Genomic DNA, 55,544 nt, shown 5'->3' on the forward strand with positions numbered 1-55,544 from the left:
GGCACGGAACGAGGCGCTCAAGTTGCTCAGGCTGGTGCATATCCCCGATCCCGAGCGGCGGATGAAATCCTATCCGCACGAAATGTCGGGTGGCCAGCGCCAGCGCGTCATGATCGCCATGGCATTGGCCAACGACCCCGACATCCTGATCGCCGACGAGCCGACGACGGCGCTCGACGTCACCATCCAGGCGCAGATCCTGGTGCTGCTCGCCGAACTGCAGCGCAAGCTCGGCATGGCCATCGTCTTTATCACCCACGATCTCGGCATCGTCCGGCGCTTTGCCGACCGCGTCTATGTCATGCGCTATGGCGAGGTGGTCGAGGAAGGCGAGGCGGAAGCACTTTTCGCCAACCCGCAGCATGCCTATACCAAAATGCTGCTGGCCGCCGAACCGACCGGCACCAAGGCGGCGCCGCCGTCCAGCGCTCCTGTGCTGCTGGAGGGCCGCAATGTCGAAGTGACCTTCAAGATCGGCGGCGGCTTCCTTGCCGGCGAACCGCTGCTGCTACGCGCCGTCGATCACATTTCGATCCGGCTGAAGCGCAACCAGACCATCGGTATAGTCGGCGAATCCGGTTCGGGAAAATCGACGCTCGGCCGCGCACTTCTGCGCCTGTTGCCCAGCGACGGTGTCATCCGCTTCGGCGACCGCGACATCTCCACCGCCGACCGCCAGGCGATGCGGCCGCTGCGACGTGAGATGCAACTCGTCTTCCAGGATCCGTTCGGCTCGCTGTCGCCGCGCATGACCGTCGGCCAGATCATCACCGAAGGGCTTCTGGTGCATGAGCCGAACCTGTCAGGTAAGCAACGCGATCAGCGCGCCGTCGAGGCCTTGCTCGAGGTCGGCCTCGACCCCAACGCACGCAACCGCTACCCGCACGAATTCTCCGGCGGCCAGCGCCAGCGCATCGCCATCGCGCGTGCCGTGATCCTGAAGCCCAAACTGGTGGTGCTGGACGAGCCGACTTCGGCGCTCGACCGCTCGGTGCAGAAGCAGATCGTCGAATTGCTGCGCAAGCTGCAGGCCGACCACGAACTGTCCTACCTCTTCATCAGCCACGATCTCTCCGTGGTGCGCGCCATGGCCGACTACATCATCGTCATGAGGCAGGGCAAGATCGTCGAGGAAGGCCCGACGGAAGAGATCTTCAGCAACCCGCAGGCCGCCTACACCCAGACGCTGATGGCTGCGGCGATCGATGTGACCCGGTTCCGGTTGAGTGCTTGAGATAGTCGCGTGAGGTTAATCAACAGGGCAGGGCCGAATCGCTCAGCCCGCTGACCTGGGGCATCGGCTGGTCCTCGTGGCGACAATGGCCGCCTCGCGCTCTTTCAGCCGTTCGATCCTGGCCGTCTCGCGGTTGGCGACGGCGCTCTTGACGCGTGCCCCGCCGAGCAGCCAGTTCGGCACGCTGGTGTTGGCGACCTTGCCGCGGGTGATGGCGGTTTGCGAGATGTCGCGCGCGGTATCGCCTACGGCGGTGTTGAGCTCGGCGCATGTCATGCTGTCGTATTTCGCCGGGTTCACCGCGCTGCCCAACGATGAGCAGCCTGCCGCCAGGGACAAAGCGAGCAGCGCTGACAGCCGGCTTGAAATCAACAAATTCATCTTCCGCAAACCTCGTTCCGGCCGCTGTCTCGGCGGCATTCCTATTATCGAGGTAGCGCGGAAGGTTGTCGCGTCAAAACACCATGCTGACAGCGACGCCGACGCGGCCGGTTTGCATCAAGCTATCTTGTGGGTCGGGAGAACAAACACCTAAGTGTCTGTTTTTTCTGGTCGGAGTGGCAGGATTTGAACCTGCGACCCCCTCGTCCCGAACGAGGTGCGCTACCAGGCTGCGCTACACTCCGTGACCAGACCGCGGGCTTATAGCTGCCGCATACCGTTCCTGCAAGCGGCAATGGCAGCGCTTCTGTCGCATTTCGTTGGCTTTCGTCGGGCATTGCCGCAAAGCTTGGCTTTCCCTCCCGGGATAAACCCGGCTTAAAGCCTTGTGTGCTAAGTCGCAGCCTCGATAGATCGTGTTTTCGCCATCTGGAGCTTTGCTGCCTTGCCCCTGAAAATCGTAGGCGACGCCCGGCCCAACAGCTTCGAATTCGAAACCGAAGCGCTGATCAAGGCGTCCGGCTTTCGCGAATACGACGCGCGCTGGTGGTTTGGCCATGCCGGTTCGACGCAACCGCCGGACCTGAACCTGATCGGCGTCCAGGCGTTGGGCATGGGCCTGGGCACTTTGATCCGCCGTCTTGGCGCGGGTCCCGACATCGTCACCGGGCATGATTTCCGTTCCTATTCGCTTGCCATCAAGCTGGCGCTGGTTTCCGGCCTGATGGCTGCGGGCGCAAAGGTGAAAGACATTGGCCTGGCGCTGTCGCCCATGGCCTATTTCGCCCAATTCGCGCTCGACGTGCCATCCGTCGCCATGGTCACGGCGTCGCACAACGAGAATGGCTGGACCGGAGTCAAGATGGGTGCGGCGAGGCCGCTCACCTTCGGACCGGAGGAGATGAGCGCACTGAAACAGATCGTGCTGTCGAGCGACTTCGATCTTGCCGGCGGCGGCTCTTACGAATTCGTCGCCGGTTTTCGCGAGACCTATCTCGACGACCTGACCCAGGACAAGCACATCGCGCGCAAGCTCAGGGTTGTGGCCGCTTGCGGCAACGGCACTGCCGGCGCCTTCGCGCCACAGGCGCTGGAGCGCATCGGTTGCGAGGTGATCCCGCTCGATGTCGAGCTCGACCACAGTTTTCCGCGCTATAACCCGAACCCGGAAGACATGCAGATGCTGCATGCCATCAGGGACAAAGTGCTGGAAACAGGTGCCCATGTCGGCCTGGGTTTCGATGGCGACGGCGACCGTTGCGGCGTGGTCGACAATGAGGGCAACGAGATTTTCGCCGACAAGGTCGGCGTCATGCTCGCGCGGGACATATCAACCCAATATCCCGGCTCGACCTTCGTCGTCGATGTCAAATCGACCGGCCTGTTCAACACCGACAGCGTTTTGCGTGGCAACGGCGCGAAGACAGATTACTGGAAGACCGGCCATTCCTATATCAAGCGCCGGGTCGCCGAGCTTGGCGCCGTCGCCGGATTCGAGAAGTCGGGCCATTTCTTCTTCAACCCGCCGATCGGCCGCGGCTATGATGACGGTCTCATCACGGCAATAGCCATTTGTGAGATGCTCGACCGGAACCCCAGAAATTCGATGGCCGATCTCTATCGCGCGCTGCCGCTGACCTTCGGCACGCCGACCATGTCCCCGCATTGCGCCGACGATGTGAAATACGGCGTGGTCGATCGGGTGGTGTCGGACTTCCAGGCGATGCAGCGCGCCGGCAAGACTTTTGCCGGCCAGAAGATCGCCGAGCTGATCACCGTCAACGGCGTGCGCGTCGTGGCCGAGGATGGCACCTGGGGGCTGGTGCGGGCGTCGTCGAACAAGCCGGAGCTTGTCGTGGTTGTCGAAAGCCCGGTATCGTCCGAGCGCCGCCGGCAGATGTTCGACGCCGTCGACGCCGTGCTGCGCCGCAGCCCCGAAGTCGGCGCTTACAACCAGACGTTCTGATTGGACCTTTCATGAGCGAGCGCATCGTCAGTTTTGTCATGAGCGGCGGTGTCGGCTCGCGGCTGTGGCCGCTGTCACGCGAGGACAACCCGAAACAGTTCCACGATCTCTCCGGCGACGGCTCGATGCTGGCCAAGACCTTGCGCCGGCTGACGGCGCGGCCGGAAGGTGAGACGCCGATCTTCCTGATCGCCGCCGAGCGCCATGCCGAGCGTGTCCATGCCGATCTTGCCGGACTCGACCTCGCCGGCGGTGGCCCGCTGTTCGAGCCGACCGGGCGTAACACGGCTGCCGCCGTGGCGCTGGCCGCGCTGCGCACATTGTCGGAGTTCGGCGACAGCCTAGTGCTGGTGGTGCCGTCAGACCACGAAATCGCCACGCCCAAGCAGTTCTGGCAGAGCGTCGAGGCGGGCAGCCAGGCAGCGCTTGCCGGCCGTCTGGTGGTGTTCGGCATCAAGCCGGCGCAGCCCGAGACCGGCTATGGGTATATCGAAGTCGCAGCCGAAAGCGGCGGCGTCTTCGACGTGTCGCGCTTCGTCGAAAAGCCCGACCTCGCCACTGCGCAGAGCTATCTCAGTGCGGGCACCTTCTACTGGAACACCGGCATTTTCCTGTTTCGCGCCGGCGCCATGCGCGACGCCTTCGCCACCTTCCAACCCGACATCTGGCAGGCCACCGAAACCGCCTACAAGGCGGCAACGAGCGACCTGTCCGGCCTCTATATGCCGCTCGACCTCTACGCCGCCATCCCGTCGAACTCGATCGACTACGCCATCATGGAACGGGCCAAGGACATCGCCATGGTGCCGGCCGGCTTCCGCTGGAACGACCTCGGCTCCTGGCAGTCGCTGCTTGATGTCGGCCCTGCCGACGCCAAGGGCAATGTCGTCGTCGGCGATGTCGTCGCCATCGATTGCGAGAACTCCTACATCCGCAGCGACGGCCGGCTTTTGTCGGCGATCGGCATGAAGGATGTCGCCATCGTCTCGACCGCGGACGCCACCTTCGTTGCCCCGGTCAGTCACAGCCAGCACGTCAAGAAGATCGTCGAGCAGCTGGAAAAATCGGGCCGTCTGGAAACCAGGTTCACCCCGGCGCATGACCGCGTCATCGAAAGCGGCGCCTGGCGGCGGCGCGTGCATCACTGGCTGTTCGAGGAGACCTTGCCGCTGTGGTCGACTTCAGGCGTCGATGAGCGTCATGGCGGCTTCCACGAGGCGCTCGGCTTCGACGGCGAGGCGCTGTTGAAGCCCAAGCGCATGCGCACGACGGCGAGGCAAGTCTACGCCTTCGCCGTTGCCAAGGCCCGCGGCTGGGACGGTCCAGCCGATCGCCTGATCTCCCATGGCATCGCCTTCATGGCCGGCAAGGGCCGCACGGACCGGGGCGGCTGGGTGCGCACGCTCAATGTCGACGGCTCCGTCGCCGACCCAACCGAGGATGCCTACGACCATTCCTGCGTGCTGCTGGCGCTGGCGCATGCGCATATGTGCGGCGATCCGGATGCGCTGCGGCTGGGCCAGGAGACCTTCGTGTTCCTCGACGCGCATCTCGAGGACAGCCGCATGACCGGCTTTCTCGAGACATCCGATGGCGAGGGCGAGCGGCGCTCCAACCCGCATATGCATCTGCTCGAGGCCTTCCTCGCCTGGTATGAGGCGACCGGCGACCGCACCTATCTGCGCCGCGCCGCGCGCATCATCGACCTTTTCCGCAGTCATTTCTTCGATGCCGAGAGCTGGACGCTGGGCGAATATTTCGACGCCGGGTGGAAGCCGGCCGCCGGCGAGAAGGGCACATGGACCGAGCCCGGTCATCATTTCGAATGGGCCTCGCTGCTCACCGATTTCGTCGCCCGCAGCGGCCAGGGCGAGTTGAGCAATTTTGCCCGCAAGCTCTACGCCTCGGCCATCGCCAACGGCCTCAACCGCGCCACCGGCCTTGCCTACGGCGCGGTCTCCAGACAGGGCCTGCCGCTCGACCTTGTGTCGCGGAGCTGGCCACAGGCCGAAGCGATCAAGGCGGCGATTGCGCTGGATGGCTCGGGTGGTCCCGACCTCAAGCCGGAAATCGAGGCGCGCGTCGGCCGCCTGTTCCGCTGGCACATCGATCCGGCCCCGCTCGGCCTGTGGATTGACCGCATCGACGAACGCGGCCGCTCCTTGGCATCGGACGTGCCGGCCAGCATCTTCTATCATCTGGTCTGCGCGCTGACGCAGTATCTGGACGGCACGGCGCAGAAGGGGTGAGGCGTTGGAGCTGCCAATCTCCCCCCTTGCGGGGGAGATGCCTGGCAAGGCAGAGGGGGGTGCTGTCCCGCCGACGTCTCAGCTACTCGAAGATCAGACCAAAGGCTGGCGATCCGTCACACCCCCCTCTGGCCTGCCGGCCATCTCCCCCGCAAGGGGGAGATCAGCTGTCACTTCGCTTTCAACCCTCAATATGGGCTCGCCACGTCCCCGGTCTCGACATACACCGCCTTCAGCTGCGAATAGAGCGCCAGCGCCGCCAGCGAGTTCTCGCGCCCGATGCCGGATTGCTTCACCCCGCCAAACGGAATTTCCACCGGCGTCAGATTGTAGGCGTTGATCCAGCAGGTGCCGGCCTGCAGTTCGGCGATCACCCTATGAGCGCGCTGCAGGTCGCGGGTGAAGACGCCGGCGGCGAGGCCGAATTCGGTGTCGTTGGCGCGGTCGATCACCTCGTCCTCGCCGTCGAATTTCAGCACGCTCATCACCGGCCCGAAGATCTCCTCGCGCGCAATGCGCATCTTATCGGTGACACCGGTGAACACGGTTGGCTCGACAAAGAAGCCGCCATCGAACCCTTGCAGCGACGGCACGTTGCCACCGCAGGCGAGCGTTGCTCCATCCTGCCTGCCGGCCGCGATGTAGGAAACGACCTTCTCCTGCTGCGCCTTGTTGACCAGCGGCCCCATCTGCGTCTCAGGATCGAGCGGATCGCCGATGCGGATCTTTTTCGTCCGCTCGACCAGCCGGTCGACGAAGCGGTCATGGATGCCGCTTTGTACGAAAACACGCGTGCCGTTGGAGCAGATCTGCCCGGTCGAATAGAAATTGCCGAGCATGGCGCCGCCGACGGCGTTTTCGAGATCGGCATCGTCGAACACGATCAGCGGCGACTTGCCGCCGAGTTCCATCGTCGCATGCTTCATCTTCGAACCGGCGAGCGACAGCACCTTGCGGCCGGTCGGCACCGAGCCGGTCACCGAAACCTTGGCAACGACATCGTGGCCGACGAGGCCGGCGCCGACATCGCCATAGCCTTGCACGACGTTGAACAGCCCGTCGGGCAGGCCCGCCTCTGAGTAGATCTCGGCCAGCGCCAGCGCCGACAGCGGCGTGTTTTCCGAAGGCTTGAATACCATGGCGTTGCCCATGGCGAGCGCGGGGGCGGATTTCCAGCCGGCGATCTGGATCGGATAGTTCCAGGCGCCGATGCCGACGCACACACCGAGCGCCTCGCGGCGCGTATAGGCAAAAGGTCCACCAAGATCGATCGCATCGCCGTTGAAGGCGGCAACCGCGCCGCCGAAATATTCGAGGCAGTCGGCGGCCGATAGTGCATCCGCCACCAGCGTCTCCTGGATCGCTTTGCCGGTGTCGAGCGTCTCGATCCGCGCCAGATCGGCGTTGCGCGCGCGCAAAATGTCGGCGGCGCGGCGCAGGATGCGGCCACGCTCGACCGGCTTCATCCGCGCCCAGGCCGGTTGTGCGGCCCGCGCGGCTTCGATGGCGAGCTCCAGCACGTTCGGAGTCGCCGAATGCAAGGTGGCGATGACCTCACCGGTCGCCGGATAGATCACCGGCAGCGGCGCGCCGCCTTCGTCCTCGATGTAGCGGCCGTTGACATAGTGCGATGCCGTTGGCTGGGCGCGCATGCTGTTCTCCAGATGTATTCGCTATTGCGGAGCAGTCCGCCGGACAATGCCCTATCGATCCGCCACCTGCCAGCGCGGATTGATCCAGGGTTCCTGGTTGGACGGCGCCAGTGGCGTGCGGCCGAGAATGTGGTCGGAGGCCTTCTCGCCGGCCATGATCGACGGCGCGTTGAGGTTGCCGTTGGTCACCCGCGGGAAGATCGAGGAGTCGGCGACGCGCAGGCCGTCGACGCCGATGACCCGGCACTCCGGATCGACCACGCTCATGATGTCGTCGGCGCGGCCCATCTTGCACGTGCCGCACGGGTGGTAGGCACTCTCGGCATGATCGCGGATGAAGGCGTCGAGATCCTCGTCCGACTGGACGTGCGAACCCGGCGAGATTTCCTTGCCGCGAAAGCCGTCAAAAGCCTTCTGGCCGAAGATCTCGCGGGTCAGCCGGATGCAGTGGCGGAACTCGGTCCAGTCGTCTGGATGCGACATGTAGTTGAAGCGGATGACCGGCGTCGCTTTCGGGTCGGGCGAGCGCAGCGTCACCGAACCGCGCGACTTCGACCGCATCGGCCCGACATGCGCCTGGAAGCCATGCGCCTTCGCCGCCGCCTTGCCGTCATAGCGCACCGCCGCCGGGATGAAGTGGTACTGGATATCGGGGTAGTCGACACCGGCCTGCGAGCGTACGAAGGCCGCGGCCTCGAAATGGTTGGTGGCGCCGAGGCCGGTCTTGAAGAACAGCCACTGCGCCCCGATCAGCGTCTTGGAGAATGGGTTGAGAACCGAATTCAGCGTGATCGGCTGGGTCGATTCCTGCTGGATGTAGAGCTCCATATGATCCTGCAGATTGCGGCCGACACCGGGCCGGTCGGCCACGACTTGGATGCCGTTCTCCGTGAGATGCGCGGCCGGGCCGATACCGGATAGCATCAGGATCTTGGGCGAATTGATCGACGATGCGGCGACGATCACCTCACGTCGTGCCTTAACGACCTGAATCTGTTTGTGAGCTTCGATCTCGACTCCGACGGCACGCTGATTCTCGATGATCACCCGGCGGGCGAAGCCTCTGATCACGCTGACATTTTGCCGCTTGAGCGCCGGCTTCAGATAGGCTGACGCCGCCGACCAGCGGCGGCCGCCGCGAATGGTTTGCTCCATCGGTCCGAAGCCTTCCTGCTTCGAACCGTTATAGTCGTCGGTCAATTCAAAACCCGCCTGACGGCCGGCTTCGACAAAGGCGCCGTAGAGCGGATTCTTTCGCAGGCCGCGCTGGACGTGCAGCGGGCCGCCGTGGCCGCGCCAGCCGTCCTCGCCGCCGTCACTGTCCTCCATGCGCTTGAAATAGGGCAGCACGTCGGCGAAGCCCCAGCCGGCGGCCCCCTGTTCGGCCCAGTGGTCGAAGTCGCATGCGTGGCCCCTGACATAGACCATGCCGTTGATCGAGGACGAGCCGCCGATCACCTTGCCGCGTGGCGTCGCCAGCACGCGGCCGCCGAGATGCGGCTCCGGTTCGCTGGCAAAGCTCCAGTCGTAAAGGCTCATGTTGAGCGGGATCGACAGCGCCGACGGCATCTGGATCAGCGGCCCGATATCGGTGCCGCCGAACTCGATGACGATCACCGAATGCTTGCCGTCTTCCGACAGCCGGTAGGCCATGGCCGAGCCGGCCGAGCCGGAGCCGATGATGACGAAGTCTGCTTCAAGCATGGTTCACATGCGCCCATCGTTCATATGCGAAATAAAATCGGCGAGCGAGACATTGCCGCCGGTAGCTACAACCAGGACCGCTTTACCCGTCACATCCACCTTGCCGCCGAGCAGCGCCGCCAGAGAGGCGGCGCCCGATGGCTCGAGCACCAGCTTCATCCGTTCGAAGGCGATCTTCATTGCCCGCCGCACGGAGGCATCATCGACGGTGATGCCGCGCACGCCGGCGGTCTTGACCGCCGCAAACGGCGCGTCGCCCGGCCGCCGCGACATCAGCCCGTCGCAGATCGACTTCGGCGCGATCGGCATGGTCTCGATGGCGCCATGCGCTAGCGATGAACCCATGCCGTTGAAGCCTTCCGGTTCGACGCCGATGATCTCGGTTGCCGGCGACAGATAGTGGAAGGCGAGCGAGACGCCGCCGATCAGCCCACCACCGCCGACCGAGCAGAACAGAAGGTCGGCACTGGCGTCCTTTGCCTCGAGTTGTTCGAGCGCTTCGAGCCCGGCGCCGGCCTGGCCGGCGACGATCTCCGGATCGTCGAATGGATGCAGCAACGCCAGCCCTTCGGTCTCGGCAATCTCGCGGGCCTTGGCGGCTGCGACCTCTTCACGGGCGCGCTCGCCATGATCTGTCAGCACGACGCGCGCGCCATAGCCTGCGGTCGCATCGCGCTTGGCGGCCGGCGCGTCGATCGGCATGACGATGGTGACGGGAATGCCGAGCGCCTGGCCGGCAGCCGCCAACCCTTGCGCGAAATTGCCGGAGGAGTAGGCGACGACGCCTTTTCTGGCCTCATCCGGCGACAGCCGCCTCAACCGCCAATAGGCCCCGCGCACCTTGAACGATCCCGCCCATTGCAGCGATTCCGGCTTGATAAAGACGCGGGCCGCACCCGTCTCCTTGGCCAAGGCTGTCGATTCCAGCAAAGGCGTGATCTGCGTCGCCTTCGACGTCACGGCATAGGCCTGTCTGAGGTGCTCGAGGGAGGGGACAATTGTCATCATTCGCCTCGCGGAAAGCGTTTCTGTTCCTCGAGATTGTCGAGGTTCATGTGGTTGCGCATGTAGCGTTCCGACGCCTTCTGCAGTGGCTGGAATTCCCAGGGGTAATGCGTGCCGTTGCGCAGCGCGGGATAAACCACCCAGCGCCGCGCCTGGCTGACGCGCACCGCGGCATCGAATGCCGTCATGTCCCAGCGCGCTCGCACGGCTCCCGTGAAGGCCGCCACCAGATCGGCATGCGCCGGATCGGTGGCAAGATTGGTGCGTTCTTGCGGATCGGCTTCGAGATCGAACAGAAGCGGCGGGTCGATCTCGCAATGGATGAATTTGTAGCGGCCGTCGCGGATCGCCACCAACGGCGCGTTGGAGCCCTCGGCGGCATATTCCATCAGCACCGGCGCGGTGCGCGGCTCGCCATCAAGCAGCGGCAGCAGCGACTGCCCGTCGGTCCACGGTGCGATGGCGGAGATGTCGATGCCGGCGAGGTCGCACAGTGTCGGCGTCACGTCGAGGTTGGAGACCGGCGCCTCGACCAGCCCTGCAGGAATGCCTTTGCCGGCGATCATCAAAGGTACTCGCGCCGAGCCCTCGAAAAAATTCATCTTGAACCACAGGCCGCGCTCGCCAAGCATGTCGCCATGGTCGGAGCAGAACAGGATGATGGTGTCGTCCAGCATGCGCGTTCGCTCCAGCACTGACATCAACTCGCCGACCTTGTCGTCGAGATAGGAGATGTTGGCGTAGTAGCTGCGCCGCGAGCGGCGGATCTGCTCCGGCGTGATGTTGAAACTGTCGTAGTCGCTGGCCCGGTAAAGCCGTTGCGAATGCGGGTCCTGATGGGCATAGGGGATGAATCCCACCTCCGGCTCAAGCGCCGGACAGTCTTCATAGAGATCCCAATATTGCCGCCGTGCGACATAGGGGTCGTGCGGGTGGGTGAAGGAAACCGTCAGGCACCAGGGCCGGCTGGCCTCGTCCTCGGAGGTGCGGGCAAGATCGTAGAGTTTTTGCACCGCGTGGAAGGCGACCTCGTCGTCATACTCCATCTGGTTGGTGATCTCGGCGATGCCGGCGCCTGTCACCGAACCCAGATTGTGATACCACCAGTCGATGCGCTCGCCAGGCTTGCGGTAATCCGGCGTCCAGCCGAAATCGGCGGGATAGATGTCGGTGGTCAGCCGCTCCTCGAAACCGTGCAACTGGTCGGGCCCGACGAAATGCATCTTGCCCGACAGGCAGGTGTAGTAGCCGGCGCTGCGCAGATGATGCGCATAGGTCGGGATCGAGGAAGCGAACTCGGCGGCGTTGTCATAGACCTGGGTGCGCGACGGCAATTGCCCGCTCATGAAGGCGGTGCGGCCCGGCGCGCAAAGCGGCGAGGCCGTGTAGTTGTTCTGGAAGCGCGCGGCACGCGCGGCCAGCGCCTTGAGGTGCGGCGCATACAGGAAGTCCGCCGGCCCGTCCGCAAACAGCGTGCCGTTGAGCTGATCGACCATGACGATCAGGATGTTGGGTCGCCTTGATATCACTGAGGCTGTCACTGTGTCTGTCGCCCGCCGAGTTTGATTTCGAGATAATCTTCGACCAGCGCGATCGCGGTTTGAGCATCCGGCACGCCGTCCTTCAGCGCGCGCCTGATGTACAGCCCGTCGATCATCGCCGCGACCGCTTCTGCCGCGCGGTCGGCCTCGTTGCGCGGCAGTATGCCGGTCAGTCCGCTCATCAGGTTCGAGTGCAGCCGCCGCGCATAGACCCTTAGCAGCCTGCGCAGGGCCGATGATTTCTGTGCCTCGACATAAAAGGCGAGCCAAGCCGCGATGGTTTCCGGCCGGAACTGGATGTCGGAGAAGTTGACGGCGACCACCGCCGAGACGCGTTCGCGCGGCGAGCCGGCGGATTGCAGGGCGCGCCGCATGTCGATGGTCAGTTCGGCCAGTATGTGCCGCATCGTCGCCAGCAGCAGTTCGTCCTTGGCGCCGAAATAGTGGTGGGCAAGGGCCGACGACACGCCCGCCCGTCCGGCGATCTCCGACATGGTCACATCAAGCGAGCCGCGCTCGCCGATCGCCGAGATCGTCGCGTCGATGAGCGCCTTGCGGCGCAACGGTTCCATTCCGACTTTCGGCATTGGGGAGATCCAGATCAAAACCGAGATTATTTTTTATTGACGGATCAATCAATAAAAAACTCGCGCTCGGATCAACCGATCGTGTCGCTCTGGCCCATCCCTTGGACTGGAAAACGGTTCACTGTTGAACAATATTAGAGGCTGATGCCGCGCTATGACATGTTAGGCTTGCGGCGAACGGAGGTTGCCATGACCGCATGCATCGTCGGCTGGGCGCATTCGCGCTTCGGCAAGCTTGAAGCCGAGACGCTCGAGGGCCTGATCACAAAGGTCGCGGTCGACGCGCTCGACCATGCCGGCATTGGCCCGGACGAGGTCGACGAGATCGTGCTCGGCCATTTCAACGCCGGCTTCTCCCCTCAGGATTTTACCGCCAGCCTGGTGCTGCAGGCCGATGATCGGCTGCGCTTCAAGCCGGCGACCCGCGTCGAGAATGCCTGCGCCACCGGTTCGGCAGCGGTTCGCCAAGGCATCCGCGCCATCGACGCCAATGCCGCCCGCATCGTGCTGGTGGTCGGCGCCGAGCAGATGACGACGACGCCCGGACCCGAGATCGGCAAGAACCTGCTCAAGGCTTCCTATCTGCCGGAGGAGGGCGACACGCCGGCCGGCTTTGCCGGCGTCTTCGGCAAGATCGCACAGGCCTATTTCCAGCGTTATGGCGACCAGTCGGATGCGCTGGCGATGATCGCCGCCAAGAACCATAAGAACGGCGTCGACAATCCGTACGCGCAGATGCGCAAGGATTTCGGCTACGAATTCTGCCGCCAAGAAAGCGAGAAGAACCCCTTCGTCGCCGGTCCGCTGAAGCGCACCGACTGCTCCCTGGTTTCCGATGGCGCCGCCGCCCTTGTGCTGACCGACACCTCGACGGCGTTGAAGATGCGCCGCGCCGTCGCCTTCCGCGCCAACGAGCATGTCCAGGATTTCCTGCCGATGTCGAAGCGTGACATCCTGTCCTTCGAAGGCTGCGAGCAGGCCTGGAACCAGGCTTTGAAGAAGGCCGGCGTGACGCTCGACGACCTCTCCTTCGTCGAGACGCATGACTGCTTCACCATTGCCGAGCTGATCGAATATGAGGCGATGGGCCTAGCCAAGCCGGGCGAGGGCGGCAGGCTGGCGCTAGACGGCACGACTGCAAAAGACGGCAGGCTGCCGGTCAATCCTTCGGGCGGGCTGAAGGCCAAGGGCCATCCGATCGGCGCCACCGGTGTGTCGATGCATGTGCTGACCGCCATGCAGTTGACCGGCGAAGCAGGCGGCATCCAGGTGCCGGACGCAAAGCTTGGCGGCATCTTCAACATGGGTGGCGCTGCCGTCGCCAACTACGTTTCCATCCTCGACCGGATCAGGTAGAAGCGGCCCGCATTTTTCGGGGTGGTGATGACAAATCCGGTTCTGGTCGAAGTCTTGCGCGGCGCGATCGTCGAGAGCGCCCATCGCGGCGCTGTCGCAATCTTTGACGGTGACGGCAAGCCTGTCCTGGAGATCGGCGATACGGCGCGGCCGGTGTTTCCGCGCTCGGCGGTCAAGGCGATCCAGGCACTGCCGCTGGTCGAAACGGGTGCCGCCGATGCCTATGGCTTCGGCGACCGCGAACTGGCGCTGGCCTGCGCTTCACATTCAGGCGAACCCGCGCATGTCGAACTGGCGCAGGCGATGCTGGCCAAGGCCGACCTCGACAAGTCGGCGCTGGAATGCGGCGCGCATTGGCCGTCGAGCCACGACGCGACGATCGCACTGGCCCGCACAGGCGTCTCGCCGAACGCACTGCACAACAATTGCTCGGGCAAGCATTCCGGATTTCTCTGCACCTGCGTGCACTCAGGGATTGCCCACCAAGGCTACGTCAAGGCAGGCCATGGTTTGCAGGAGATGGTGCGCGACGCCATGCAGGCGGTGACCGGCGCTGCCCACGATGCGGATCACCGGGCAACCGATGGCTGCTCGATCCCCACCTATGCCGTGCCGCTGAAAAGCTTTGCGCTGGGCTTTGCCCGTATGGCGACGGGCAGGAGCCTTGGCCCTGAGCGCGCCAAGGCGGCCAAACGCCTGCTGTCTGCCTGTATGGCCGAGCCTTTCCTGGTCGCCGGCACCGGCAAAGTGGATGTGGCGCTGATGCAGGCCGCGCCCGGCCGCATATTCGTCAAGACGGGCGCCGAGGGTGTCTATTGCGCCGCCGTTCCGGAGCTTGGCCTCGGCATCGCGCTAAAATGTGATGACGGCGCCGGCCGCGCCGCCGAGGTGATGATTGCCGCTGTGCTGGCAAAACTTCTCAGCGCCGACGGCGCACTGGAGGCTAACCTTCTGGAGCGGGCCAATCCGCCGATCGAAAGCCGCATCGGCGCCAAGGTCGGCTCGCTGCGGCCGACGACGGCGCTCAGCTGACCCTGTTTCGCTCAACCGTCAGATGCGCATAGCCGCTTACGCTTGACCGCGCGAGGTCGCCGGTCGCCGGTTCGGCCCAGCGCTGGCCGATGATGGCGCCGTTCTTGGCGCCGTCGATGACGTTGTCGGAAATGATGGCGTTTCCAGCGCCTTCTACCACAGTGACGGCGATGCCGGTTCCGGCCTGACGGATGATGTTTCCCGTCGCCACAACATTGCGCATATAAGCGCCCCAGCCGATCTGCATGCCGTAGAGCGGCGCGTTCTCGATGACATTGCCCGAGACGGTGGTGTCGGCCTCGACGCTGATACCGACGCCGAAGCCCGGCGCGTCGGCGGGGTAGGGGCCGGTGGTCGAGAGGTTGCGCACGATGTTGTTTGAGCAGACACCCATACGGCCGCCGTCGTTGAAATTGACGATCGAGATGCCGTTAGCGGCACCATCGACGATGTTGTTGCCGATGATGGCGCCTTCGAAGGAGAATTCGGAATAGAGCGCGGTTTCGCCCGACCGCGAGCAGGTGTTGCCGGTCATCTGCAGATTGCTGGAACTGTTGGCGCGGATCGCCGAGAAGGCGCAGTCCGAGACGATGTTGCCGGTGACCGAGACATTGCCGGCACGGAAGGCGTTGATGCCATTGCCGTTCTGCCCGGTGCCGCCGCCGCGCGCGCCGATCCGCTGCACGCGGTTGCCGCTGACGATCGTGCCGTCCTCGGCCTGCTGCCAGCGATGCACAAGAATGCCGCCATTGCCGCAGTCGGATACGGTGTTGTCGGATATCGCCAGGCCAGCGGCCTCGACGGAGTAGATGCCGGCGTCCGCAGCCCCCGAAATCTCGGACCGCTCGATGCGGCCCGACGCATGCTCCAGCGCCAGCCCATGCTTGCCGCTGCCGGTGATCGTGCAATTGTCGATGACGAGATGGGCGACGCGGCGCAGGTCGAGCAGGCCTTGCGCATCGTCGGCCAACCCGCCGTTGGCGCCGTCGAAGACCAATGCGGTGAACTCTATATGCTCGGCCTGTTCGGCCGTCAGCAAATGGCCATTGCCGCCATAGAGGATGCGCGAGGCGCCCGGCACGCCCGAAAGCCTGACGCGGGCGGGCAGGGTCAGGTTGGACACGACATAGGTGCCCGGCGGCAGGAACACCGGCGCATTGCGCTGGCTTGCCTCGGCTAGCATCGTGGCGAAGGCCCTGCTCTGGTCGTCCGGTGCGTCCGGCTCCACGCCAAGCTCGGCGGCATTGATCGAGCCAAGCGCTGCCGTCTTCGCCAAGGCGTTGTCCAGCGAAACGCCGAGCACCGCAAAGCCGACAGTCCCCTTGAGAAGCGTTCGTCTGTTCAACATCGGCACAGATCCCTGCGATGAAATGGTTCTTCGCAGGAATTGGGCCAGCCGCATAGGTCTCCGCTCGGCCATAGTCCGGCCAATGACCGGGTCCGGCAAGTGGCTTGTGCAGTCACGGAAGCGGGCCTAAGTTTATCCGATGAGCAGAGCTTTTACCCGCGAGGAAGACAGCGAAAACGCCATTGCCGGCATCGGCGAGCGGCCGATCAGCCAACACCGCAATCTGGTGACGGAGCGCGGCCTGGCGATGATCGAGGACAATCTGGCCGATCTGCGCGACATCTTGGCGAAAGCCGAGCGAAAAGCCGATCGCGAGCGCATTGCCGTTGTCTCGCGCGACCTGCGCTACTGGACAGCGCGCCGCGAAAGCGCCGAGCTTTCCGTGCCGGAACCGGGCAGCGACCAGGTGCGCTTCGGCATGGGTGTCACGCTGGAAGGCGATGACGGCAAGAAAGTGCACTGGAAGATAGTCGGCGAGGACGAGGCCGACCCCTCAAAGGGCAGCATCTCACACGTCTCGCCAATGGCCGTGGCGCTGTTCGGCAAGAAGGTCGGCGACGTCGCAAGCGTCAACGGCAAGGAATGGGAAATCCTCAAGCTGTCGGACGCCTGACGCCAGCTCACCCTATTTGCACAGCCAGCTTTCGCAACGCGGGCTCATACTTGTCCATGACATCGCGAGCGGCACGTATTTGCCGTTCGACGTCGTCACACGGCACCGGCCTTAGGATGATGCCGTCGTCGGTTTCGATGATCTGGAGTTCATCGCCCATTTGCAGGCCCAAGCTGTCGAGAGTTTCCCGCGGCAGGATTACAACGCCCGATCCGTCCTCAAGTCCGTGAATGATGGTGTTCATAGCTATACCATAGGTTGCGCCCGATATTGTAACGCAACTTTGATAAGCAGTGCAACTGTTTCAATCAGCTCGCCAGCAGCCGGTCCAGCAACCGATCCGCAGCCTCCGGGATAACCGTCCCTGGCGGAAAGATTTCCGCGGCACCCGCTTCCAGCACTGCGCCGTAATCCTGCGGCGGGATGACGCCGCCGACGACGATCAGCATGTCGGGGTGGCCGAGTTTCTTCAGCGCATCGCGCAATTCGGGGATCAGTGTCAGGTGCCCCGCCGCCAGCGACGAGGCGCCGATGATATGGACATCCTGCGCCACCGCCAGCCTGGCGATCTCGTCGGGTGTCTGGAACATCGCGCCGACCGTGACGTCGAAGCCGAGATCGGCGAAGGCCGTGGCGATCACCTTCTGGCCACGGTCGTGGCCGTCCTGTCCCATCTTTGCGACCAGGATGCGCGGCTTGCCGCCGGACTTCTTCTCGAAAGCTTCGAGCTTCTCCAGCAGCCGGTCGACCGCAAGGTTGTCGCCAAGCGCGCTGCGGTAGACGCCGGAGATCGTCTGCACCGAGGCGACATGGCGGCCAAAGACCTTTTCGAGCGCCAGCGAGATCTCGCCGACGGTGGCGTTGGCGCGCGCTGCGCGGATGGCAAATTCCAGCAGGTTTTCGTTACCCTGCGCAGCGCGGGTCAGCGCATTGAGCGCGCTCTCGACCGCGCCGACATTGCGCGTGCCCTTGAGATTCTGCAGCTTCGACAACTGCCGGGCCCTGACCTCGGCATTGTCGATCTTCAGCACGTCGACCTCGCTATCGTTCTCCGGGCGATGCGCATTGACGCCAACCAGTATCTGCTCGCCGGAATCGATACGCGCCTGCGTGCGCGCCGCCGCTTCCTCGATGCGCAGTTTTGGAATGCCCTGTTCGGTTGCCGCCGCCATGCCGCCAAGCGCCTCGACCTCTTCGATATGGGCGAGCGCACGCGCCGCCAGATCGTGCGTCAGCCGTTCGATATAGGCCGAGCCGCCCCACGGATCGATGATGCGGGTGGTGCCGGATTCCTTCTGCAGGATCAACTGCGTGTTGCGGGCGATGCGCGCCGAGTGGTCGGTCGGCAGCGCCATCGCCTCGTCGAACGAGTTGGTGTGCAGCGACTGGGTATGTCCCTGGGTCGCCGCCATCGCCTCGATCATGGTGCGGGTGATGTTGTTGTAGGGGTCCTGCGCCGTCAGCGACCAGCCGGAGGTCTGGCAATGGGTGCGCAGCGACAGCGAGCGTTCATCCTTCGGTGCAAAATTCTTCTGCATCAGGGTCGCCCACAACAGGCGCGCCGCGCGGAGCTTGGCGATCTCCATGAAGAAGTTCATGCCGACCGCCCAGAAGAAGGAAAGCCGCGGGGCGAAACGGTCGATATCGAGCCCGGCGGCGACGCCGGCGCGGGCATATTCGATGCCGTCGGCGATGGTGTAGGCGAGCTCCAGGTCCGCGGTCGCGCCGGCCTCCTGCATGTGATAGCCGGAGATCGAGATCGAATTGAACTTCGGCATGTGCTGGGAGGTATAGGAGAAGATGTCAGACACGATCCGCATCGAGGGCTTCGGCGGATAGATGTAGGTGTTGCGGACCATGAACTCCTTCAGAATGTCGTTCTGAATGGTGCCGGCGAGATCCTTCTGCGCAACTCCTTGTTCTTCGGCCGCAACGATATAGAGCGCCATGATCGGCAGCACCGCGCCGTTCATGGTCATCGACACCGTCATTTCGCCCAGCGGGATGCCGTCGAACAATTGCCGCATGTCGAGGATGGAATCGATGGCCACGCCCGCCATGCCGACATCGCCTGATACGCGCGGATGGTCGCTGTCATAGCCGCGATGGGTGGGCAGATCGAAAGCGACCGAAAGGCCCTTTTGGCCGGCGGCGAGATTGCGCCGGTAGAAGGCGTTGGATTCCTCGGCCGTCGAGAAGCCGGCATATTGCCGGATCGTCCACGGCTGCTGGACATACATAGTCGGATAGGGACCGCGCACGAAGGGCGGCATTCCCGGATAGGTGTCGAGATGCGGAAGCCCCTTGAGATCGCCCTGGCTGTAGAGTTGCTTGACGGCGATGCCTTCCGGCGTCAGCCGCTGGCCCTTGACCTCGACCGGCGCTCGCCGTGGCGCCGACCAGCCAATATGGCTGAAATCCGGGATCACTGTGCGGCTCCGATTGCCTGGTCGATGCGGACGGGAAACAGCGCCTCGCACACCGCCACGCCCTCTGTGAAAGGCGGCCGCCGCTCAGCCGCCAGCGTCTCGACCGGGGCATCGTTTTTCAGCGGGTAAAGCGTGGTGCCGATGATTGCCCGTTCACCCGACCGGTAGGCCTCGGCGCGGCGCTCGGATGCTGCCTTGACGCGCTTCTGGATATGCCCTTGCTGCAGGCTTGCCAGAACGCCGCCTTCCGCTTCGATCCGCTGGAACTCTTCCCACGCCGCTTCGCACAGGCCCAGGGTCAGCGCCTCGACTGCGCCCGACCCAAATGCTGGGTCGGCGACATGGTCGATATGGCTTTCATTGGCCATGATCAACTGCGCATTGCGGGCGATGCGGCGGGCAAAGCCGGCCGGCAGCCCGAGGGCGATGGTGTGTGGCAGGATGGAGATCGAGTCCGCGCCGCCTGCTGCCGCTGCAAAGCTAGCGATGGTGGTGCGCAGGATGTTGGTTTCGGGATCCGCCGCCGTCATCATGCGGAACGACGTCTCGGCATGGATGTTGGCTGTCGATGCCGGGATGGAACAGGTTTCCTGGATGCGCGCCCACAGCCTGCGCAAGGCCCGGACCTTGGCCATCGACAGGAACTGGTCCTGGTCGACGCTCAGCGCAAAGCCGATATGGGGAGCGGCATAGACAAGCGGCTGGCGCGCATCCTCGAACATCCTGAGGTATGACACGGCGGAAGCGAGCATGGTGCCGAGTTCCTGCGCTTCCGTGGCGCCGGCATTGTGGAACACCCGCCCGTCGGCCTCCAGCAGCACACCCGGCACGCCCAGCGAGAAGAAATGCGCCAGCGATTGCGGCATCGATGCCTGCAACGCCTCGATCGACATGCGCAGCCGGCCGGTTCCGGCAAAGATTGCCGCCGGGTCGATGCCGAAGGAGAGGTTCAGCTTTGCCGGGTCGGAGCGGCGCTTGCTCAGGAACGCCACCAGCCAGTCGGCGACGGCACGGCTCCAGGGATGAGCGTCGATGCGGATCTGCGTGCGGTTGAGCGGTACGCCATCCAGCACCGTTTCCAGCGCCTGCGCCGTCCTTGGCAGGCCATAGCCGAACGCATTCGGAGCACCCTCGAAGACAAGCGACAATCCCGTCGCGCCTTGTGCCACATCGTCCAGGGCCTGCGCCTTGGCGCGGCCGATATCGGGATCGTCAATGCGCTGGCTGACGATCCAGGGCAATTTGGGGTTGGCGCGCACAAGCGGCTCGGCGCCGGCGGCGCGCTCGTAGAGCGGTTCGATGCGAATCTGATCGTCGGTATGCGAGACCAGTTTTTCCTCGAAGGAGGCGCCGGCGAGCGCCTTTTCGGCCAAGGCCAGCCAACGCTGGCGCTCGACGTCAGCGGGTTCGATGCTCCTGGTCAAGGCTCCGGCGCCCATCCATGTTCCTCGTTTTTATGCGGCCGCACCAGCGTCAGCCGTCCAGTCTACGGTTCCCTGCCAGATATCGCAATGCAATGCGCTTGCGCGGTTGGGATTCGCTTCCCTGACATAGGGCAGCCTGCGTGGACGAACCATGGAACGATTGCCAAACAGCGGCAAAATCCGCAAGTTCCAAAAACCGATTTGGAGGATTGGTTCAATTTAGACGATTGGCCCAATCTGGGTGAATAGCCAACTGGATGGATAGCCCAATTGGAGAATAGCATTGTCGCTGCGCAATGGCCTGACTATACCCTGCGGCACGGCCACAGGCTTTTAACACATCAGTTTGCGGAGACATGGTCATATGGCTGACGACACCAGCATTTTCCTCGGCGCCAGCCGCAAGCCCGACGACAGCTATCAGCGCGCCGAACAGCTCTTGCTGCAATATGGCAACCGCCATGGCCTGATCACCGGCGCCACCGGCACCGGCAAGACAGTCAGCCTGCAGATCCTGGCCGAGGGGTTTTCCAATGCCGGCGTGCCTGTGTTCTGCGCCGATATCAAGGGCGACCTGTCCGGCATTGCCATGATGGGCAAGGCGCAGGATTTCCTGGTCAAGCGGGCCGAGCAGGTCAAGCTCGACCCTTACGACTTCCAGGAATTCCCGGTCATCTTCTGGGACCTGTTCGGCGAGCAGGGCCATCCGATCCGCGCCACCGTCTCGGAAATGGGGCCGCTGCTTCTGTCGCGGCTGATGAACCTCTCCGAAGCGCAGGAAGGCATCATGAACATCGCCTTCCGCATCGCCGATGAGGATGGCCTGCTGCTGCTCGACATGAAGGATCTGCAAGCACTGCTGGCCAACATCGCAGCGCGCGCCGATGAGATCAGCTCGCGCTACGGCAATGTCACCAAGCCGTCGGTCGGCGCAATCCAGCGCACGCTTCTGGTGCTGGAACAGCAGGGCGCGGCGCATTTCTTCGGCGAACCGGCCTTGCGCATCGCCGACATCATGCGCACCACCCGCGACGGCCGTGGCGCCATCAGCGTGCTTGCCGCCGACAGACTGATGATGAACCCCAGGCTCTACGCCACCTTCCTGCTCTGGCTGATGTCGGAACTGTTTGAGGAATTGCCCGAGGTCGGCGATCCCGAAAGGCCGAAGCTGGTATTCTTCTTCGACGAGGCGCATCTGCTTTTCGACGAAGCGCCGAAGGTGCTGATCGACCGCGTCGAGCAGGTGGTTCGCTTGATCCGCTCGAAAGGCGTCGGCGTCTATTTCGTCACGCAGAACCCCTTGGATATCCCTGAAAAGGTTCTCGCCCAGCTCGGTAATCGTGTCCAGCACGCGCTGCGCGCCTATACGCCGCGTGAGCAGCAGGCGGTCAAGACCGCCGCCGACACCTTCCGGCCCAATCCCGATTTCGACTGCGCCACCGCCATCACCCAGCTCGGCACCGGCGAGGCGCTGGTCTCGACGCTGGAGGTCAAGGGCGTGCCGTCCATGGTGCAGCGGACATTGATCCGGCCGCCATCGTCCAGGCTTGGCCCGATCACGGCGGACGAGCGCCGCAAGCTGATCGACCAGAGCCCGGTCGCGGGCCAGTACGACCAGACCATCGACCGCGAATCGGCCTTCGAGATGCTGCAGAAGAAAGCCAAGGATGCGCAGGACGAGCAGGCGCAGCAGGCCGACAGCGGGCGCTCGCGCTGGACCATTCCGGGCTTCGGCAATGACGATCCGCCGCCACAGCAATCAGGCGGTCGCCGGGCCCCTGCGCCAAGGCCGTCCAACCGCCAGACGGTGGCCGAAGCCGCGATCAAGGCGGTGGTGCGCTCCGTCGGCTCGTCGGTCGGCCGCGCGATCGTGCGCGGGATTCTGGGCAGCCTGTCCAGGGGGCGGTGAAAAGTGTCAGCCAGCCCGCCTCGGACATGATCAGCGGCCAAAATATCGCTATTGACGGCGGTTGGTAGGGATGGCCGGCCTCCTGGAACTGCGCGACGACAGCGCCCGTCTGGTCCTGGCGCCGCAAAAGGGCGCGGCGATCGCCCGCTTCGACGCACTGGTCTGCGGCGCAACGGTGCCGCTGCTCCGCCCCGACGATGGCACCGGCGCCTCCGGCTGCCAGCTTCTGGTTCCCTGGTCGAACCGCATCTCAGGCGGCGGTTTCGCCTTCGACGGCCGCTTCCATGCGATCGAGCCGAACGTGCCGGGGGAGGCCTTTCCAATCCATGGCGACGGCTTCCAGAGGGAGTGGCGGATTGCCAGCCACAGCGCCACCGAGGCAGAACTGGTCCTCGACGCCGGTGAAATCGGCCCCTACCGATATACGGCGCGGGTCGCCTATGCGCTGCATGACGGGGCCTTGGATGCCACGCTCACGGTGGAGAATCGCACCGGCATTCGCCTGCCTTACGGGCTCGGCTTTCATCCGTGGTTCCCGCGCAGCGCCGGAACGACGCTCGAGGCGAAGGCGGCGCGGGTCTGGCTGGAGGACAAGCATCATCTGCCGGTCGGCGTGGCGCCGGTGGCCGATTACCCCGCGTGGAATTTCTCGAACGCCTCCCTGTTGCCGCGGAGCTGGGTCAACAACGCCTTCGACGGCTGGGACCGCCGCGCCAGGATCACCCGGCCCGAGGACAGGATCGCTATCTCGCTCACCGCCTCGCCATTGCTCGACGTCTTCATCCTCTATTCGCCGTCGCAGGATGCCGATTTCTTCTGCTTCGAGCCGGTGTCGCATACCGTCGATGCGCATCACGGCAAAGGGCTGACCCCGCTTGAGCACGGCGCTACGCTGAGTGCAAACATGCGCCTCGATTGGCGTTCCGCTGCTTCGCTCTGATGCGTCATGTGCACACCCACTCGCGGATCTTGCATTTTTGTCCGTTCCGCTCGCACGCCTGCAGTGTCAGGTCTTCGGCATCCCGGCGTGTTTGCGCCGTCTCGGCGCCCCAACTGGTCAGCCGCCCTTCCGGCTTCTCGCCTACGGCGAGGGCGCCGCAATGCTTGTAGGGAAAGCCGGTATTGTCGTCATCGTCCCAATGGCGATGATTGCGGAATACGCTGACCACGGCGCAGCTGCCGCCGCCGGCGTTCTGGCAATGCTTCAGCGCGATGTCCATCGCCTCCTGCCGCTTGTCGGCGCCCCAAAAGAAGCCGTGCTTCTCGTCGGGGCTCGAATAGGCGATCGCCGCCCAGATGCCTCTCTCCTCCTGGGCCGGCGGCTCGGGCACGTCCGCCGCCGGGGCGAGGTCCGCCGCGCCCAGCCGTCCGGCGCAAAGCAACAGCATGCCGATCGCCGCAATGGCGGAATTCACCCTCATTGTACGCCTCCTTGTTTACCTGCTGCCGAGGCCACGGAAATGACGACGCAGCTGTTGCCGGTTGACAGCAGCATCGCGTTGCCCCCTCCATTGGCCAGTTCATAGACGCTGATTTGTCCAAGATTGTTGGCGAGCTTGCTGTCTTTCGGAAGCAGGGCCGGAACATCGGCGCAATTGGCCGCGAATGGCGCCACCCTGACCATCGTACCTTCGCAAACGGATGCGGTGGGTGCCGCGAACACCAGGCCTGCCGCCGGGCCGCTGTAGCCCTGTGTGGCGTAGTTCATGCCGACCAGGGCTTCCACGAGGTGTTTGTCGGGGGCCTCGTTGTTCCAGATCGACTGGACGCTGTACGTCGTGCCGGTTGTCAGCATCTGCCCAAGGGCTGGGAAAATGTTGGAACAAGACTGCAAGCCTGCCTCTTTGGCGTGTTGCAGAAATGGCGTCTCGGCCAGGGCCGGATTGGGCTGGTTGGTCTCCGCGACCGCCGGCTGCGGCAATAAATTGTGGAGCAGGTCGTAGCGCATGGCCGCGAAGCCGGCCGTGGCGACGACGGCAATGGCGAGCAACGAGAAGACAGCGGTCCTCGCGCGGTTTCGTTGCGGTCTGCTCCGGTCTTCGATGCCGACCCGGACAGCATCCTTTCCCTGGTTGCGGGACATTATCCGGTCATGGATCGATTGCTGGTTCATCGCGATTGCCTCGTCAATTGATCGCCGCAACGGCCGCGGCCAAGCCCTTGAGGGTCGCGGTTACGTTGATCGTCCTGCCATCCGTGGTCGGGAAGGAGATGACGGATGCCGCGGCCTTCGAAATCTGTTCGCGCATGATCGGACCAACCGGCAGCATGCCGACGCAGACGGCCTGATTGCATCCGTCGAGTTGAATTTTTATCGGCTCCTTGCGCCCCTCGAATGTCAGCGAGACAGGAGCGTCGCTCTTGGCGATCGGCGGGGCGCGCAAGATCATGTAGGGGTTGCCTTCCTTGGTGGCGGCAAGCGACCAGCTGAACGCAACCTGTCCTGCCTGGTCCTCGATGATCTGGGTGACATTGCAGACCTTTTGGCGCGCCTTCAGGTTCTCGTCGCAGATCAGCGTCCAGTTCTCGAACGGACGGGTGGTCCGTTGATACTCGCCAAGCTTCGCATCCGCAGGGATCGCTACGTCGGAAGGTTTTACCCTGTAGCCGGAAGGGATCGCTTCCTGCCCGGCCGCTAACGGGCCGGACAGGAGCATTGACGTCATGGATATCGCGACAGCAAGGACTGCCTGCCTGATCATGGCCGGGCTCTAGTTCAGCGTAAGGCTGACGCCCGCGCCGACGCCCCAGTGCCCGCCTGCCGTCGTGCCGGACAGGTTCGCTCGAACACGTCCCTCCTCGCTGGTGTAGCCGGCGCCGAAGGCCAGGGCGCCTTCACCGCGCCAATAGCCTCCGCCGGCGGCCACGCTCAGCTTGCCGGGACGATCGTCGTAGCGCAGCGAGCCGGCCGCCAGGCCGATTGCCGCAGCCTGGCGCGCCTCGCCCCTGACCTCTCCCATGTCCATGTTGAGCTGGCTGAGTTTGGAGTCCGCATACGCATTGGCTTGCTGCAGCGTGGTGGCCGCCACCTGGTTGGTGTAGTTCTTCGAATTGTCCAGGTTGAGTGCTAACCCGCTGTTGAACTGCTGAACATTGACCGCATCGGTGTTGGCAACGCCCGGCCCGACATTGTGGATGACCACCGGCGTGTTCGGGTCGCCGCCGGCAAGGGTAATCGAGTTGGACTTGTTGCCGTTCCCGTCCTTGTCGTACTGGACGGCGAACTGATTCAGGTCGCCGACGCTACCCTGCATGGCTTCGACCGCCTGGTTGGTGGCGAAGAGCTGGCTGCCGTTGATGGCGTCGGTGGAGGTGCCGCTGATCCGGCCCGCCGCGACATTGGTGACGGTGCGCTCGTTGCCGACGGTGCCGACGCTGACCGTGCTCGTCGGAGCTGTTCCGGCGAAGGTATAGGCAACGCCGTTGATCGTGGTGCCGGTGGTGGCGACCGCCGCCGCCGTCGTCGAGCCCGCGCCGAGCGCGACGCTGCCCGGCTCGTTGGCCTTTGCGCCGGCGCCGAGCGCCACCGCCTGCGCTCCGTTGGTGGTCGCGTTGGTGCCGAGGGCGATGCTGTCGGCCTGGTTGACCGTCGAATTCTGGCCGATCGCGATGCCTCCCGGCGCCGTCTGCTGCACGATGGCGCCATTGCCGATGCCGATGCCGTTGTCGCCATTGACGGTGGTGCGCGGACCGACCGCAACCGAATCGACGCCGACCGCAAGCGAATCCGCGGCCGTCGAATTGGCGTGGAAGTACAGGCTCCCCGTCACCGCGAACGAGCTCAGCGCGCCCTTCAACTGGCGAAGCGTGACCGCGTCCTGGTCCTGCGTGCCGTCGGCCACGTTGATGATCTGGCGATAGGAGGTGGAGGTGCCGACCGAGACGGCGCCGAGCAGGCTCATGTCCGCGGTGTTGTAGGGAATGAGGCCGGTGCCGGAGAGGATCGATCCTGATACGGGTGCGACCGCCCGATCCGAAACCGAGCCGGCGCCGAGCGCCACGCCGCCGATGACGCTGGCCTGGGTGTCGCGGCCGAGCGCCAGCGCATTGTCGGCGCTCGCGGTCGCCTGGTAGCCCAGGGCGGAAGAGCCGATCCCTTGCGCGAAGGAGTCCGCGACGGCAAGCGTCCTGTCGTTGGTGCGCACATAGCGGATGCCGTCGCCATTGGCGTCGGTGTAGGCCAGCGAGGTGTCGCCGGTAATATTGCTGATCGAATTGCCGAGATTGGTGATGTCAGCAGTATTGGCGGCGATATCGGTGGTGTTCTGCGTCACCTGCTGGTTGGTCGCAAACAGCTGCGAGCCGTTGACCGCATCGGTCGAGGAGTTGCTCAACTGCCCGGCCGCGACGTTCTGGATCTGGCGTTCCGCGCCCACCGAGCCGACCGAAAACGCTCCCGCCGGCGTGGTTCCGGCGAAGGTGTAGGCAACGCCGCCGATCGTGGTGCCGCCGACCGCCGTCGTCACGGTCGACACCGCATTCGCGCCGATCGCCACGTCGCCGGCATTGTTGGCGACCGCGTTCGGGCCGATGGCAACGGAATCCGTCCCCAGCGCCTGCGAATCCGCCAGCGTCGAATTGGCGTGGAAATACTTGATGCCGCCGCCCGTGCTGATGCTGTTGATCGTGTTGCCGAGATTGGTGATGTCGGCGGTGTTGGCGGCGATGTCGGTCGTATTCTGCGTCACCTGCTGGTTGGTGGCGAAGAGCTGCGAGCCGTTGATCGCGTCGGTCGACGAATTGCTGAGCCGGCCCGCCGCGACATTGGTGATGGTGCGTTCCGCGCCGACCGCGCCGACGCTGACGGTGCTTGCCGGCGTCGTGCCGGCGAAGTTGTAGGCGACGCCGCCGATCGTCGTGCCGGCGGTGCCGACCGCCGCGGCGGTTACCGAGCCCGAGCCGAGCGCCACGTCGCCGGCGTTGCTGGCGTTGGCGAGGGCGCCCAGCGCGATTGCATTCTGGGCGCCGGCATTCGCTCCTACGCCGAGAGCGGTCGCTTGAAAGGCGGTTGCAAACGCGTTCTGGCCGATCGCGGTGCTGGACGTGGCGGTGGCATTGGCGTTGGCGCCGACGGCGGTGCTGTATTGGCCCGAGGCCTTGGAGATGTATCCCATCGCCGTTGCGTCAAGCGCCGATGCGACGGCGCCGCTGCCGAAGGCCGAGGCGTTGGCGTCGGAGGCGCTCGAATTGGTGCCGGCCGCGATGGCGTTTGTCCCCGTCGCGGTCGCGACTGGTCCGATAGCAACGGAGTCCGTGCCCGTTGCGGACGAGTCCGCCGCCGTCGAACTGGCGTGGAAATACTTGATGCCGCCACCGGTGCTGATGCTGTTGATCGTGTTGCCGAGATTGGTGATGTCGGCGGTGTTGGCGGCGATCGCCGTCGTGTTCTGCGTTACCTGCTGGTTGGTCGCAAACAGCTGCGAGCCATTGATGGCGTCGGTCGACGAATTGCTGAGCCGGCCCGCCGCGACATTGGTGATTGTCCGCTCCGCGCCGAGCGCGCCGACGCTGACAGTGCTCGTCGGCGTCGTGCCGGCGAAGCTGTAGGCCGTGCCGCCGATCGTCGCGCCGCTGGTGCCGACCGCCGTCGCGGTCACCGAGCCCGAACCGAGCGCTACGTCGCCGGAGCTTGCCGTCGCCGTCGCGCCGTTGCCCAGCGCGACATTGCCGGCAAGGCCGGCTGCACCCGCCGTCGAGCCATTGCCCAGCGCCACGGAGCCTTGCCCGACGGCCTTGTTGTTGTTGCCGATGGCAACCGCGCCTGCGGCTTGGTTTGCGGCGGTGGCGGTTGCCGTGCCGTCGCTGTTGGCAATGTTGTTGGCGCCGCCGGTGAAGGCGCCGGTGCCGCTGGCATAGCTGGGATCGCCGATGGAGACCGCGCCGTTGCCAAAGGCTGTGTTGCCGGCGCCGATGGCGACAGCCTTGCCGCCCGTCGCCGTTGCATTCGTGCCCACTGCAACAGCGTCGGCGGAATTGGCGACCGCCGCATTACCGATCGCCACGGCGTTGGTGGCGCTGGCCTTGGAGCCAATGCCGAGCGCGGTGCTGGCAATCCCGCTGGCGGCGGCGCTGACACCGGCGGCAAGAGAATTGTCTCCCGTCGCATTCGCGCCGGAACCGAACGAGGAGGCGTTTGCGCCGCTGGCAACGGCGGTGTTGCCAATAGCAGTGCTGGCGGAGCCACTCGCAACCGAGGTAGCGCCCATCGCGGTGGCGAAAGCGCCCGAAGACAGCGAATTGGTGCCGATGGCAATGCTGTTGGGCAGGGCAGTGTTGGCCTGAACGCCTGCCTGCGCGCCGACGCCGAATGCGATGGATTGGTTGCCCCATGCACTGGCGGTGTTGCCCATCGCCGTTGCGCCCGTTCCGGTCGCTTTGGTCAGGACGCCGATGGAGACCGTGTTCTGTTGAGATGCCAGCACATCCGTACCAAGGGCGATGGCGCCCTGCGACAGCGCGCCTGTTCCCACGACGGTGCGCCCGCCAATGTTGATGGAGTTGATGCTGGTCGCGGTCGCCTGGAAACCGATGGCGACGGCATTCTGGTTGCTTGCGACGGCGCTGTTACCTTGGGCAATCGAATCCACGCCGGATGCCGTTGCCCCGAACCCGAGCGCGGTGGCGCGCAATCCGGTCGCCCGGGTAACAGGGCCGATCGCGGTCGAGTTGACTCCGTCGGCACGCGCATTATTGCCAAAAGCGGCCGCGCTTGTGGTTGCAACCGAATTGACGCCAATAGCGCTTGCTGCGTCCCCGTTGGCCTTGGCGTTCCCGCCCACGGCGAGGGCATTGACGCCGGTTGCGCCTGCGAAGACACCTATGCCTATGGAATTGAGGCCATTGACACCCATCGCATAGCCGATGGCGATCGTGCCGTCGCCCGTTGCACTGTTGGAACTGCCCAACGCCACGCTGTTATTGCCATTCGTCGCGGCGCCGTTACCGATGGCGACGGCGTTGCCGCCGGTCGCCGAACCGCCGCCAGCCTGATATTGTGCCTGGGCCGGTGTGGCGAGGCCGAGCGCGGCGATCGCGGCCAGGCCGCCGAGCACGCTGGCCGGGCTCACGCCACAGGCCAGAGCCGAACGCACGCTGGTGCCGCTTCCCAATGTTCCCAGACCCATATTCTTGCGACCGAATCCAAGAACCCGGTGAGCCATGCGCAGCACCGCCATCAGGCGGCGCCGCACCGAGCGGCTGTCGGCCGCGCCCGCGATCCAGTTTCCGACAAAGCTTGAAGAAAGTTCGATCCTTCTCCGCCCCTCGACGCGTTTGGTCATGCTAGTTTTTCCTCGCAATTGCCGAGGCGCTCTGATGTGCCGCACCATTCGCCTCGGTGGCCAAAAAATCTTCGAAATTGCGCGTCTTCTCCCGCAACGAGAGACCGACCTTCGCGCCTTGTTTTTCAATCAGCTGATAGGCGCTCGCGACCCATGGCTGCGTCGGTTCTGGAACCGTATGCAGTGCAGCCTCCGTCCGTTCCGGCGGCAGGCTTACCGCCACCAGCGCGCGGCAGAGATCGAAATGAAATCCCGGATCGCCTTCACCACAAGCCGGAGAGGTCAGTCCAAGCACGAAACAGGCCAGGAGATGGTCGAGTTCCGCAGCGCTGATCCGGCTGGCGTATTGGCGTTGCAGTGCAGCCCAGGCCGCTTCGGCCTTAGGCGCGAAGACCTCGATTTCCGCGAATTGAATGTCCATGGGACAATCCGACATGCTGTATCATCTGGTTGCTCCCCCGCCCCAAATGACTTCCATCGCGACCATGAGCACATTCGCGGTGCAGGTATTTTGGAATAATCCGGAATCTTTGTAGGAAAATCCGGAATTTGGTCCCTGCGCGACAACTGTGACTGCTCTGCCACACAACCTTCGACTATACTGAAGATCAATCGAGGTATCGCCGCGGACAATCATGCGCGCCTCAACAGTCGTTAACGTTGCAGCTTCACCTGCCTGGGGGTTCTGTTCCGGTATCTGGACATGGTGACTGTCAAGTGGCTCTGGTCCGAGAATCCACTGAGATGAGCGACTTCCGCAATCGACAGGTCGCTCTCGATGAGAAGTTTTTCGGCGAAATCGAGACGCAGCCGCAGCAGGTATTTGTGCGGCGGCTCGCCAAAGGTCTTGGTGAATGCCAGGATGAAATGGCTCGGCGAAAGGCCACAGAGTGCGGCCAGCTCGGCCACCGCGATCTTGCTGGAAAAATTTACCTCCAGGAATTCGCGCACCCGCCGGGCGCTGCGGTTCGACAGACCGCCCTTTGGGGCTTGTGGCAACTTTCGCGCTCCTGCGTAGTTCCGAAGCAAATGGACGCCGAACATGGTGACCAACGAATCGACATAGAACTCGTTTGGAGTTTCCCGATCCGTCAGTTCCGCCTTCAGCAACTGCGCGAGTTGCAGCGCCTGGAAGTCGACGGTCCCGAACGGCGGCGGTTGAAGCTCGGCATGGCCGGTGTCGAATTCACGCGTTGCCAGCTCGAAGAGACTCTCGGGGGTGAGCGCCACGATTGCGCTTTCCGTGGTGGATGACCGGGTCACCTTGCCGCCGAGATCGGCTGGGACGATCATGATCATGCCGACGTCGCCGTCGTATTCGTGGACTTTGTCGCTGCCCAGCGATGCCGCAATCCCTGGTGAGGGTGTAAGCAGAACCGAAGCGAAATGTTCCGCCGCTTTGAATGTGTGTGATCCCGGCCCATGAACGACATGAGCCGCGCCGCCTCGAAACGTGACCAGGTAGCGCCCCGCGCTTTCCGGTATTCCGTCGAAGATGCGACGATCCGCGCGCCGCCGCTCTGTCCCGGCGCTTTCCTGGACGTTGCCTCTATGTTGCATCTTCGTCTCTGCCACTGCTGCGCCGATCAATCCAATCCTGTGCTGTATCGAGGCGCCCAGAATTCACGTTTGCTCCTGGGCGTTCCTTCGAATCCTACAGATGCTGCTATATATTGCAAAGAAGAATTTGAGCTCATATGAAAATTTTACCAGGATTTTGACTATAAATTTACAGGCTTGAATTTTAGCCAAGGCTACCTGACTATTTCCCGACCTTATCTTACCATTTTTGCCTAGTTATTGTGCATAGTGTGCCGTCACAATCCAGAGTTGTATTCCGAATATAGATCGCGCGGCCATTGACAGAGCTGGTCGACTATCTGTCATTGCCACGGACGATCCAGCAGCAGTTATCGCCCGAACCATGGCTTCTTTCCCTTGTGCTTCTTCATGGCGGTGGCCAAATGGCCTTGATCCGAAAATCCCGCGAGGTAAGCGACTTCGGCGATGGCGACCCTCCGGGAGCGATCCAGGGCTGCGGACAGAGCATATCCCGCTCCCCCGCATGGTTGCTCTTCTGGGATTGGCATTTTCGGGGATTGTGTCGAGGGCGTGCCGATCGACCCGATCGGCGCCTGCGCTGCGTTCCTGAACCTCGCCCGCATTTTTCATTCAGCCTTGCCTCAGCCGCTTTGCCAGCCCATCGAAATTCCGTGCCGTGCAAACAGCCAACCCGGAAATCCGGACGGTAATTTGTATCCCCCATAGTCCTGCCCAAAGGCAGCGTAGCGCATCCCGCGGATAGAAAAAACATTGTAAGTGAAGAAAAAAGTTCGCGCGAGAAAAACATGGCCTGGCTTGGCCGGCGCTACCGAACTATCCGGCTCACGCAGGCCTGCTAAAGATCGCCTCGGCGTTTCTCGTACAGATCCCAGGACAGCTCGACCATGGCCAGAAGAACGTCTTCCTGGCTCCACCCGGCGGCAACCGCCGCCTCGACAATTCCGCGGACGAGCGGCAGCAATTGGCGCTCGCATTCGGCCGACAGGTTGGCCTCGGCGCCGTCGGCAGGCGGACTATCGAAATCAAATCCCACCATCGGCGTTCCCCCGCCATCAATGATCTAATGAAATGTATGTCTCTGCAATCATACTCCCGTCTAATATACATCTATCGGAAACGAAACACAGCAGCGTCGAGATTGACAGGGCATGGCCGCCCCGATTGCAGCGGCTCCGTGGTTTGTCTGGACGTCTTTTTTGGCCTCCTGTTGCCGGCATTGCATATCTTGGATGCGAACCCCAGGCATTCGCGTGAAGCTATCGGGATCCTGACGAGCTTTGCCGCATGGAGCGGAACCTGCCGCTTCATGGCATAGATGAAGTCGATCAGGTCACCGGGCCGAGCAGGACCGAGCCATCCGGCACCCCGCCATCGATCGGGATGGCTCTGCGGTTTGCGCTCGCCGCCATCGGCTGGCCGATGTCGGACGTCACGATGACCGGGCTCTTCGACGGCACGCGGTCGTAGAGGTCGATGATGTCCTGATTTATCAGGCGCACGCAGCCTGACGAGACGGATTTGCCGATCGAGTTCCATTCCGGCGAGCCATGCAGGCGGTAGAGCGTGTCGACGTTGTCGTGGAACAGGTAGAGCGCGCGGGCGCCGAGCGGGTTCTTGAGGCCGCCGGGCATGCCGCCGTTCTTGGCGCTGTATTCTTCCAGTTCAGGCTGGCGGGCGACCATCTCATCGGGCGGCGTCCATTTCGGCCATTTCTGCTTCCACTGGACGACGGCGTCTCCCGACCATTCGAAGCCGGCGCGACCGAGGCCGACGCCGTAACGGATCGCTTGGCCGCCTTCGCGCACCAGATAGAGGAAATGGTTGGTCGTATCGACGATGATGGTGCCTGGCCGCTGGCCGGTCGGATCGGGAACAATCTGGCGTAGGAACTGCGGGTCCATCTTCTTGATCGGGATCGCTGGGAGCTCGAACCCGCTGTCGGAAATCGGGCCGTACATCGTCGCATAGTCGCCGAGCGGCGGCTCGTCATAGGTCGGCGGTGGCGGTTCGACCGGCGCCGGTGCCGGTCCGGTGGTGGTGCAGGCGGAGACCGCAATCGAGGCGGCACCAAGGGCTGCGGCATTCAGAAAGCCGCGACGGCTCAGGCGATAGGGGTCGATTTCGGTCTTCAACATGGTTGCCTTTTTTAAGTCTCGAATCGCAAGAAAGCGTGAATGCCTTCAAGCGGCGCAGTGGTCGGCCTCTCCCAATGCCTGACGCGATAGGCGGTTCCGATTCTGGCCTGAGGGTGGACAAACAAAGGCGAAGCTGTGACCGCTCTGCCACTGTTGCTCGAAGGCAACAGAGTGATCAGCCGCCGGTCAGCAGGCCGTCAAGCGACGGCAGGATCAGCGCCGGCGGGAAATCCCGGTATTCCTCGGGCTGGTTGGCGCGGTTGATCCACACGGTGCGAAAGCCGAATTTGGTGGCGCCGGCGATGTCCCAGCGGTTGGACGACTGGAACGAGACGGCGCCCGGATAGAGCCGCCAGCCCGTCGCCACCATGTCGTAGGTCGACGGGTCGGTCTTGAAGCGCCTGACGGCGTCGACCGAAAAGATATCGTCCAGCACCTGGTCGAGGGCGGCCGACTTGACCGCCGCTTCCAGCATCTCGGGCGAGCCGTTGGACAGGATTGCGAGCTTGGCGCCGGATGCTTTCAGCGCCTTGAGCACGGCCGGCACTTCCGGATAGCAGTCGAGCCGCCAATAGGCTTCGAGCAGCTTGGCCTTCAGTCCCTTGTCGGCGGAGGGAACCTTGAGCAGGGCGAAATCGAGCGCCTGTTCGGTGAGCTGCCAGAAATCGGCATAGCCGCCCATCAGCGTGCGCACCCAGGAATATTCCAGCTGCTTGGCGCGCCAGATTTCCGAAAGCAGCGGGCCGTCGGGGCCGATCTCGCCGTCATGACGGCGCACGGCTGCGTGCACGTCGAACAACGTGCCATAGGCGTCGAAAACGTAAGCCGCGTAATGCATGGCGACAGTTTTGAGGGCAGGCGGCGCAAGGTGCAAGCATCGATTGTAGTCTTGGTCGCTTTCTTGGGGCGCTCTGGCCTCAACAAAAACCGCTCCATGCCGGTTGACGGCGCCGGTCAAAGCATCTTCCAATGCTTGGCACAGGCAGCTTTGAAGCGGAACCGAACAATGACACTGGCGACTGCGGCGCTCTCGGCGACATGGACCTTCGTCGACGGCGACTGGTACGAAGGCAACGTTGCCATTCTGGGTCCGCGCAGCCACGCCATGTGGCTCGGCACCAGCGTCTTCGACGGCGCCCGCTGGTTCGAAGGCGTCGCCCCCGATCTCGAGCTGCATGCCGCTAGGGTGAACGCATCGGCGACCGCGCTCGGCCTCGCGCCGTCGATGAGCGCCGATGAGATTGTTGGACTGACCTGGGCCGGGCTGAAGAAGTTCGACGGCAAGACAGCGGTCTACATCAGGCCGATGTACTGGGCCGAGCATGGCGGCTACATGGGCGTGCCGGCCGATCCGGCCTCGACCCGTTTCTGCCTCTGCCTCTACGAATCGCCGATGATCTCGCCGACCGGCTTTTCGATCACCGTGTCGCCGTTCCGGCGGCCGACGATCGAGACCATGCCGACCAATGCCAAGGCCGGCTGCCTCTATCCCAACAATGGCCGCGCCATCCTCGAAGCGAAGGGACGCGGCTTCGACAATGCGCTGGTGCTGGACATGCTGGGCAATGTCGCCGAGACCGGAACCTCGAACATCTTCCTGGTCAAGGACAGCCACGTGTTGACGCCGGCGCCCAACGGCACCTTCCTGTCCGGCATCACCCGCTCGCGCACCATGACGCTGCTTGGCGATTACGGCTTCAAGACCACGGAGAAGATGCTGTCGGTGCGCGACTTTCTCGAAGCCGATGAGATCTTTTCGACCGGAAATCATTCCAAGGTCGTGCCGATCACCCGCATCGAGGACCGCGATCTGCAGCCCGGGCCGGTGGCCAAGAAAGCGCGCGACCTTTATTGGGAATGGGCGCATTCGACTTCCGCCGGTTGAGCCGCTAAAAGGCAATTGGCGCTTCATTCCGGAGTTGTTCCAGATCAATGCAGCCCTATCTTAATCCGGTATCCGCACCGGATTTTTCCATGAGGAGTATGACCGATGGCTTTTGAATTGCCCGCCTTGCCCTACGACTACGAGGCCTTGCAGCCTTACATGTCGAAGGAGACGCTGGAGTATCACCACGACAAGCACCACAAGGCTTATGTCGACAACGGCAACAAGCTGGCCGCCGAAGCGGGCCTTGGCGATCTGTCGGTCGAAGAGGTGGTCAAGCAGTCGTTCGGCAAGAATGCCGGCCTCTTCAACAACGCAGCCCAGCACTACAACCACATCCATTTCTGGAAGTGGATGAAGAAGGGCGGCGGCGGCAACAAGCTTCCGGGCGCCCTGCAGAAGGCTTTCGACGCCGACCTCGGCGGCTACGACAAGTTCAAGGCCGACTTCATCGCCGCCGGCACCACGCAGTTCGGTTCGGGCTGGGCCTGGGTCTCGGTCAAGGACGGCAAGCTGGCGATATCCAAGACGCCGAACGGCGAGAACCCGCTCGTCCAAGGCGCATCGCCGATCCTCGGCGTCGATGTCTGGGAACATTCCTATTACATCGACTACCGCAACGCGCGGCCGAAATATCTCGAGGCCTTCGTCGACAGCCTCATCAACTGGGACCATGTCCTTGAAATGTACGAAGAGGCGAAAGCCTGATCGACCCAGAGAAGCCCCGGTACTCCGGGGCTTTTCTTTCTCAGCTGAAGCAGCAGGCACACAAAATTCGGCAGAATCCGGCCGGCGGACAGGGAATAATCCCGGCCCGCCCTCCGTTAACGTTAGGTCGCGACCCCTCATCATCCTGGAGCCAATTGAATGAGAAAGCTTGTTATCGCCATCTCTATGCTCAGCCTCGCCGCCTCGGCGGCTTTTGCCGACCCGATCCTCGACCGACAGGGACTGATGAAGGAACGAGGCAAGATCGTCGGCGGCCTGTCAAAAATCGCCAAGGGCGAGGCAGACTTCGATGCCGCCGCCGTGCTGACGGCGCTGCAGGCGCTGCAAGTCAATGCCGAGAAGTTCGATGTCGACACGCTGTTCCCGGCCGGCAGCGACAGCGGTGATACCACCGCCTCGCCCAAAATCTGGAAAGACATGGCGGGCTTCAAATCGACCGAAGACAAGTACCTCGCCGACGTCAAGGCCGCAGTCGCCGCCGCGCCCGCCGATGTCGATGCGCTGAAGGCGCAGATCGATACGCTCGGCAGTGATTGCGGCACCTGCCACAAGACCTATCGGGTGAAGAAGAGCTGATCCCGGGCAATGCCCTTGTGGAAAAAATTTGTCGGCGTCGCCCTTGTCCTGGGCGTCGTCGGTGCGGGCGCCGGCTGGCTGTTGTCGGCGCCGGTCAAGCTCGACACTGGCACCCTGGCGCAACTCGGCCCCGGCGACGCCGCCAGGGGCAAGCGCATTTTCAATGCCGGCGGCTGCACCTCCTGTCACGCCAAGTCGGGCTCGCAAGGCGACGCCCGTTTGCAACTGGTCGGCGGCCTCGAGCTCAAGACGCCGTTCGGCACCTTCGTGCCGCCCAACATCTCGCAGGATCCCAAGGACGGCATCGGCGCCTGGACGGTCGAGGACCTTGCCAACGCCATGCTGAAGGGCGTGTCGCCGTCGGGCGAGCATTTCTATCCGGCCTTCCCCTACGCATCCTACGCCCGCATGAAGCCGGCTGATATTGCCGATCTCTATGCGTTCCTGAAGACGCTGCCGGCGGTCGCCGGCAAGGCGCCGGACAATTCCCTGAGTTTCCCCTTCAACATCCGCCGCGGCCTCGGCCTGTGGAAGCGGCTCTATCTCAGCAAGGAGCCGGTGATTGCCTTTGCCGATGGCACGCCTGATCCGGTACTCGCCGGCCGCTATCTGGTCGAGGGGCCTGGCCATTGCGGCGAATGCCACACGCCGCGCGACTTCACCGGCGCCACTAGGAAGAGCCAGTGGCTGGCTGGCGCGGCGGCCGCCGAAGGCAGCGGCATCGTGCCGAACATCACATCGGGCGAGGGCGGGCTCGGTGACTGGTCGGAAGCCGACATCGCCAACTATCTCGAAACCGGTTTTACCCCCGATTTCGACTCGGTAGGCGGCGCCATGGTCGACGTGCAGCGCAACATGGCCGAACTGCCGCCGGAAGATCGCGCGGCGATCGCCGCCTATCTCAAGGCGGTGCCGCCGCATCCCAACGGCTACCCGGTGCGCAGCAAGCCGGCCAAGTGATCCCGGCCACAGGTGGCGATCTACAGGTGGCGATCGCCGAGGAAGTCGAAGCCCGTCTCGAAGAAATGGCTGTAATTGCAGGTCAGTTCCTCGCCGGGTGCGATGTCGCGCAAGGCATAGGTTTCCTCGGGCGAGGAGACGTCGCAATTCGGTTCGTCGTCATGGTTCATGTAGCGGGCGTCGTCGGCTTCGAAGACGATGTAGTTCGGATCCCGGCGGTCTGGATAGGAATAACGGTCGAGATAGTTCTTCACCGGGCCGCTCTCGCCTTCATAGGTCTCGACGTCGATGATCCGGTCGAATCTGGGGTCGAGCTTCCAGACCAGCGTGCCCTTGGCAATGTGGTTCCTGGCGAAAACCCCGATGCCCTGGATCGGTGATTTCTCGAGATAGGTGTCGACGAGCAACATAGTGGCCCCTTTGCGTATGTCATGGTCTGGAAGGTGGCGCGCATTGGGTAGCGCGCAGCCATTGCAAATGCGAGTGAAAATGAGCAGCCTGGAATTCAAAAAGTGACGATCGGCGCGCCTCGACGGGCGCGCCTTTCGCATCGACATCAGCGCTGCTGCAAGGCCAGACGGACGCCTAACGCGCAGTAGATGCCGCCAACCACCTTGCCTTGCCATTTCACCACCGACGGATTGCGGCGCAGGAACGTGCCGAGCCGGCCCGCACTCACGGCAAAGACGACTGTGCTGAAAAGGCCGAGCAGAACAAAGATTATGCCCAGCGTCATCAGCTGGAGCATCACCGATCCGTTTTCAGGCCGCACGAACTGGGGCAGGAAGGCGAGGAAGAAAAGCGCCGTCTTTGGATTAAGCACTTCGGTCAGGACAGCTTGACGAAACGCCTTGCTGGCGGAGATCGCGAGTGCGCCGGCAGTAGGGTCGGCCGGTATTCTCTCGATGATTGCGCGGATGCCGAGGTAAACGAGATACGCCGCGCCGATGTATTTTACGACGCTGAACAGCGTTGCCGAAGTGGCGATGATCGCCGAAATGCCGACCATCGCCATGATGGTATGGAACACATCGCCAGCCGCGACGCCCGCGCCCGTCGCGACGCCAACCCTGGTTCCGGAACTCGTCGCTCGCGCGACCGTCAAAAGCGTGGCTGGGCCTGGAATAAACACAAAGCCAAGCACAACCGCTATGTAAGCCGTCAAGGTGGATAGATCGATCATTGCGACGCCTCCGTTGCATTCTCAGCCTTGCCCGTAACCTCGGGTTCGGGCTTGGCCGTAACCTTGAGCGCGAAGGAGTAGGTATAGGCGATCTCCTCCAGCCTTGAAAAGCGGCCGGAGGCGCCGGCATGGCCGGAATCCATGTTGATCTTGAACAGCACCGGATTGTCGCCGCTCTTGCGCTCGCGCAGCCGCGCCACCCATTTGGCCGGCTCCCAATAGGTGACGCGCGGATCGGTGAGGCCGGCCAGCGCCAGGATCGGCGGGTAGTCGTGATCAGCGACATTGTCATAAGGCGAGTAGGCGGCGATCGTTTGATAATCTTCCGCCGACGCGATCGGGTTGCCCCATTCCGGCCACTCCGGCGGCGTCAGCGGCAAGCTTGCGTCGAGCATCGTGGTCAGCACGTCGACAAAGGGAACCTCGGCAACGATGGCGCCGAAACTATGCGGTGCCATGTTGGCGATCGCACCCATCAGCATGCCGCCGGCCGAGCCGCCTTGCGCGACGATGCGGTCGTGTTGGGTGTAACGCTCGGCGACGAGATGCTGCGCGACGGCGATGAAATCGGTGAACGTGTTCATCTTGTGCGCCCGCTTGCCGTCGTCATACCAGCCATAGCCCTTGTCCTTGCCGCCGCGGACATGGGCGATGGCAAAGACAAAGCCACGGTCGACCAGCGAGAACCAGTTGGTGTTGAACGCCGCCGGGATGGCAATGCCGTAAGAGCCGTAGCCGTAAAGCAGGCACGGTGCGGAGCCATCGAGCGGCGTGTCGCGGTGATGCAGGAGCGAGACCGGCACCAGTTCGCCATCGGCGGCCGGCGCCATCAGCCGGCGCGTGACATAATGATCCGGATTGTGACCGGACGGCACTTCCTGGGTCTTCAGCAGCACACGCTCGCGGCTGCGCATATTGTAGTCGAAGACCTGCGCCGGGGTCGTCATCGACGAATAGGTGAAGCGCATGATCTCGGTGTCGTATTCATAGGACCCCGACAGGCCGAGCGAGAACGCCTCTTCGTCGAACGAGATCAGATGCTCCTCGCCGCTGCGGCGATCGCGCACGACGATGCGCGGCAGCCCTTCCTTGCGTTCGAGCCTGACCATATGATCCCTGAAGCCGACCACCGACAGGATCAGCCGGCCTGGCTCGTGCGCCACCAGCTCTTCCCAATTGGCGCGAACCGGGTCATTAGCCGGCGCCGTCATGATCTTGAAGTCCTTGGCGCCGTCGGCATTGGTGAGGACGAAGAAGATGTCGCCGCCTTCTTCCAGATCATATTGCAGGCCAGTCTCGCGCTTTGCCACCAGCTTTGGCTCGGCGAAAGGCTCATCGGCGCGCATCAGGTGATATTCCGAGGTTTCGTGATCGTTGATCCCGATCATGATCCATTCGTTGGAGCGCGTGCCGCCGACATCCATGAAGAAGCCGGGATCGGTTTCCTCATAAATCAGCCGGTCATTAAGGGGGCTGCCGCCGAGCGCGTGGTACAGCACCTTGGACGGGCGATGATTGTCGTCGAGCCTTGTGTAGAAGAAGCCGTCATCGGCGGCATTCCAGACGCCGCCACCACTGGTGGCCTCGATCTGGTCGCTCAGTTCCTTGCCGCTGGTGAGATCGCGCACGCGAAGTGTGAAGAATTCAGAGCCCTTGTCGTCGAACGCCCACAACAGCTTGCGGTGATCGGCCGAATGGTCGACGCCGCCGAGGCGGAAATAGGGCTTGCCCTCGGCTTCCGCGTCGCCATCGAGCAGGATCTGCTCATCGCCGCCATCGCGCGGCATGCGGAAATAGCGGGGCTGTTCGCCGCCAAGCTTGAAGGATGAGCCGTAAGCATAGGGGCCATCCTTCATCGGCACCGTCGAATCATCTTCCTTGATGCGCCCCTTCATCTCGCCGAACAGCTGCTTCCGAAGCTCTAGCGTATCGGCCATAAGCACTGCTTGATAGGCGTTTTCGGCTTCGAGATGGGCGCGGATGCGGCCCTCAAGCAGGGAAGGGTCCCTGAACATCGCCTGCCAGTTCTCGGCCCTCAGCCAGGCATAGTCATCTGTGCGGGTAATGCCGTGATGCGTGTCGAAGACGGGGTGTTTCTCGGGGCTCGGCGGGCTGGCGGTCGGAAAAGCTGAGGTCTTGGTCATTGCGTCTCACTGAAGAAATTACTTGAATGGCAAATGAACACGCCGATCAGCGCGGGTTCAAGGGCCGGGATGTATTGGTTGCGGCGGGCTCGGGAGATGAGCCAAAAGGAGAGGATGATGAATTTCCATATCAACACCGCTGCGGCTCTCGCCGTCGTCGCTTCGACCGTTCTGGCTTTCACCGGCCAGTCTCATGCAACCGCGTTCGCCGCTTGGCAAGTGGCTGGCGTGCCGTTCGGCGACACGCTCAACGTTCGCAAATATCCGTCCGGCACCTCGCAGAAGCAGGCCGCCTATCCCAACGGGACGATCCTGCAGATGACCGGCAAGTGCACCAGCGGCTTGAATCTTCTGGAGATCGCCGGCCAGCCGCACTGGAAACAGAAACAGGCAATTCGCTATCAATGGTGTCAAGTTTGGCACGACCCGGCGCAAAATGGTGGTTTTGTTAGTGGCTGGGTCTATGGAAAATACCTCACGCCGTATTGAATCCGGTCAGACCGAAGATCTTCTTCGGCGTGTTTCGCCAACGCTTTGCAACTTGCGGTTTGGTACGAATCCGACAATCAGCCGCCCAAATCTTGAAGCATAGACCAAGCATCGCTGCCCACTTTATGAGTCCTTGCTGATTTAGCGACGGCGTGACCTTACGTCATGCTAGTCCTGGTCCGACCAGAAAATATCGCGAAGTTACAGAGTGCACGAAAGATTGAAGCTGAAGAGCGACTATTCGATGAATATCGTTGAATATAGCGCAAGATGCGAATTGACTTACTTTGTCTGGGGGCTCATTAAGATGCCCGGACGCGAATCCATGAAGCTCTTCCCGCGTGAAATTCGCGCCATGCCCGATCTTCCAAAAAGGGCGCAAACAGAAACATCCTTCGTTGGGGCCTAAACCATGGATATCGTCGAAACACCTTCCAGAAATAGCGATGCGCTGATCGAGCTGACCGCCGATGTGGTGGCAGCCTATGTCAGCAACAATCCCGTGCCGGTCGGCGAATTGCCGAACCTTATCGCTGATGTCCATGCCGCTCTCGGGCGCGTGGGCGGAGCAAGCGAACAGCCTCCGGCCGACAAGCAGAAGCCTGCGGTAAACCCGAAGCGCTCTGTTCATGACGATTACATCGTCTGCCTTGAAGATGGCAAGAAGTTCAAGTCGCTGAAGCGCCACCTGATGACCCATTACGGTCTGACGCCCGATGAATACCGCGAGAAGTGGAATCTCGACGCCAGCTATCCGATGGTTGCCCCCAACTATGCCGCTGCCCGTTCGCAGCTGGCCAAGAAGATGGGCCTCGGCCGCAAGCGCAAGGGGCGGTAACACCGGCTCCAATGGACAAGATCAACGGCGCCCCTTACGGCGCCGTTTTTGTTTCTAGAACAATTCCAGGAAAACTGCCGAGCGCTTTCCCTTGGAATTGCGTCGAAAGAAGAGAAGATAGAGCAATCAAGCAGTCTGCTTGAGAGCCATCTCGGCGTCGCGCTTGATGCGCTTGACCATCGAGCGCAGGCCATTGGCCCGCTGCGGCGACAGATGTTCGTCGAGGCCAAGCGACCTCAGCGTCGCCTCGGCGTCCGTTTCAAGGATCTGGCTGGCAGTCCGTCCCGAAAACAGCGCGAGCATGATGGCGACCAGACCGCGCACGATATGAGCGTCTGAATCGCCTGTGAAGGTGATGACCGGATCGGCGCCCGGCGCTCGGCTCGTGGTCAGCCAGACCTGGCTGACGCAGCCCGGCACCTTGTTGGCGGCGTTGCGTTCGGCGTCGGGAAATGGCGGCAGCGCTTCGCCGAGCTCGATGACATAGCGATAGCGGTCTTCCCACTCGTCGAGCAGGGAGAAGTCGTCGCGGATCGTCTGGATCGTCGTGGCCATTGCTCGGGATATAGTCATCCGCGGCTGCGGCGTCACGGAAAAAGAAGAAAAGCACCGCAGGCATCGAGAGGTCCGACCGGCCTGCGGTGTCGCTGTAGATACAGCTGAAACGGTGTTTAGTTCTTCGCCACCAGCTTGGCAGGTATGTTGACTGTCGCCGGCAGCACGATGTCCTTGGCGACGCTGCCGGTGGCCAGCGATGTATCGGGCGAGGTCTCGGCGCTCTTGTCGTCCAGCATGGCGGCGGCGATCTTGGCGGTTTCCTTGGCCCGGGCGCTGATCGTATGCATCGCCGACTTGCCGGTTTCGCAGACGTCCGGCTTACGCTCGCAAATGCCGGCGATGTCGCCGACCGCTTCGCGCGCCGCAAAAAGCGCCTGGAACGGCCCGACGCTCTCGCGGCCATCCTCGTCGGGGCCGACGGTCAGCGGCAGCGCCAGCAACACCAGCGAAAACCAGAACGCCATTCTTATCAAAAAGCCCATCGATCTGCCCTCTCGTCCAATGACCGGATCATGCGTCCATGCGCAATGACCTCTTTATATCAGCCACAATGGCACATGAGGCGCAAAGGACGGCTTTCCTGCTCAGCGAAAATTTTCCTCAAATTTTAGGCAAATTCGAAGCGAGGCGTTTTGCAGTGCATTAGCCTCAAATGCCGACAATTTTCTTAACCTTGCAGTAACCATCTAAGCGATTGTTGCGCATGGATATCTTCAGAAGAGCAGGCATGCCGGCTCAGGGTTTCGCAGCCACGGGCACGCCCTTGCACATAACGCTCCGTTTACTATGGCCACAAATGGCGGTGCATTCCGGTGCCGGCGCTCCAATTTTTGCCGCAGCGCGCTCGTTGTTCCGGTCAGCCTTATTCATTCCTTAAACGCTGGATGCGAGTTTCAAACAAGCAAAAGCGACCTGCAAAGCAGGGGCAGTCACGACCGGGTGCGAGTGCGTTGAGTTTGACAACTGCCAGATATATTGAACTGCCTGGCGCGCTGGCGGCCGGTTGCGAACGCATGGTCCATCCGGCCATCATCGGCCAGGGCGATCGCCTGCGCCAGCGCCGGTTCATCGGCATCATGCTTGCCGCTCCGTTCTTCGCCGCCGGTGCGGCGGTGACACTGGTCACCTCGGGCATGGGCGCCGCCGTCACCGTCGCAACCATTTTCGCCGCCTTCGGTCTTTGCTGGTTCGCCGCCTTGCTGGTGGCGGCGTCGGGTAAGATGACGCTGGCAGCCCAGGTTGCCCTTGCCGCCGGCGGTCTTGCCCTTGCCGGCGCCGTCGCGGCAGCAGGCGGCCTGGCGTCGCCGGTTGCGCTGCTGGCCCTGGCACTGCCATTCGAGGCCTGGTGGATCGGCGGTTCAAAGCGCGCGGCACTTTGGGGCGGCCTCTCAACCTTGGCCGCAATGCTGCTGCAGCCCTTTGTCGGCTCTGTCGTCCCGCTCGGAGGGGCGCAAGTCGCGGCGTGGCACTGGCTGCTGCCGCTCGCCTGGGGCCTGACGCTGGTTCCCCGGCTCGCAGCCCTAGGCGATGCCGCACGCGCGCAGCCCGCGCGGCTTCCAAACGACCGCCTTGAAGACATGATCGACGCCGTTGTCCTGCATGTCGCCCGGCATGGCGAGGTCCTGGATGCCTCAGCCAAGGCGCGCACCATCCTGAAGCTGCCGCCGGAACTGCTTTTCGGCGCCGGGCTGTTCGACCGCATCCACCTGTCCGATCGCGTCGCTTATCTCAGCGCGCTTGCCGACATGCGCGATGGCGCCCTGGCGCGCCGGCTCGATCTTCGGGTAAGGCTGCCGCAGGACGGCAGCGCCTCGACGGCCGACAATTACCGGCCATTTCAGCTCGAACTGATGCGTGCCGAAGAGCAGCAGGAGACCTTCACTCTGCTGCTGCGCGAGAACGACGAGACTGCCGAATTGCGCGACGAGCTTGCTGCCGCCAATGAGGCCGCAGCGTCGGCCGAGGTGGCAAAGGGCCGCTTCCTGGCGGTCGTCAGCCATGAGCTTCGGACGCCGCTCAACGCCATCATCGGTTTTTCCGACATGCTGCTGCATGAGATGTTCGGCGGCTTCAAGGACCCGCGCCAGAAGGAGTATGTCGGCCTGGTGAAGGAGTCGGGCCAGCATCTGCTTGCCGTCGTCACCTCCATCCTTGATGTCTCGAGGATCGAGGCCGGCGCCTACGCGACCGAGCCCGAACCGTTCCGATTCATCGAAGCGGTCGAGATGTGCCAGTCGATGATGCAGCTGCAGGCGAATGCCAAGAACATCGATCTCCAGGCGCAGATTGCGCCGGACGCCGGGGAGATCAATGCCGACCGTCGTGCCGTGCAGCAGATCCTGATCAACCTCGTCTCCAATGCGGTCAAGTTCACGCCCGATGGCGGCAATGTCGTCGTCGGCGCCAAGCGGATCGGCTCGCGGCTGCATTTCTGGGTCAGGGACACCGGCATCGGCATCGCCGAGGAAGATTTTGTCAATCTCGGCAAGCCGTTCATGCAGATCCAGAACGACTATACGCGCCGCTTCGAGGGCACCGGGCTCGGCCTGTCGCTGGTCAAGGGCCTGGTGGCGCTGCACGACGGCACGATGTCGATCGAAAGCATGCCGGGCGAGGGGACGACGGTCACGATCAGCCTGCCGGTGAACGGGCCGAAGAGGAGCGCGACCGAGAGGAACGGCGTGCTGCCGATGCCCGCGACCAGGACGAAAGGCGACGCGAAAGGGGACAGGAATGGCTCGCTCCGCAAAACAGCCTAAGGCGGTCAAGCGCCGCAGCGGCGCGTTCGAGGCCGGCGCGATTGCGATGGGCGGCGCGATCTCGCGCAATCCGGTCCTGGTCGGCGGCTCGACCGCCTTCCTGGTGACGCTGTTCTACGTTTCCGCCAACGCGCTTTGGTACCAGCCGTTTCCGCATGCCGGCGCCTTCTTCGCCACCCGCAGCATCGAGGGTTTTCCGCACCCCGGCGCGGACGAACCCGAAACCACCATCAACATCCTGCGGCCCGGCCCGGCTCCGGTCAAAAGCGATCCGACCGTCGAGCAGGTCCAGGGCATCCTGAAGGATCTCGATTTCTACACGGGAACGGTCGACGGCATTTCCGGGCCGAATACCCAAAAGGCGATCCAGGCATACCAGCAGAAAGTTGGCCTGCCGGCCTCCGGTGAGATCGACGCCGTCCTGCTCGACCAGCTCGGCGCCAAGCAGACAACAGCTGGCATCCCGCATCCTGTGCCGAGGCCCGTGGATATGGCCGCCGCTCGAGTTGCCGCGCCCGGGGCCGCGCCTGCGCCCATCCCGGTTTCCGCGCCGGTATCCGCCCAAGCGCCCGATGCCCGCATCGTCAAGATCCAGGCCGGCCTGAAGGCATTCGGCAATGACGACATGCAGCTCGACGGCGTCGTCGGCGCCCGCACCAAGGCGGCGATCAAGGAATTCCAGTCGCTGTTCGGCCTGCCGGAAACGGGCGAGCCCGACGAGGTCGTCTACGTCAAGATGCGCGAGATCGGCCTGACCAATTGAGTGGTGGTCAAGACGACCGCTCGCGGATAGCCGAAAATCCGGCTAAGACGCCGCGCATGTCCTCCGGAGCCTCGTCATGCGCGTAACCACCGAGTTTTGGGTGTCGGCCCTGCTGCGCCGTGTTTTCGGCGCCGGCGGCTTTGCGGCCGTCGTCAAGCGCGGCGCGACCGAGGCCGGCGCTGTCTTCGTGCTCTCCCGCGGCAGGCTGGGCGACGTCTCCCTGTTCGGCCCGGCGCCGCAGACGAGCTACGATTCGGACAAACCGGATGATCGCTTTTTCACGCTGCTCGGCGCCGGCGACGATGCCGCCGCGCTTGACGCCAGGCTTGAGCGGGAGAAAAAATTCGATCCCGACATCTGGGTGGTCGAGATCGAGGCCGGAACGGTTTCCGTCGAGGAGCTTCTCTCCGTCAAGACGCCTTGAGGCTGGCCCGTAGGCTGGCTTTGTCGACGTCCGGCGCTTGGTCGCCATTCGCGGCGACAGGGGTGTTGCCGCGCACCGCTCGCGACAATGTTTCGGCCTTCCAGCCGCGCACCTTGTCGAGCGCCGCCTCGTGATGCAGCAGCCGGTAGCGGTCGAGGAAGATGCGGATCGCCTGCGGGTGCGGAAACTCCCGGGGGTACACCGCGACCACGATCAGGAATGCCCTGTCCTCACTGAGGTCGAGCGCCCGCAGCGCTGCGAGCAGCGAGACATAGCTCGAATGCTTGGTCAGCGACCGCGCCGTCGAGAAGTCGATATCGAGCGCGTCGGCAAGCGCGGTCTGGAAGAAGGCGGCGTTGCCGGTCAGCGCCGTCTCGCGCAGCTTGCTGTAAGTTGCTGAGCCGGCGAAGGGATTGACCGATGTCGCCTCGCCCTCGGCGAGCATCATCGAGCGCAGGCGGCGCCTGGCGGTTTCGGCGGCGCTGCCGGGCAGTTTTGGTGCGCTGGGAGCGGCGGCAGCGGCTTCGGCGTCGGCGCCCGCCACGTCGGCGATCGGCTCGGGCTGCCGCACGCGCACCAGGGTCGGCTTTTCCAGCGCCTTGATCAACTGCGCGATGGTCGGGTTCAAATCCTTGCGGCGGGCAATGGCGCGCGCATGCGGCAGGCCGTGGCGGCCGATCAACGCGATCAGGTCGATGTCGCCCAGCGCCCGCGAACGGACCAGCAAGGGCGCGCAGACATCGATCGGCTCCTCGCAAAGCCGCCGCACCAGGGCGGCCGGCGCATATTCGCATTCGGACAGGGCGGCGGCGACATAGCGGCGCGATTCGACCGGCACGCTGTCGAACAGCGGCAGCGTCAGATCCTCGAGCTGGGCGATCTCGCGGCGCGACGGGCGGGTCAGCGAGCAGAACGCCGACACGGCGGCGCGAAACAGCCTTTCGGCTTTTCCCGATTCCGTCCGTATAGCGATTTGCCTGAAATCCGAAGCTGACACGGAAGATACGCCCGACACTCGACACAACCCGGACCATGCTCAACCGCAACTGTGTCGGTTTCGCGCAAGGCCCGGAACAAACATCAAATTAGCGGCGATCCGTTAGCGCTCCGTTAACCCTCTGCCGGCCTTAATCACATTTGGAGGCGTTGCGTTGTGCTCCGGGGCAACCGAGAGGAATACGCGAACCATGGGCATGGTACTGTCTTTCGTGCCGCGATCGGCACCAGTCAATCGAGCAGTTCAGGACACCGGTACGCCGGCGGCGGTGATCATTTTTCCCGGCGTCCGCTACGAGCATCCGCCATTGGCGGGTCAGGCGCGGCCGGCGGACAAGCCGGGCACACCACGGACGCCTGTTCCGCACCACTGAGTTTGCTGGTCATCGGGCTGAGGTCAGTAGTCCTGCAGTTCGCAGGAGCTCTGGTCCAGGAACTGCGACACAACCGGCTTCCAGCTGTCGTCGGGCACGAAGGCGCGGATCACGAAGATGCCTTCCTCGATCGGCGCCTCGACGAAGATCGCCCCTTGCAGGTCTTCGGGAAGCTCCCTGCGCACGTCGATCATCTGTGCCGGCGTCAGCACCACGGTGTCCAGCTTGCTGTCGGTCGCCGTGCGGTCGTTGAAGGAATAGAAATTGTGGCCGTTGCGGTCATAGACCGACACCGACCAGAACGGCACGCTGCCCGGCGCCTTGATCCGCACCATGCCTTCGGCAAGGTCGAAGCGGCAGGCGGCGGCGTAAAACAGCGGATCGACCGACTTCACCACCGGCGCGCCGCCCGCCTCGGCATCCAGCCTTGTCATCTTGTAGAGGTCGGACGCCATCGCCAGTCGTGACCAGGCATCGCGCTCGGTAAATTCCGGCACCAGCAAAAGCACCACGATGTGGACGATGCCGGCGCCGACCAGGCCGAGCAGGATGGCGTGCAGCAGCCTACGCATTGCAGCCAGCCTTGACGATCCGGGGCAGCGACACGTCGGAAAGGCCGGTGCTTGAGGCAATCGGCGTGTCGTAGAAGGTGAGCACGAAATACATCCGGCCAAAACCTTCGGTCAGAAGCCAGTTGCCGGGGGCCGGACGGTTGCCGACGGCAATGATCACCGAATTGTCGGGCTGACGCAGCACCTGGTAGGATTGCAGCGCCGCCAGCCTTGGCTTGCCGGTGTCGACCACGCCGAGCGATTGATCCGCGGCATAGAGCGTCCAGAACCGGGCAGTGGGGAAACTGCCCTCGATCCTGTAGTCGCATTGCCGCTGAAGCTCATCGCCGGCCGCATCGCGTTCGGCGATGAAGGACAAGCCCTCGGCCTTGCCGAGCGCCAGCACGCCTTCACGCGCCACGCGCGCCTTCGAATAGGGGTCGGCATCTTGCGTGCCGATCTCGGGAAAGGCGGTCCATTCGCCGATGCTGATCGCGCCGACGCCGCTCTGCGCCTGCAGCGCATACCAGACGCTGCCGCCGCCGAGGCCGATGGCTATCGCAAGCGAAAGCAGCGTGAAAAAGGCGGTCTTGAGCATGAAGAACCGGGACGAGTGAATTATCGTTCGGGGATATAGCGGGGCAGGCCGCAGAGCAAGCAGCGCTGTGGAATCAAAGCGCCGACAGGGTCTCCGGTGTCTGCGGCGAGCCGAGCACGGGCGCGGCCTGGAACAGCTTGGTCATCTCGCGCAGCGTCTGTGTCGTGCGGCTGGACAGCACCGCCGGGCGCTCGGCGGCGGCATCCGCTGCTGCCTGATCGGCGTTTTTCTTCTCCGCTTCCTCGGCCTTGGCCGCGATCTCTTCGTCGACGAAGGGTTTGTCTAGGCCGGGGATCGGCTTCAGGTCGATATTCTGGTGCGCATAGACCATCAGCCGCTGCCACACCATCGCCGGCAGCGTGCCGCCGGTCATGTTGCGGGTCGGGGTGAAGTCGTCATTACCGAGCCAGACGGCAGCCGTGTAATTGCCGGTGAAGCCGACGAACCAGGCGTCGCGGTAGGATTGCGTCGTCCCCGTCTTGCCGGCGACGACGATGTTGGGCAACTGCGCGCGCCGCGCGGTGCCGATCGCCGGCACCGCAGCCAGCATGGTGTTCATGTATTTCAGAGCCTGTTCCGACAGAACCCGATGCGGCGCCGGCGCATCCTTGGCAAAGTCGTAGACGACGTCGCCGGTGCGGGTGACGAGTTGGGTGATGCCGTGCCGCGAGCCGGCGAAGCCGTTCTGCGCGAACACACTGTAGCCCGTCGCCTGGTCCATGACCGTCATGCCCGATGTGCCGAGCACCATGGTCTTGTGCGACTCCAGCGGCGATTCCACGCCGAATGATTCGGCCATCGCCTTGATCGGGCCGATGCCGAGATAGTCCTTGGCCAGCCGTACCGGCACCGTGTTGATCGATTTGGCGATCGCCGTGATCAGCGTCACATTGCCGGCCGAGCCGCCATTGTAGTTGTGCGGTGACCAGCCGCCCCAGCTGATCGGCCCGCCTGAGACGACGGAGTCCGGGGTGAACCCGTGCTCCATGGCGGTGGCGTAGACGTAAGGTTTGAACGAGGAGCCGGTCTGGCGCAGCGCCTTGGTGGCGCGGTTGAACTGGCTTGCGCCATAGTCGCGGCCGCCGACAATGGCGCGCACCGCGCCATTGGTCTCGATCACCACAACGGCGCCCTCGGTGACGTTGTATTCCTTGCCGAACTGGCGGAGATGGAATTCGACGGATTCCTCCGCCGCTTTCTGGATGTTGGCGTCGAAAGTGGTGTGGGCGACCAGCGAATGCTGGCCGGGCTTGGCGATCTTCTTGACCTCATCGAAGGCCCAGTCGAGGTAATAGTCCGGGCTCTTCTGCTCGCCGCGGTCGACGATCTCGGCTGGATGCAGCCTTGCCTGCAGCACCTGGCCTTCGGTCATGAAACCGGAATCGACGAGGTTCGACAGCACCACATTGGCGCGAGCACGGGCGGCGGGCAGGTTGATGTGCGGGGCGTATTTGGTCGGCGCCTTGAACAGGCCGGCCAGCATCGCCGCCTCGGCGAGGTTCAGATCCTTGACGCTCTTGCCGAAATAGAAATCCGCCGCCGCCTCGATGCCGAACGTGCCGCCGCCCATATAGGCGCGGTCGAGATAGAGCTGCAGGATCTCCTTCTTCGACAGATTGGCCTCCAGCCACAGCGACAGGAAGGCTTCCTTGATCTTGCGCTGGAAGGTACGCTCATTCGACAGGAACAGGTTCTTGGCCAGCTGCTGGGTGATGCTGGAGCCGCCCTGGACGACGGAATTAGCCCGCACATTCTCGAAGATGGCGCGCGACAGGCCGAGCACGTCGATGCCGTAGTGCTCGAAGAAGCGCCGGTCCTCGGTCGCCAGCACTGCTTTGATGACATGGTCCGGCATCTCGTCGACAGGCACGGAATCGCGCTGGATGATGCCGCGCTGGCCAATCTCGTTGCCGTAGCGGTCGAGGAAGGTGACGGCGAAATCGCCCTGACTGCGCCAGTCGCCGGTGGTGATCTGGAAGGCCGGCATCGCGAGTGCGAGCAGCACGACGACGCCGCCGGCGCCCATCGTAAAACCTTCGCTCAGCACCTCGATGATGCCGCGTCGCCAGCCGGTGACTCGGAAGCGCCGCGAAAAAATGGTCGCCGATTCCCAGAACTGGCCGGCCTTGAAGCCGATTTCGTAGAGCGAGGAATCGATCCACGCGTCCACCGCCAGCAGTGCGGCGGCGATCGGACCTCTTTGTCTTGGACGTCGTTCTAAAGGACTGGCCATTCCCGAAACTCACCCAACCCACCTGAGAACCGCAAGCGGGCAATTTCAGGGCGGGCATACCCGGCGAAGACTATTCTTCCATTTCAGCCCGGCTCACAAGGGCAGCCAGGCCACACCGCACGGTTTGTTGAGCGCCGCCCGCATCGTGACGCTGGAGTTCTGCTCCGTCGATGCCGACGCCAGTGGCTTCGAGCCAGTCTGGCACAAGGGCCGGCGGGTCGGATTCGTCACCTCAGGCGGCTATGGCTACACAATAGGCAAAAGCGTCGCGCTGGCGTTGCTGGACGACGAATTCGCCGGGGAGGGGACCGCGCTTTGGGTGCACATTGTCGGCGGCGTCGAGCGGCCGGCGCGAATTATTCCGGCTCGCCATACGGCCCGAGGGCAAGGCGATGCGGCAATGAGGAGTTTTGGCCATGGTCGATGACATCATAAGGGAGACCAGGCGCGAGCGCCGGCGCGGGCACACCGGCGAGGCCGGCAGCGGGTCAAGCCGCCACCCGAACTATCGCTCGCTCAAAAACCCGTTCCTGCCGCAGCCGGTGTTTTCGGACGACCAAGTCGCGGCCATCCACGGCACGGCGTTGCGCGTGCTGGAAGAGCTCGGCATCAAGGTGCTGCCGGCGGAGGCACGGGCGATCTACGCCAAAGCCGGTGCGCTGGTCGATGAGGACAGCCAGATGGTGCGCATCGGCCGCGATATCGTCACCGCCGCACTGGCCTCGGCGCCAAAATCCATCCGGGCGCTGGCGGGCGACCGTAGCCGCGATCTCATGCTGGAGCTCGGCTCGATGACGTTCCTCGCCGGAGCCGGGGCGCCCAACGTCACCGATCTCGAACGCGGACGGCGTCCGGGCACGCTCGCCGCTTTCGAAGAACTGACCAAGCTTGTTCAGAATTTCGACGTGCTGCATATGCTCGGCCCCTGGATCGAGCCTCAGGATGTCGACAACCGTTTGCGCCACTATGCCGTCAACCGTGCGCAGCTGACCCTGTCGGACAAGTTTCCCTTCGTCTTCGCCCGTGGCACGCCGCAGGTCGAGGACGGGTTCGAGATGATCCGGTTGGCGCGCGGCCTCTCGCAGGACGAGTTCCTTGCCGGCGTCCATTGCTATACCGTCATTAACACCAATTCGCCGCGCCAGCTCGATATCCCGATGGCGCAGGGCATCATCGACTTCGCCAAGGCCGGCCAGGTGTCCATCATCACGCCCTTCTGCCTGGCCGGCGCCATGGCGCCGATCACCGTCGCCGGCGCATTGACGCTGCAGCATGCCGAGGCGCTGGCTGGTCTCGCGCTGGCGCAGATGGTGCGGCCGGGCGCACCGGTGGTTTACGGATCCTTCTCCTCCAATGTGGACATGAAGTCCGGCGCACCGGCCTTCGGCACGCCCGAGCACGTCAAGGCGACGCTGGGCGCCGGCCAGCTGGCGCGCTTCACCGGCCTGCCTTGGCGGTCCGGCGGCGGCAGTGCGGCCAACATTTCCGATGTGCAGGCGGCGCACGAGACGCAGTTCGCGCTGTGGGGCTCGGTGCTTGCCGGCGCCACCGTCTGCATCCATGCCGCGGGCTGGCTAGAGGGTGGCCTCAGCGTCTCCTACGAGAAGCTGATCACCGATATCGAGGCATTGCAGACGGTTGCCGAACTCTGCGCTACGACCCCCGGCGACAAGGATTCGATCGGCTTCGAGGCGATCGCCGAAGTCCAGCCGGGCGGGCATTTCTTCTCCGCCGGCCACACCATGACGCGCTACCGCACCGCCTTCTACGAGCCGCTGGTCGCCGACTGGTCGAATTTCGGCAGCTGGACGCAGTCCGGTTCGAAGTCGGCCACCGAGCGCGCCACCGGCATCTGGAAGCGGACGCTGGCCGACTTCCAGCCGCCGGCGTCGGCCGTTGCCACATCCGATGTGCTCGACGAGTTCATTGCCCGCCGCACCGAAGAGGGCGGAGCGTTGCCGGTGTCGTGAGGTTGGCAGCCGTCACATCGGCCGCTTGTCGCCGGTCTTCGACGGCTCGCGGCGAATCGGCCCGGCATCGGCCTGCCTGTGCTTGTCGGCGGCAATCCGGCGGATGCGATCGAAGCGGCTCTCCTCCGCCGGCTTGGTCGCGGATACAGCGTTTGCCTTCGGGGCAAATGTGATCATCTGTCGATCTCCCTGTCGTTGCTGACTGGTCTTGACTGACTGACGGAAATTCCTGGCTCGCCGGGGAAATGTCCCCGGCAGCCTGTTCTGATTTATGCCCGCCCAGATTCCCAGGCGGGCAATTTTCGGGCGATGGTCAGTAGCCGCCCATGCCGCCACCGCCGCCCGCAGGCGCCGCATCCTTGGCCGGAACGTCGGTGATCATCGCTTCGGCGGTGATCAGAAGCGCTGCAATCGAGCCGGCATCCTGCAGTGCGGTGCGCACCACTTTCGCCGGATCGACGATGCCCGCCTTGATCATGTCGACATAGACCTCGTTCTGGGCATCAAAGCCCTGATTGTGGTCCTTGCTGTCGGACAGCCTGCCGACGACGATCGAGCCTTCGACACCGGAATTCTCGGCGATCTGGCGGATCGGCGCTTCGAGTGCCCTGAGCACGATCGAAATGCCTGCCGTCACATCGTCATTGGCGCCAGTCAGCCCGGCCAGCGCCGATCTGGCGCGCAGAAGCGCCACGCCACCGCCGGGCACGATGCCTTCTTCCACCGCCGCGCGCGTCGCATTCAGCGCGTCGTCGATGCGGTCCTTCTTTTCCTTCACTTCAGACTCGGTGACGCCGCCGACGCGGATCACGGCGACGCCGCCGGCGAGCTTGGCCAGCCGCTCCTGCAGCTTCTCCTTATCGTAATCGGACGTGGTCTCCTCGATCTGGCCCTTGATCTGCGCGATGCGCGCCTGGATGGTCGCCTTGGTGCCGGCGCCGTCGATGATCGTGGTGGTGTCCTTCTCGATCAGTACGCGCTTGGCGCGGCCAAGCATCTCGATGGTGACGTTTTCGAGCTTGATGCCGAGATCCTCGGAAATCATCTGGCCCGATGTCAGCACGGCGATGTCTTCCAGCATCGCCTTGCGGCGATCGCCGAAGCCCGGCGCCTTGACGGCCGCGACCTTGAGGCCGCCGCGCAGCTTGTTGACGACCAGCGTCGCCAGCGCTTCGCCTTCGACGTCTTCCGAGATGATCAGCAGCGGCCTGCCGCTCTGCACCACTGCTTCGAGGATCGGCAGCATCGCCTGCAGATTGCCGAGCTTCTTCTCGTGGATGAGCACGTAAGGCTCTTCCAGTTCGACGCGCATCTTGTCGGCATTAGTGACGAAATAGGGTGAGAGATAGCCGCGGTCGAACTGCATGCCTTCGACGACGTCGAGTTCGGTGTCGGCGGTCTTGGCCTCCTCGACGGTGATGACGCCGTCATTGCCGACCTTGTCCATCGCCTTGGCGATCATGGCGCCGACGCTGGCATCGCCATTGGCGGCGATGGTGCCGACCTGCGCGATCTCGGCCGACGACTTGACCTTCTTGGCCTTCGCCTTGATGTCCTTGACCACGGCGGCGACAGCCTGGTCGATGCCACGCTTGAGGTCCATGGGGTTCATGCCCGCGGCAACCAGCTTGGCGCCTTCGCGCAGGATCGATGCGGCCAGCACCGTGGCGGTGGTGGTGCCGTCACCGGCGAGGTCGTTGGTCTTCGAAGCCACTTCGCGCACCATCTGCGCGCCCATGTTCTCGAACTTGTCGGCAAGCTCGATTTCCTTGGCCACCGTCACACCGTCCTTGGTGATGCGCGGCGCGCCATAGGCCTTGTCGATGATGACGTTGCGACCCTTAGGGCCGAGCGTGACCTTCACCGCATTGGTGAGGATCTCGACGCCGCGCAACATGCGGTCGCGCGCGTCGGTGGCGAATTTGATTTCCTTGGCAGACATTTTTTTCAATCCCGTTGGTGTGGTGAAGCAAGCGGCTCGCCGGAGCCTGGCAAAGCCAGGCCGGTCAAGCGGCCTTCTTGGCTTTGACGCTCTTCTCGGTGACGACCGTCCCGCTCTTTCCGGTAGCGGCCGTCTCGCTCTTGTCGATCACGCCCATAATGTCG

51 protein-coding genes and 1 tRNA gene (2 of these 52 cut by a window edge) are annotated in these 55,544 nt (G+C 63.6%); 20 read left to right on the forward strand and 32 right to left on the reverse strand.

Annotated elements, in window-relative coordinates; translation table 11 throughout:
* Positions 1 to 1,234, forward strand: partial view of an ABC transporter ATP-binding protein gene (locus tag NLY37_RS02135; protein ID WP_023705464.1) — the 3' portion only. The gene continues 386 nt to the left of window position 1, outside the view; 1,234 of the gene's 1,620 nt are visible here — the last part of the coding sequence; its start codon lies beyond the left edge, outside the window; its stop codon occupies positions 1,232 to 1,234.
* A 42-nt stretch (positions 1,235 to 1,276) separates the two neighbouring features.
* Here NLY37_RS02135 and NLY37_RS02140 read toward each other — a convergent pair whose 3' ends face one another.
* Positions 1,277 to 1,510, reverse strand: coding sequence for a hypothetical protein (locus NLY37_RS02140; protein WP_348528041.1), 234 nt, complete (start codon positions 1,508 to 1,510; stop codon positions 1,277 to 1,279).
* Here NLY37_RS02140 and NLY37_RS02145 point away from each other — a divergent pair.
* Positions 1,509 to 1,769 (forward strand): hypothetical protein, encoded by a 261-nt coding sequence (locus tag NLY37_RS02145; RefSeq protein ID WP_198020349.1) that lies wholly within the window; start codon positions 1,509 to 1,511, stop codon positions 1,767 to 1,769. The two genes, NLY37_RS02140 and NLY37_RS02145, sit on opposite strands and share 2 nt — an antisense overlap.
* A 14-nt stretch (positions 1,770 to 1,783) precedes the next feature.
* On the opposite strand, the gene NLY37_RS02150 is transcribed toward NLY37_RS02145, so the two are convergent.
* A tRNA-Pro gene (locus NLY37_RS02150) sits at positions 1,784 to 1,860 on the reverse strand.
* A gap of 200 nt (positions 1,861 to 2,060) precedes the next feature.
* On the opposite strand from NLY37_RS02150, the gene NLY37_RS02155 reads away from it, so the two are divergent.
* The gene (locus NLY37_RS02155; RefSeq protein WP_023742686.1) at positions 2,061 to 3,581 is read left to right on the forward strand and encodes a phosphomannomutase/phosphoglucomutase; all 1,521 of its coding nucleotides are present in this window, start codon (positions 2,061 to 2,063) and stop codon (positions 3,579 to 3,581) included.
* Positions 3,582 to 3,592: 11 nt separating this feature from the next.
* Entirely contained in the window at positions 3,593 to 5,830 is a 2,238-nt protein-coding gene (locus NLY37_RS02160; RefSeq protein ID WP_023742685.1) for a mannose-1-phosphate guanylyltransferase/mannose-6-phosphate isomerase, read from the forward strand.
* Positions 5,831 to 6,018: 188 nt separating this feature from the next.
* Here NLY37_RS02160 and betB read toward each other — a convergent pair whose 3' ends face one another.
* The 5 genes from betB to betI are packed head-to-tail and all read right to left on the reverse strand — an operon-like array spanning position 6,019 to position 12,319.
* Entirely contained in the window at positions 6,019 to 7,482 is a 1,464-nt protein-coding gene (gene betB / locus NLY37_RS02165; protein WP_023742684.1) for a betaine-aldehyde dehydrogenase, read from the reverse strand.
* Positions 7,483 to 7,533: 51 nt separating this feature from the next.
* Positions 7,534 to 9,186: a choline dehydrogenase gene (gene betA, locus NLY37_RS02170; RefSeq protein ID WP_023742683.1), complete on the reverse strand. Its 1,653-nt coding sequence runs from the start codon at positions 9,184 to 9,186 to the stop codon at positions 7,534 to 7,536.
* Between the two features lie 3 nt (positions 9,187 to 9,189).
* Entirely contained in the window at positions 9,190 to 10,194 is a 1,005-nt protein-coding gene (locus tag NLY37_RS02175) for a threonine/serine dehydratase family protein (RefSeq protein WP_023742682.1), read from the reverse strand.
* A complete protein-coding gene (gene betC, locus NLY37_RS02180) occupies positions 10,191 to 11,720 on the reverse strand; it encodes a choline-sulfatase (RefSeq protein ID WP_023742681.1) in 1,530 nt (509 codons plus the stop codon). Before betC ends, NLY37_RS02175 begins: the two co-directional genes overlap by 4 nt.
* 8 nt (positions 11,721 to 11,728) lie before the next feature.
* Positions 11,729 to 12,319, reverse strand: a complete 591-nt coding sequence (gene betI, locus NLY37_RS02185; RefSeq protein ID WP_023742680.1) for a choline-binding transcriptional repressor BetI — start codon at positions 12,317 to 12,319, stop codon at positions 11,729 to 11,731.
* Positions 12,320 to 12,508: 189 nt separating this feature from the next.
* Between betI and NLY37_RS02190 the strand changes: the two genes are divergently transcribed.
* Together NLY37_RS02190 and NLY37_RS02195 are read left to right on the forward strand one after the other, a co-directional pair.
* Positions 12,509 to 13,675, forward strand: a complete 1,167-nt coding sequence (locus tag NLY37_RS02190) for an acetyl-CoA acetyltransferase (RefSeq protein ID WP_023832436.1) — start codon at positions 12,509 to 12,511, stop codon at positions 13,673 to 13,675.
* Positions 13,676 to 13,702: 27 nt separating this feature from the next.
* Positions 13,703 to 14,707, forward strand: coding sequence for an asparaginase (locus tag NLY37_RS02195; protein WP_023742679.1), 1,005 nt, complete (start codon positions 13,703 to 13,705; stop codon positions 14,705 to 14,707).
* On the opposite strand, the gene NLY37_RS02200 is transcribed toward NLY37_RS02195, so the two are convergent.
* Positions 14,700 to 16,055: a TIGR03808 family TAT-translocated repetitive protein gene (locus tag NLY37_RS02200; protein WP_023742678.1), complete on the reverse strand. Its 1,356-nt coding sequence runs from the start codon at positions 16,053 to 16,055 to the stop codon at positions 14,700 to 14,702. The genes NLY37_RS02195 and NLY37_RS02200 overlap by 8 nt on opposite strands.
* Positions 16,056 to 16,194: 139 nt before the next feature.
* Between NLY37_RS02200 and greA the strand changes: the two genes are divergently transcribed.
* The gene (gene greA, locus NLY37_RS02205) at positions 16,195 to 16,668 is read left to right on the forward strand and encodes a transcription elongation factor GreA (RefSeq protein WP_023742677.1); all 474 of its coding nucleotides are present in this window, start codon (positions 16,195 to 16,197) and stop codon (positions 16,666 to 16,668) included.
* A 7-nt stretch (positions 16,669 to 16,675) separates the two neighbouring features.
* Here the strand turns inward: greA and NLY37_RS02210 are convergent, their stop codons facing one another.
* The 3 genes from NLY37_RS02210 to NLY37_RS02220 form a co-directional block, all read right to left on the reverse strand.
* On the reverse strand, positions 16,676 to 16,912 hold the full coding sequence (locus NLY37_RS02210) for an AbrB/MazE/SpoVT family DNA-binding domain-containing protein (protein WP_023742676.1): 237 nt from the start codon (positions 16,910 to 16,912) through the stop codon (positions 16,676 to 16,678).
* Between the two features lie 64 nt (positions 16,913 to 16,976).
* Positions 16,977 to 19,097: a methylmalonyl-CoA mutase gene (gene scpA / locus NLY37_RS02215; RefSeq protein WP_023742675.1), complete on the reverse strand. Its 2,121-nt coding sequence runs from the start codon at positions 19,095 to 19,097 to the stop codon at positions 16,977 to 16,979.
* The gene (locus tag NLY37_RS02220; protein ID WP_023742674.1) at positions 19,094 to 20,536 is read right to left on the reverse strand and encodes a methylmalonyl-CoA mutase subunit beta; all 1,443 of its coding nucleotides are present in this window, start codon (positions 20,534 to 20,536) and stop codon (positions 19,094 to 19,096) included. The genes scpA and NLY37_RS02220 overlap by 4 nt, the downstream gene beginning before the upstream one ends.
* 349 nt (positions 20,537 to 20,885) lie before the next feature.
* Between NLY37_RS02220 and NLY37_RS02225 the strand changes: the two genes are divergently transcribed.
* Both NLY37_RS02225 and NLY37_RS02230 read left to right on the forward strand, forming a co-directional pair.
* Entirely contained in the window at positions 20,886 to 22,430 is a 1,545-nt protein-coding gene (locus NLY37_RS02225; RefSeq protein WP_023742673.1) for a helicase HerA-like C-terminal domain-containing protein, read from the forward strand.
* Positions 22,431 to 22,500: 70 nt separating this feature from the next.
* Positions 22,501 to 23,370: an aldose 1-epimerase gene (locus NLY37_RS02230; protein ID WP_023742672.1), complete on the forward strand. Its 870-nt coding sequence runs from the start codon at positions 22,501 to 22,503 to the stop codon at positions 23,368 to 23,370.
* 4 nt (positions 23,371 to 23,374) lie between these two features.
* Here the strand turns inward: NLY37_RS02230 and NLY37_RS02235 are convergent, their stop codons facing one another.
* The 9 genes from NLY37_RS02235 to NLY37_RS02275 form a co-directional block, all read right to left on the reverse strand.
* Entirely contained in the window at positions 23,375 to 23,851 is a 477-nt protein-coding gene (locus NLY37_RS02235) for a DUF4189 domain-containing protein (protein WP_023687219.1), read from the reverse strand.
* A complete protein-coding gene (locus NLY37_RS02240; protein ID WP_023742671.1) occupies positions 23,848 to 24,543 on the reverse strand; it encodes a hypothetical protein in 696 nt (231 codons plus the stop codon). Before NLY37_RS02240 ends, NLY37_RS02235 begins: the two co-directional genes overlap by 4 nt.
* A 13-nt stretch (positions 24,544 to 24,556) precedes the next feature.
* Positions 24,557 to 25,132, reverse strand: a complete 576-nt coding sequence (locus NLY37_RS02245) for an invasion associated locus B family protein (RefSeq protein WP_023670757.1) — start codon at positions 25,130 to 25,132, stop codon at positions 24,557 to 24,559.
* 9 nt (positions 25,133 to 25,141) lie between these two features.
* Positions 25,142 to 29,710: a YadA-like family protein gene (locus tag NLY37_RS02250; protein WP_286441433.1), complete on the reverse strand. Its 4,569-nt coding sequence runs from the start codon at positions 29,708 to 29,710 to the stop codon at positions 25,142 to 25,144.
* 1 nt (position 29,711) lies between these two features.
* Positions 29,712 to 30,131, reverse strand: coding sequence for a hypothetical protein (locus NLY37_RS02255; protein ID WP_023687221.1), 420 nt, complete (start codon positions 30,129 to 30,131; stop codon positions 29,712 to 29,714).
* Between the two features lie 233 nt (positions 30,132 to 30,364).
* Positions 30,365 to 31,300: a helix-turn-helix domain-containing protein gene (locus NLY37_RS02260; RefSeq protein ID WP_348524569.1), complete on the reverse strand. Its 936-nt coding sequence runs from the start codon at positions 31,298 to 31,300 to the stop codon at positions 30,365 to 30,367.
* 808 nt (positions 31,301 to 32,108) lie between these two features.
* Positions 32,109 to 32,309, reverse strand: a complete 201-nt coding sequence (locus tag NLY37_RS02265) for a hypothetical protein (protein WP_023684556.1) — start codon at positions 32,307 to 32,309, stop codon at positions 32,109 to 32,111.
* Between the two features lie 289 nt (positions 32,310 to 32,598).
* The gene (locus NLY37_RS02270) at positions 32,599 to 33,408 is read right to left on the reverse strand and encodes a L,D-transpeptidase (RefSeq protein WP_023692792.1); all 810 of its coding nucleotides are present in this window, start codon (positions 33,406 to 33,408) and stop codon (positions 32,599 to 32,601) included.
* A 175-nt stretch (positions 33,409 to 33,583) separates the two neighbouring features.
* Positions 33,584 to 34,246, reverse strand: a complete 663-nt coding sequence (locus tag NLY37_RS02275; protein ID WP_023702205.1) for a haloacid dehalogenase type II — start codon at positions 34,244 to 34,246, stop codon at positions 33,584 to 33,586.
* Between the two features lie 168 nt (positions 34,247 to 34,414).
* Between NLY37_RS02275 and NLY37_RS02280 the strand changes: the two genes are divergently transcribed.
* From NLY37_RS02280 to NLY37_RS02295, 4 genes are all read left to right on the forward strand, one after another.
* Positions 34,415 to 35,293: a branched-chain amino acid aminotransferase gene (locus tag NLY37_RS02280; RefSeq protein ID WP_023742668.1), complete on the forward strand. Its 879-nt coding sequence runs from the start codon at positions 34,415 to 34,417 to the stop codon at positions 35,291 to 35,293.
* Positions 35,294 to 35,398: 105 nt separating this feature from the next.
* A complete protein-coding gene (locus NLY37_RS02285; protein ID WP_023742667.1) occupies positions 35,399 to 36,001 on the forward strand; it encodes a superoxide dismutase in 603 nt (200 codons plus the stop codon).
* Positions 36,002 to 36,160: 159 nt separating this feature from the next.
* Positions 36,161 to 36,598: a c-type cytochrome gene (locus tag NLY37_RS02290; RefSeq protein ID WP_023684552.1), complete on the forward strand. Its 438-nt coding sequence runs from the start codon at positions 36,161 to 36,163 to the stop codon at positions 36,596 to 36,598.
* 9 nt (positions 36,599 to 36,607) lie between these two features.
* Complete coding sequence (locus NLY37_RS02295) at positions 36,608 to 37,558, forward strand: cytochrome c (RefSeq protein ID WP_023742666.1); 951 nt, start codon at positions 36,608 to 36,610, stop codon at positions 37,556 to 37,558.
* Positions 37,559 to 37,578: 20 nt separating this feature from the next.
* On the opposite strand, the gene NLY37_RS02300 is transcribed toward NLY37_RS02295, so the two are convergent.
* The 3 genes from NLY37_RS02300 to NLY37_RS02310 form a co-directional block, all read right to left on the reverse strand.
* Positions 37,579 to 37,968: an SET domain-containing protein gene (locus NLY37_RS02300; protein WP_023673684.1), complete on the reverse strand. Its 390-nt coding sequence runs from the start codon at positions 37,966 to 37,968 to the stop codon at positions 37,579 to 37,581.
* Positions 37,969 to 38,114: 146 nt separating this feature from the next.
* A complete protein-coding gene (locus NLY37_RS02305; protein WP_023692796.1) occupies positions 38,115 to 38,741 on the reverse strand; it encodes a LysE family translocator in 627 nt (208 codons plus the stop codon).
* Positions 38,738 to 40,885 (reverse strand): S9 family peptidase, encoded by a 2,148-nt coding sequence (locus NLY37_RS02310; RefSeq protein WP_023692797.1) that lies wholly within the window; start codon positions 40,883 to 40,885, stop codon positions 38,738 to 38,740. The genes NLY37_RS02305 and NLY37_RS02310 overlap by 4 nt, the downstream gene beginning before the upstream one ends.
* A 114-nt stretch (positions 40,886 to 40,999) precedes the next feature.
* Between NLY37_RS02310 and NLY37_RS02315 the strand changes: the two genes are divergently transcribed.
* Positions 41,000 to 41,374 (forward strand): SH3 domain-containing protein, encoded by a 375-nt coding sequence (locus tag NLY37_RS02315; protein WP_023684548.1) that lies wholly within the window; start codon positions 41,000 to 41,002, stop codon positions 41,372 to 41,374.
* A gap of 412 nt (positions 41,375 to 41,786) precedes the next feature.
* Positions 41,787 to 42,212: a Ros/MucR family transcriptional regulator gene (locus tag NLY37_RS02320; protein WP_023673680.1), complete on the forward strand. Its 426-nt coding sequence runs from the start codon at positions 41,787 to 41,789 to the stop codon at positions 42,210 to 42,212.
* Positions 42,213 to 42,338: 126 nt separating this feature from the next.
* Here NLY37_RS02320 and NLY37_RS02325 read toward each other — a convergent pair whose 3' ends face one another.
* Together NLY37_RS02325 and NLY37_RS02330 are read right to left on the reverse strand one after the other, a co-directional pair.
* The gene (locus tag NLY37_RS02325) at positions 42,339 to 42,767 is read right to left on the reverse strand and encodes a SufE family protein (protein ID WP_023684547.1); all 429 of its coding nucleotides are present in this window, start codon (positions 42,765 to 42,767) and stop codon (positions 42,339 to 42,341) included.
* Between the two features lie 116 nt (positions 42,768 to 42,883).
* Positions 42,884 to 43,252 carry a DUF5330 domain-containing protein gene (locus tag NLY37_RS02330; RefSeq protein WP_023684546.1) on the reverse strand — a complete coding sequence of 123 codons (369 nt, stop codon included), beginning with the start codon at positions 43,250 to 43,252 and terminating at the stop codon, positions 42,884 to 42,886.
* A gap of 531 nt (positions 43,253 to 43,783) precedes the next feature.
* Between NLY37_RS02330 and NLY37_RS02335 the strand changes: the two genes are divergently transcribed.
* The 3 genes from NLY37_RS02335 (at position 43,784) to NLY37_RS02345 (ending at position 46,716) form a co-directional block, all read left to right on the forward strand.
* Positions 43,784 to 45,529, forward strand: coding sequence for a sensor histidine kinase (locus tag NLY37_RS02335; RefSeq protein ID WP_023742665.1), 1,746 nt, complete (start codon positions 43,784 to 43,786; stop codon positions 45,527 to 45,529).
* The gene (locus NLY37_RS02340) at positions 45,504 to 46,292 is read left to right on the forward strand and encodes a peptidoglycan-binding domain-containing protein (protein ID WP_023742664.1); all 789 of its coding nucleotides are present in this window, start codon (positions 45,504 to 45,506) and stop codon (positions 46,290 to 46,292) included. Before NLY37_RS02335 ends, NLY37_RS02340 begins: the two co-directional genes overlap by 26 nt.
* 76 nt (positions 46,293 to 46,368) lie before the next feature.
* Complete coding sequence (locus NLY37_RS02345) at positions 46,369 to 46,716, forward strand: DUF1491 family protein (RefSeq protein ID WP_023698568.1); 348 nt, start codon at positions 46,369 to 46,371, stop codon at positions 46,714 to 46,716.
* Here NLY37_RS02345 and NLY37_RS02350 read toward each other — a convergent pair.
* From NLY37_RS02350 to NLY37_RS02365, 4 genes are all read right to left on the reverse strand, one after another.
* On the reverse strand, positions 46,703 to 47,713 hold the full coding sequence (locus NLY37_RS02350; protein WP_023742663.1) for a DUF2336 domain-containing protein: 1,011 nt from the start codon (positions 47,711 to 47,713) through the stop codon (positions 46,703 to 46,705). The two genes, NLY37_RS02345 and NLY37_RS02350, sit on opposite strands and share 14 nt — an antisense overlap.
* Before the next feature lie 396 nt (positions 47,714 to 48,109).
* A complete protein-coding gene (locus NLY37_RS02355) occupies positions 48,110 to 48,658 on the reverse strand; it encodes a DUF1254 domain-containing protein (protein WP_023742662.1) in 549 nt (182 codons plus the stop codon).
* The gene (locus NLY37_RS02360; protein WP_023738546.1) at positions 48,651 to 49,235 is read right to left on the reverse strand and encodes a DUF1214 domain-containing protein; all 585 of its coding nucleotides are present in this window, start codon (positions 49,233 to 49,235) and stop codon (positions 48,651 to 48,653) included. The genes NLY37_RS02355 and NLY37_RS02360 overlap by 8 nt, the downstream gene beginning before the upstream one ends.
* A 73-nt stretch (positions 49,236 to 49,308) precedes the next feature.
* Positions 49,309 to 51,468, reverse strand: a complete 2,160-nt coding sequence (locus tag NLY37_RS02365) for a transglycosylase domain-containing protein (protein WP_023742661.1) — start codon at positions 51,466 to 51,468, stop codon at positions 49,309 to 49,311.
* Between the two features lie 127 nt (positions 51,469 to 51,595).
* Here NLY37_RS02365 and NLY37_RS02370 point away from each other — a divergent pair, with 127 nt between their 5' ends.
* Together NLY37_RS02370 and NLY37_RS02375 are read left to right on the forward strand one after the other, a co-directional pair.
* Positions 51,596 to 51,895 (forward strand): glycine cleavage T C-terminal barrel domain-containing protein, encoded by a 300-nt coding sequence (locus tag NLY37_RS02370; RefSeq protein WP_023742660.1) that lies wholly within the window; start codon positions 51,596 to 51,598, stop codon positions 51,893 to 51,895.
* The gene (locus NLY37_RS02375; RefSeq protein ID WP_023742659.1) at positions 51,885 to 53,438 is read left to right on the forward strand and encodes a trimethylamine methyltransferase family protein; all 1,554 of its coding nucleotides are present in this window, start codon (positions 51,885 to 51,887) and stop codon (positions 53,436 to 53,438) included. The genes NLY37_RS02370 and NLY37_RS02375 overlap by 11 nt, the downstream gene beginning before the upstream one ends.
* A gap of 12 nt (positions 53,439 to 53,450) precedes the next feature.
* Here NLY37_RS02375 and NLY37_RS02380 read toward each other — a convergent pair whose 3' ends face one another.
* The 3 genes from NLY37_RS02380 to NLY37_RS02390 all read right to left on the reverse strand — a co-directional run.
* Positions 53,451 to 53,615 (reverse strand): hypothetical protein, encoded by a 165-nt coding sequence (locus NLY37_RS02380; protein ID WP_023742658.1) that lies wholly within the window; start codon positions 53,613 to 53,615, stop codon positions 53,451 to 53,453.
* A 136-nt stretch (positions 53,616 to 53,751) separates the two neighbouring features.
* Positions 53,752 to 55,380, reverse strand: coding sequence for a chaperonin GroEL (groL, locus tag NLY37_RS02385; RefSeq protein ID WP_023684537.1), 1,629 nt, complete (start codon positions 55,378 to 55,380; stop codon positions 53,752 to 53,754).
* A 64-nt stretch (positions 55,381 to 55,444) separates the two neighbouring features.
* Positions 55,445 to 55,544 carry the 3' end of a co-chaperone GroES gene (locus NLY37_RS02390; protein ID WP_023742657.1) on the reverse strand. The gene runs 263 nt beyond the window's last position, so the window shows 100 of its 363 coding nt (coding positions 264–363); its start codon lies beyond the right edge, outside the window; the stop codon is at positions 55,445 to 55,447.

Source organism: Mesorhizobium sp. C395A (assembly GCF_030323205.1).
GTDB lineage: Bacteria > Pseudomonadota > Alphaproteobacteria > Rhizobiales > Rhizobiaceae > Mesorhizobium.

What these genes read in the sequence shown, in the direction of transcription:
- NLY37_RS02340 (WP_023742664.1), top strand. Translation starts at nt 45,504, where the DNA reads ATGGCTCGCTCCGCAAAACAGCCTAAGGCGGTCAAGCGCCGCAGCGGC.
- betA (WP_023742683.1), bottom strand. Translation starts at nt 9,186, where the DNA reads ATGCTTGAAGCAGACTTCGTCATCATCGGCTCCGGCTCGGCCGGCTCG.
- NLY37_RS02200 (WP_023742678.1), bottom strand. Translation starts at nt 16,055, where the DNA reads ATGTTGAACAGACGAACGCTTCTCAAGGGGACTGTCGGCTTTGCGGTG.
- NLY37_RS02275 (WP_023702205.1), bottom strand. Translation starts at nt 34,246, where the DNA reads ATGCATTACGCGGCTTACGTTTTCGACGCCTATGGCACGTTGTTCGAC.
- NLY37_RS02345 (WP_023698568.1), top strand. Translation starts at nt 46,369, where the DNA reads ATGCGCGTAACCACCGAGTTTTGGGTGTCGGCCCTGCTGCGCCGTGTT.
- NLY37_RS02355 (WP_023742662.1), bottom strand. Translation starts at nt 48,658, where the DNA reads ATGCGTAGGCTGCTGCACGCCATCCTGCTCGGCCTGGTCGGCGCCGGC.
- NLY37_RS02220 (WP_023742674.1), bottom strand. Translation starts at nt 20,536, where the DNA reads ATGGGCGCCGGAGCCTTGACCAGGAGCATCGAACCCGCTGACGTCGAG.
- NLY37_RS02210 (WP_023742676.1), bottom strand. Translation starts at nt 16,912, where the DNA reads ATGAACACCATCATTCACGGACTTGAGGACGGATCGGGCGTTGTAATC.
- NLY37_RS02230 (WP_023742672.1), top strand. Translation starts at nt 22,501, where the DNA reads ATGGCCGGCCTCCTGGAACTGCGCGACGACAGCGCCCGTCTGGTCCTG.
- NLY37_RS02280 (WP_023742668.1), top strand. Translation starts at nt 34,415, where the DNA reads ATGACACTGGCGACTGCGGCGCTCTCGGCGACATGGACCTTCGTCGAC.
- NLY37_RS02270 (WP_023692792.1), bottom strand. Translation starts at nt 33,408, where the DNA reads ATGTTGAAGACCGAAATCGACCCCTATCGCCTGAGCCGTCGCGGCTTT.
- NLY37_RS02360 (WP_023738546.1), bottom strand. Translation starts at nt 49,235, where the DNA reads ATGCTCAAGACCGCCTTTTTCACGCTGCTTTCGCTTGCGATAGCCATC.
- NLY37_RS02310 (WP_023692797.1), bottom strand. Translation starts at nt 40,885, where the DNA reads ATGACCAAGACCTCAGCTTTTCCGACCGCCAGCCCGCCGAGCCCCGAG.
- NLY37_RS02225 (WP_023742673.1), top strand. Translation starts at nt 20,886, where the DNA reads ATGGCTGACGACACCAGCATTTTCCTCGGCGCCAGCCGCAAGCCCGAC.
- NLY37_RS02265 (WP_023684556.1), bottom strand. Translation starts at nt 32,309, where the DNA reads ATGGTGGGATTTGATTTCGATAGTCCGCCTGCCGACGGCGCCGAGGCC.
- NLY37_RS02335 (WP_023742665.1), top strand. Translation starts at nt 43,784, where the DNA reads ATGGTCCATCCGGCCATCATCGGCCAGGGCGATCGCCTGCGCCAGCGC.
- greA (WP_023742677.1), top strand. Translation starts at nt 16,195, where the DNA reads ATGAGCAGAGCTTTTACCCGCGAGGAAGACAGCGAAAACGCCATTGCC.
- betB (WP_023742684.1), bottom strand. Translation starts at nt 7,482, where the DNA reads ATGCGCGCCCAGCCAACGGCATCGCACTATGTCAACGGCCGCTACATC.
- NLY37_RS02245 (WP_023670757.1), bottom strand. Translation starts at nt 25,132, where the DNA reads ATGATCAGGCAGGCAGTCCTTGCTGTCGCGATATCCATGACGTCAATG.
- groL (WP_023684537.1), bottom strand. Translation starts at nt 55,380, where the DNA reads ATGTCTGCCAAGGAAATCAAATTCGCCACCGACGCGCGCGACCGCATG.
- NLY37_RS02250 (WP_286441433.1), bottom strand. Translation starts at nt 29,710, where the DNA reads ATGACCAAACGCGTCGAGGGGCGGAGAAGGATCGAACTTTCTTCAAGC.
- betI (WP_023742680.1), bottom strand. Translation starts at nt 12,319, where the DNA reads ATGCCGAAAGTCGGAATGGAACCGTTGCGCCGCAAGGCGCTCATCGAC.
- NLY37_RS02325 (WP_023684547.1), bottom strand. Translation starts at nt 42,767, where the DNA reads ATGGCCACGACGATCCAGACGATCCGCGACGACTTCTCCCTGCTCGAC.
- NLY37_RS02190 (WP_023832436.1), top strand. Translation starts at nt 12,509, where the DNA reads ATGACCGCATGCATCGTCGGCTGGGCGCATTCGCGCTTCGGCAAGCTT.
- NLY37_RS02295 (WP_023742666.1), top strand. Translation starts at nt 36,608, where the DNA reads ATGCCCTTGTGGAAAAAATTTGTCGGCGTCGCCCTTGTCCTGGGCGTC.
- NLY37_RS02240 (WP_023742671.1), bottom strand. Translation starts at nt 24,543, where the DNA reads ATGAACCAGCAATCGATCCATGACCGGATAATGTCCCGCAACCAGGGA.
- NLY37_RS02160 (WP_023742685.1), top strand. Translation starts at nt 3,593, where the DNA reads ATGAGCGAGCGCATCGTCAGTTTTGTCATGAGCGGCGGTGTCGGCTCG.
- NLY37_RS02380 (WP_023742658.1), bottom strand. Translation starts at nt 53,615, where the DNA reads ATGATCACATTTGCCCCGAAGGCAAACGCTGTATCCGCGACCAAGCCG.
- NLY37_RS02375 (WP_023742659.1), top strand. Translation starts at nt 51,885, where the DNA reads ATGGTCGATGACATCATAAGGGAGACCAGGCGCGAGCGCCGGCGCGGG.
- NLY37_RS02145 (WP_198020349.1), top strand. Translation starts at nt 1,509, where the DNA reads ATGCTGTCGTATTTCGCCGGGTTCACCGCGCTGCCCAACGATGAGCAG.
- NLY37_RS02330 (WP_023684546.1), bottom strand. Translation starts at nt 43,252, where the DNA reads ATGGGCTTTTTGATAAGAATGGCGTTCTGGTTTTCGCTGGTGTTGCTG.
- NLY37_RS02140 (WP_348528041.1), bottom strand. Translation starts at nt 1,510, where the DNA reads ATGACATGCGCCGAGCTCAACACCGCCGTAGGCGATACCGCGCGCGAC.
- NLY37_RS02305 (WP_023692796.1), bottom strand. Translation starts at nt 38,741, where the DNA reads ATGATCGATCTATCCACCTTGACGGCTTACATAGCGGTTGTGCTTGGC.
- NLY37_RS02235 (WP_023687219.1), bottom strand. Translation starts at nt 23,851, where the DNA reads ATGAGGGTGAATTCCGCCATTGCGGCGATCGGCATGCTGTTGCTTTGC.
- NLY37_RS02255 (WP_023687221.1), bottom strand. Translation starts at nt 30,131, where the DNA reads ATGGACATTCAATTCGCGGAAATCGAGGTCTTCGCGCCTAAGGCCGAA.
- NLY37_RS02195 (WP_023742679.1), top strand. Translation starts at nt 13,703, where the DNA reads ATGACAAATCCGGTTCTGGTCGAAGTCTTGCGCGGCGCGATCGTCGAG.
- NLY37_RS02315 (WP_023684548.1), top strand. Translation starts at nt 41,000, where the DNA reads ATGATGAATTTCCATATCAACACCGCTGCGGCTCTCGCCGTCGTCGCT.
- NLY37_RS02365 (WP_023742661.1), bottom strand. Translation starts at nt 51,468, where the DNA reads ATGGCCAGTCCTTTAGAACGACGTCCAAGACAAAGAGGTCCGATCGCC.
- NLY37_RS02290 (WP_023684552.1), top strand. Translation starts at nt 36,161, where the DNA reads ATGAGAAAGCTTGTTATCGCCATCTCTATGCTCAGCCTCGCCGCCTCG.
- NLY37_RS02175 (WP_023742682.1), bottom strand. Translation starts at nt 10,194, where the DNA reads ATGATGACAATTGTCCCCTCCCTCGAGCACCTCAGACAGGCCTATGCC.
- NLY37_RS02285 (WP_023742667.1), top strand. Translation starts at nt 35,399, where the DNA reads ATGGCTTTTGAATTGCCCGCCTTGCCCTACGACTACGAGGCCTTGCAG.
- NLY37_RS02320 (WP_023673680.1), top strand. Translation starts at nt 41,787, where the DNA reads ATGGATATCGTCGAAACACCTTCCAGAAATAGCGATGCGCTGATCGAG.
- NLY37_RS02300 (WP_023673684.1), bottom strand. Translation starts at nt 37,968, where the DNA reads ATGTTGCTCGTCGACACCTATCTCGAGAAATCACCGATCCAGGGCATC.